This window comes from Microcoleus sp. S13_C3 (assembly GCF_036700905.1).
GTDB lineage: Bacteria > Cyanobacteriota > Cyanobacteriia > Cyanobacteriales > Microcoleaceae > Microcoleus.
The window spans coordinates 40,879-82,089 of the sequence record NZ_JAUBPT010000012.1; the positions used below are offsets into that span (position 1 = coordinate 40,879).

Genomic DNA, 41,211 nt, shown 5'->3' on the forward strand with positions numbered 1-41,211 from the left:
AACGTAAACGGCACCTTGTATTTCACTGCCGATGACGGCATCAATGGTAATGAGTTGTGGAAAAGTGATGGGACAGCCGCTGGCACCGTCTTGGTCAAAGACATCAACCCAGGGATAAATAGTTCAAGTATTAGCAACTTCACGAACGTAAACGGTACCTTGTATTTCCAAGCCGATGACGGCATCAATGGTAAAGAGTTGTGGAAAAGTGATGGAACAGCCGTCGGTACTGTCTTGGTCAAAGACTTCTTTTCAGGGGCTAATAGTTCAACCCCTAACAACCTCACGAACGTGAATGGTAACTTGTATTTCACTGCCAATGACGGCATCAATGGTAATGAGTTGTGGAGTCTATCCCCCGCCGTCATCACCCAAGTCTCCTCTACCACCGCTGATGGACTCTACAAAGTCGGCCAAGACATCAACATTACGGTAAAATTTGACGAACCTGTAACCGTTACAGCCATTCCTCAACTGCAACTGAAAACCGGTACAACCAATCAATTCGCTACCTACCTAAGCGGTAGCGCCACTGATACCCTCACCTTTAAATACACAGTCCAAACAGGAGATAATAGTTCTGACCTAGAATACTTGGCCACCAACTCCCTCACCCTCAATAGCGGTACCATTAAAGACAGTGAGGGACTCGATGCTAATTTAACCCTTCCCGTCTTGGGTTCAGCCGAATCCCTTGGGGGGAGTAAAGCCCTTGTCATTGATGCTATAGCCCCCACCATTACCAGTGTCAGCCTACCCGCGAACAAAACCTACATAGTCGGAGAAAACCTGGACTTCACCGTTACCTTCTCCGAAGCCGTCACCATCACTGGCGGTGCAAACTTACCCATTACCCTAGATACTGGGGGCGCTGTCAACGCGACCCTTAATGGTACAGGAGCATCGGCCACCACCCATACCTTCCGTTATACTGTTGCATCTGGCACCTTAGATACCGACGGGATCACAGTTGGCACAGCCTTATCCTTACCCACCGGTGCTACCATTGAAAATGCCAGCAACACCAAAGCTACCTTAACCTTCAGCAGCGGCATCACCACAGGCGTATTAGTTGATGGTGTTGTTCCCGCAGTACCCACCTTCACGACTACCACTGGCACCACTAAAAGTACCACTCCAACTCTGGCGGGGACTGCCGAAGCCAATAGTACCGTGAAAATCTTACAAGGTACAACTGAACTCGGTACTGTCACAGCGGATGCTTCGGGTAAGTGGAGTTTTACACCTTCTACTGCCTTAACTGAAGGTACTTACGCCTTTACAGCCACAGCCACCGATGCCGAAGGTAATACATCTAGTGCTGCGAGTGCAGTCAATCTGACAATAGATGCAACAGTACCCCCAGTACCCACCTTCACGACTACCACTGGCACCACTAAAAGTACCACTCCAACTCTGGCGGGGACTGCCGAAGCCAATAGTACCGTGAAAATCTTGCAAGGCACAACTGAACTTGGTACTGTCACAGCGGATGCTTCGGGTAAGTGGAGTTTTACACCTTCTACTGCCTTAACTGAAGGTACTTACGCCTTTACAGCCACAGCCACCGATGCCGAAGGTAATACATCTAGTGCTGCGAGTGCAGTCAATCTGACAATAGATGCAACAGTACCCCCAGTACCCACCTTCACGACTACCACTGGCACCACTAATAGAGCTAATCCAACTCTGGCGGGGACTGCCGAAGCCAATAGTACCGTGAAAATCTTGCAAGGTACAACTGAACTCGGCACTACGACAGCGGATGCTTCGGGTAAGTGGAGTTTTACCCCTACAAAAACTTTAGCCGATGGCAATTATGCCTTTACTGCCATAGCTACTGACGCAGCAGGTAATATATCTAGTGCTTCGAGTGCAGTTAATCTGATTGTAAATACCGCACCAACAGCCCCACCATCAGTAACGGTAGTACCCTTAGTAACACCAACGGCAACAGTAGAAATTAACACGCCATCAATCAGTCTAATCGATCGTGGAGAACCCACTAATTTTCCCCAAAATCAAGTTGTAGATGACCGATATTTACTGGCAGATGATGATGACCGCAGTATCCCACAATCAGCCTTTGGTCAACCGATATTTGCGTTATCAGGTAATGATAATTTGACCGGAAGTGACGGTAATGACACGATTCATGGTAACAAAGGCGCTGATACCATTGATGGTGGTAATGGTAACGATCAATTATTTGGCGGAAAACATTCCGATCAATTATCTGGTGGCAATGGTGATGACGTATTGAGTGGTAATAATGAGAATGACACTCTCACCGGTGGCGAGGGTAATGACACCATAAATGGTGGCAAGGAAAATGATGTCTTACTTGGTGGCAATGGCGATGATGAGGTATGGGGAGATAAAGGATTTGATGTGCTTACAGGTGGCGCCGGAAAGGATAACTTTGTCTTAGAATTCACTGCTAGTAATGCTAATGAAGCTGATTTTATTACTGACTTTAGTTCTGAAGATAAAATCAAGTTAGTTGGTGTTAATTACAGTCAATTAACTTTTGAGTCAGTGAATGTCATCTTAGATGGAGCAGCGGCTGTAGGTTCAACGGCAATTAAATCGGGGGATAACTATTTAGGAGTGGTTTATAACGTGAATCAATCTGCTCTGAATAGTGGTTCTTTCTTGTAAAATTCGCAGGAATTATGCCAAGAAACCGGGTTTCTCTAAAAGATGTTTGCTTTCTCAACTAGATATCTACCAGGAAACCCGTTTTCTCGCCTCTTAGAAAAATATCATTCATTTCAATAAAATTTAATTGGTGAGGTAAACTAAAATGACCACTTCTGATACAAAAACGGGTCGGTTGGATAACAATGACTTTCTGTTTCCAGCTAGGTATATCGGCGGCTATACCTGGCTTGATGAATATGACTTAAATACAGATGCAATCGGGCAAGGAATCACACTTGCTCTGGATGCTACAGATCAAAGCAAATTTGACACATTCTTAGAAATTATAGATGCCAATACGGGTAAGGTTCTTGCTGATAATGACGATGAGGGTGGTATTAGTACAAACTCATTAATTGCGCCTGGTCAGCCTTCCCAAAGTGGCGATATATTTGACATTTCAACAATTCCTGATTCTTTGACAATTGACGGCACTACCAAGTACAAAGTGCGCGTCTTTAGCGTGGATTCTGTTACCGACCTATTGTCTACTTATCCCTACACTTTACAGGCCACCGTTCCTAATGGTAATGTCAGTTTAGTTCCAAGAGGTAGCAACTTTAGCAGCCCTCTAACGGGCAGTACCGTTGCATTAACTGGTAAATTGGAGGTCAACAAAGACTTTACTTTTCCAGGTATAGGTGGTAACACACTTGCTGATGAATTTCTCGTAAGTACATCACTCGACAACGAACCGCTCAAAATTTCCCTTAGCAGTACAACAATAGGCTTTGACCCTTTCGTAGCAGTCATCAGCCCTAAGAATCCCGAAATTTTTGTCTCAGATAATAACAGCGGCGGCGGTTTGAACTCACAGCTTACTGTTCCGCGCGCAGGTATTGATTACAGAATCCGCGTCAGCAGTAACACTACATTTCCCAATTCCACAGCTTCTGCTGCTGATTACAGTTTACAGGTCAGTGTTGCTCAAGGTAGCGTCACATTAACCCCTCGGAGTGGCGAAACTCTGCAATTAGGGCGCGGTGGTGGAAAAGTACCCGACGCTTCCACATTGCCGGACGGTGTCATACCACCACTAGACCTTATTTTCACGCCTGTAACGATCGCAACACCAACAATTAATGCCCCCGGCTCAGGCAATCCTACAGGGCAATCAGCAAACACTGTTACGGGTCTATTTTACAACCTCTCAGACAGTAATGATGATATTTTGCTGTTCTCACTGCCCTCGACTGCTACTGGTAAACAAATCTTAGCCCTATCTGGCAGCGACAAGATTACTGGCACCAGCGGCGCTGATACGGTTAACGGAATGCAAGGAGCCGATACAATTGACGGAGGCGCGGGTAATGACAGTTTATCCGGCGGTAAAGAGTCAGATTCCCTGGAAGGTGGTGCTGGCAACGACCAAATATTAGGCAACAATGACAACGATACTCTTACCGGAGGAGAAGGCAATGATACTATCCGGGGCGGTAAAGAGAAAGATAGCCTGACTGGTGGTGGTGGCGATGACTTTCTCTATGGCGATCGCCATCAAGATTTTCTCACCGGTGGCGATGGAAACGATACATTTGTCTTAGCTGGGGGACAGATAGCAGCGCTCAGTTTAACAGATGCAGATGTGATTACAGACTTCAAGACTGGGGACAAAATTGGTCTCACCGACGGGAATACATTTGGCGGCCTCTCCTTTGAAAATGTCAGTTTGACTCTGACTGGACAACCTGCTGTCAATTCTATAGCAATTAAAGTTAAAGCCGACTCCAGTTATTTGGGTATCGTTCAAGGGGTAGCGCAAAGCGCTTTGACGGCAAATGCTTTTGTGATTCTGTAGCATGGGCTTTGTCCACTCTATTTGAGTGAAATTAATCGCGATCGCCTTTGAGTTTGAGAGGAGGCGATCGCACTTGTATTCTTCCTGTGCGAGGGGCGATCGCACTCATCACCGTGTGCCAGTTGCGTCCATGACCACGAATTTCAAAGGTGGTACCCGCCACGTGATTTATCCGTGGGATCAATCCAAAATCTAAAATCTAAAATCCTCAAGCCCCCGAATTGATCTCGCGCAAGTCAATCCAAAATCGAAAATCTAAAATCTAAAATCGAATGACTGTCCTCATCTTCCCCATCCCCCCATCTTTTCCATCCCCATCATCCTCTTCTGCTCCTCAGCACCTATACTTAAAATTGGGATCTTACAGTTAATTTTTTTAAACCGAATGTTCAGCATTGACATCATTGTGAAAAATACGCCCGTCTCGCTGTCGGTGCAGCGGAAGTTGGAGGAAGACGCTGAGACTGTTTACCAGCAGGTACTGGCGGCGATTCGCAACTCCCAACCGCAAATTTTGGAACTCACCTGCGAGAAAAATCCTGAGAAAAAGGTGGCTGTACTCAGCAGCGAGATTTCTGGGGTGGTGGTTTCTCAGAAATCGGGGGCGTCATCTACAGGCAGATCCCCTGGTTTTGTCTCGATGACAGCAGAATGAGGGCTGGGGGTGTTGGTGCCGATATGAGCCAGTCAGCCGTTGCTGTGCGGGATTTGGGTTTTTGCTGGCCGTCGGGCGATCGAGTGTTGCAAGGTTGCTCTCTGGATGTACCCAAGGGCGAGTTTTGGATGCTTTTGGGCACTAACGGCAGCGGCAAGTCTACGCTGTTGAGGCTGATGGCTGGGCTGCTGCACCCCCTGTCGGGGGAAATTGACCTGAGTGGACGGGTGGGGTTTGTGTTTCAAAACCCCGATCACCAATTGGTTATGCCGACAGTGGGTGCGGATGTGGCTTTTGGTTTGGTGGAGGAAAAGCTTTCTAACGTTCAGGTGCGGGCGAGGGTGGCGGAGGCTTTGGAGGCTGTGAATTTGCTGGATTTGCAGCGGCGGCCGATTTATGCTTTGAGTGGGGGCCAGAAGCAGCGAATTGCTCTTGCTGGGGCGATCGCCCGTCACTGCGAAATTCTGCTGTTGGATGAACCGACGGCTTTGTTAGATCCTGATTCTCAGTTGGATTTGGTGGCGGCGGTGCAGCGGTTGGTGAAAAATCGGGGGATTACCGCTTTGTGGGTGACTCACCGTTTGGATGAGTTGAATTACTGTGATGGGGCTTTTTTGTTGGAAAAGGGCGAGGTGGTCGATCGGGGAGATCCGGCGCGTTTGAAGCAGCGGTTGATGCAAAGTCAAGATGTTTAGGTGTTAAGCAATTTTTGAATTAAGTCATTCGGCGATTGAAATCGCTTCTACAGAAACGAAGTCTGCCTCCGCAGACTAAGAGGATGGCGGTACGCCAAATCAATCTCGCCATCCTCGATCGCGCAACCAAGCCTCTGCCCAAATTGTATCGGCTTCTGACAGCGGTGGTATGACTTCCCAGTTGCGATAATCTATCTTGAGGTCGTAACTTGCTATGTCATAAATTTGATTGAATAATTCCTGCAAATTTATGACAGGTTCGGTATCGCCCGATCGCAGTGGTAAAGGAAAAGCAGGCAGCGGGTTCTGCACGTTAAAAGCGTACAAATCTGCTCTGGGACGGCGATTTCCCCGACACACCAAAACGCTATAGTGGCTTTCAATGTCATTGCCAATAACTGGCATTCTTTGACCGCGCCGCAATAAATCTATTTCAATTACATGAGTGCGACTGGATAAAATTTCTTCTCGCTTTTCTTCGTACATTTGCCGCCCTTTTCCTGTGCGCTTATTGCTAGGCGAGAGGATTTCAATCAGGGTGATTAGTTCTTGGTTTCCTCTTTCTCTAATTTCTAAATAGCCTTCCCGAACCTGGTATGGCATGGGAATATTTACTGTCAAGGGTTGTGTGGGTGGCGCTGCAACGGCTACGTTTGATGTTATTAATTCGGTTGTAGTTCTTGGCTGAATTACGTTTACATCAGGAATGCCAATTGATAAATTGTCGTCAGCGGTTTCATAGATTCTCACTTCCAATGAGACTAAATACTTAGGACGAAGTTGGGGAGACAAAAATCTGAAAATTTCACTAATTAACAAGTGATGTAGGGCTGGCCAGAGTTCGGGATGCTCTAAATACGGGTCCATACCGGGAAAGGGAGATGGCATTGATTTTACTCCTTGACTCAAGTCTATTTACAGTTTAGCAATGTTGTTTTGGGAAAATTAGGGGCGATCGCACTTCCGGTAAAATAGAATAATTCCTATTTGTGGAAGCGCGATCGCACTTTTCAACGCTTAAACTTCGATTGACAATTGCATCGGAATTGGCACGCTGTTTTCATCCAACACAGACACTGCATTCACGAACACAATTGTATGCGGGACTGCCGGCATTAAGCGGCGCAGTGCGTTCAAGTAAGATTCGGCATCGGGGCGACGGGCGAAGCGGCCGACTGTTAACCGCTGACAGTTGGGGAGGTGGCGAATTAGATGCCAAGGTTGAAGTCGATCGCGATAAGTCGGTTCTTTTGGTATCATAGGAAAATCCTTCCCACTTTTGTGGGTGGTGAATGAAAGGCGATCGCCCTTGATTTATCAGGTCGGAGGGCGATCGCTTGTTTATAGTGTATATTCAACACGAATACTCGAGTGTTGTCAAGAGGGAATGGGACGAATTAGGCTGCGAGTTCGAGAATTTGCTCAAGAGAAGGGTTGGAATCTCACAGAAGTCTCCAAAAGAACAGGTATTCCATATACCACGATCATTACCTATGCGAACTCTCAGGGTATGGCAACTGTAGATTACACAGCTTTGGACAAGATGGCCCGTGCGTTTGATATTGCGATCGAGGATTTAGTGGAAATTCTGGAACAGTAAACTGATTTGTCAGCGGGAAAATGGGGTTAATTCGGTTGCGAGTTCGAGAACTAGCGCAGGAGAAAGGCTGGACGCTGAAAGAAGTTTCCGACAGAACGGGAATTCCCTACAGCACGGTTAAAAAATACGCCCAAGCTCCTAAAATGGCAACGGTGGACTACACGGCTTTGCAGAAACTTGCTGCTGTCTTCGATTTGATGATCGAAGATTTGGTTGAGGTTTTGGAAAATTAAACTGATTTGTCAGCGGGAAGATGGGGTTAATTCGGTTGCGGGTTCGAGAACTAGCCCAAGAGAAGGGTTGGACGTTGAAAGAAGTTTCTGAGCGATCGGGCATTCCTTACAGTACCGTTAGAAGTTATGCCCATTCTCCCAAACTGGCAACTGTAGACTATACAGCTTTAAACAAAATGGCTCGCGTGTTTGATATTGCGATCGAAGATTTAGTGGAGATTTTGGAAGAGTAGGCTGATTTATCGTTGGGAATATGGGACGAATTAGACTGCGAGTTCGAGAACTTGCTCAAGAGAAGGGTTGGACTCTCAGGGAAGTCTCCAACAGAACGGGTATTCCATACACTACGATCGCCACCTATGCCAGTTCTCCAGGCATGGCTACCGTTGACTACACAGCTTTGGACAAGATGGCTCGTGCGTTCGATATTGCGATCGAAGATTTAGTTGAGATTTTGGAACAGTAAACTGATTTGTCAGCGGGAAGATGGGGCTAATACGGTTGCGAGTTCGAGAACTAGCCCAGGAAAAGGGTTGGACGCTGAAAGAAGTCTCTGACAGAACGGGAATTCCCTACAGCACGGTTAAAAAATACGCCCAAGCTCCCAAAATGGCAACCGTGGACTACACGGCTTTGCAGAAACTTGCTGAAGTCTTCGATGTGATGGTGGAAGACTTGGTTGAGGTTTTGGAACGGTAAACTGATTTGTGATTTAGTTTTTGCACTTCTTGCAACAGTCCGTCGGGGGTTGAAACCCCCGCCTCAAAGCTCAAGTCGTCTAAAGACGACTGAAAAGGCGATCGATCTCCGCTTCAATCCTTTTTTTGAAATTTTTAATCAATCCTTTCTTCAGTCCACAAAGCGTGGACTTTCGCTTTGAGGCAGGGGTTTCAACCCCTGCCGGAATCTGGCAACAAATGCAAGATATCAGTTCGATCGCATTAATGCGGATATTGGAATTTTCCGGTTGTAGATTAGAGTCAAGAGTTGTTCATTCTGCCGGAGTTATATTAATGCCAATTAATCGTCTGTCTGACATAGAAGAGAACTTGGAATCGCTGCGAGAGCAATTAGGGGGCAAGGAGAAGGCTCGAGTTTTAGCACGATTAGAAGATAAAACCCTAATTCAACAGCAAATTAGAGAGCTATGTAAGGAGATTCAGGAAGAGGAAGAAAAGTATTGGCAGGTTCTCGCTCAGCAAACGAAAACGGTAGAAATTCCCGAACATGAGGCAGAGATTATTGTTGCCGAGATTGTCGAAGAAGTTGGGCAAATTCAAGTGCAGGGACAGTATTCAGAGGAAGTGCTTAAGATTTTGCAGGAGATTCGGGACAAGCTAAACCAACCGGGAGCAACAGCGGCCGCGAAACTTAAAGGCGTAATCTCAAGCATTCCGCCGTTTGTAGGAATTTCCATAGAGGCAGAATTGGATACAGAGAATTTTTTACAGCAGCATTTCCCAACGTTTCGGAAGTGGTCTAAGGAATTAGCAAAAAAGTCCTAGACCTGGAGCGAAAAACACTCAATCCAGGTTTCACAAGTTTTTACCAACTATACGATATTCCCTCCGAACTAGGTTCAAAAAACTTTGTCGGACGGGATGAAGAGATGCAGCAATTGCACGGATTGTTGCAGGATGGAAGGCGCGTTGCCATTGCCGCTGCGTCGGGAATGGGCGGCATCGGCAAGACAGAATTGGCATGGCAGTATGCAACATTTCACCGCGAGTGCAACACCTATCCAGCCGGGATTTGGTGGGTGTTTGTGCGGGAAATCGATTTAGCGCCGCAGGTGTTGCAGAAAGCGCTGCGAATGGGAATTCAGCCGCCGGATACTCTCGACAATCTGGAGGAACGGTTGCAATTTTGCTACGAAGAGTGGGCAAAACAAACCTCTGGCAATGCTCTGCTGGTATTGGATGATGTCAACGATTACCGCACCGTGGAGCGGTTGCTGCCTAGAAATCCCCGCTTTAAAGTGTTGCTGACAGCGCGACAAATTGTGCCGTCGCCTGTGGGGTGTTTGCCGTTAAAAGTGTTGAAACCAAAGGCGGCGCTAAACTTGCTGTGGCTGACGGCAGAGGATTTGCCGGGAAACGGACTCGGACGGATTGATGCCCAGCTTGAAGATGCTCAAGCGCTTTGTCAGTGGTTGGATTATTTGCCTTTGGGCATCGAACTGGTAGGGCGCCATCTGCGGCGCAAGCGGGCGCTCTCCTTGGCAGAAATGCTGCAACGGTTGCATAGTCAGCGATTGGAGGCGCGGGCATTGCAGGAGGCGGAAGCTGGGATGACGGCTAGGCGCGGAGTGGCGGCTGCCTTTGAGTTGAGTTGGGCGGAGTTGAACCCTCCGGCGCGGACGCTGGGGTGTCTGCTGAGCGTGTTTGCTCAGGCTCCGATTCCTTGGGAGTTGGTAGCCGAGTGTTTGCCGGGTTGGGATGAGGAGGAGTTGGAGGATTGTCAGGATTACGAACTGCTGGAACAGAGTTTGCTGTCGCTGGTGGAGGATGAAACCTCAGATTCGGGTCAATCTGGGCTGGTACAGCCACGCTATCAACTTCATGCTTTGATTCGGGAATTTTTTGCGGTCAAATTGCAGGGGCGCGCCGATGCTGAGGATTTGCGGAGAAGTTTTGCGGTGGCGCTGACAGACGTGGCGGAGACGATTCCGCAGACTGTAATGCTGGAGGTGCAGGAACGGGTGAAGGAGGCGCTGCCCCATTTGGAGGTGGTGGCGGAGCAATGGTCGCATTTACTGGAAGATAGTGCTGATGCTATGTGGTCTTTCACGGGCTTAGCGCGGGTTGCCGAGGAACAGAGTTTGTGGGCAGAAGCGGAGAAATGGTTGAAAGCTTGCCTCCAGATGACAGAGAAACGCTGCGGAGCCGAACATCCCGATACGGCAGATAGTTTGAACAATCTGGCAGCGCTGTACAAGGCAATAGGACGCTACCCGGAGGCGGAACCCTTGTGTATGCGATCGCTCTGGATCTGGGAGCAACAGCTCGGAGTCGACCATCCCCATACGGCAACGAGTTTGAACAATCTGGCAGCGCTGTACGAGTCAATGGGACGCTACCCGGAAGCAGAACCCTTGTATGTGCGATCGCTCTGGATCTGGGAGCAGCAGCTCGGAGTTGACCATCCCCATACGGCTCAGAGTTTGAACAATCTGGCAGGGCTGTACAGGGCAATGGGACGCTATTCGGAGGCGGAACCCTTGTGTGTGCGATCGCTCGCCATCAGAGAACAGCAGCTTGGAGCCTATCATCCCGATACGGCTCAGAGTTTGAACAATCTGGCAGAGCTATACCGTGTAATGGGTTGCTACCTGGAGGCGGAACCCTTGTGTGTGCGATCGCTCGCCATTAGAGAGCAGCAGCTCGGAGCCTATCATCCCGATATCGCAACGAGTTTGAATAATCTGGGATTGCTGTACTATGCAATGGGATGCTACCCGAAGGCGAAACCCTTGTATGAGCGAGCGCTCGCCATTAGGGAGCAGAAGCTTGGAGCTGACCATCCCGATACCGCAACGAGTTTGGAAAATCTGGCAAATTTATACCGTGCAATGGATCGTTACTCGGAGGCGGAACCCTTGTTAGTGCGATCGCTCTCTATCTGTCAGCAGCAGCTCGGAGCCTACCATCCCTATACCGCAACGACTTTGAACAATCTGGCAGGGCTGTACAAGGCAATGGGTCGCTACCCGGAAGCAGAACCCTTGTATGTGCGATCGCTCTCGATCTGGGAGCAGCAACTCGGAGCCGACCATCCTCATACGGCATTGAGTTTGAACAATCTGGCAGGGCTGTACGGTGCAATGGGTCGCTACCAGGAGGCGGAACGGTTTTTTCTGGGAGCATTAGAAATCTTGTTTAACCGATTGGGAGAAGATCATCCCGACACCCAAACCGTTTGGAGCAATTTCATTTATTTTCTCCAGCAGACCATATCAACTGGTCAAGACTCCCAACTTTCCCAGCATCCAGCAACGCAAGCAATGCTTCAGCAACTTCGGGAGACGGAGTAGCTGTTGCTGCTAGAGCGATTGTTTCCAATTTCTCACTCCAATTTTTGGCGCATCGCTTCATCTACAAAACTCCAGTTTCCAGATGGAAAGACAATGATTTGCAGTTCGTCGCCTGCGAAAATGTCAAGTTCGCCACTTTGTGGGTCAAAGCGGAATAGTGGGTTATGGAACCTCTTCTAATTCAGGAATATGTTCAGCTTCATAGTTTTCGACTAAAACACCAATAACGTCCATCATCGAAGCCAGGGGATGACTTTCATCCTCGCCCACTCGATCGATAAGGCTATCCAGTAGTTCAACTAAACGCTCGTATTCCTGTTCGGTGTGAGGGACAAAAACCATTTTAGCAATGGATGACCAAGCACCAATTGTTTGATCTAGATTAAGACTTTGCATCATTCTTTCCACCTTTCTTCATCGTACTCTGAGTGAGTTAATACAGCTCGAATGTAGACTTTGTGCCGATTGTAATGAATAGCAGCAATGAGTCTAACTTTATTCCCTCCAATGTTGAAAACAGTCAATTTCCCTACTCGATCGGCAGATGGAAATATTTCGCGGAGTTCAACGAAGGTCGCAAATTCATTTTGTTTGACGAGTTTGTACCACTGAACCAAGGCATTTGTTGTATCTGGATGAAGTTTAGCAAACTCATTCAGCCGTTTGCGGGTAATCACGTGCATATTAATTTACTCATGCCTCCTCCTCTTTAATTTTTGGCGTTTTACTCAGGATGACATATGGGCTTTGTGTAACATCAATTCAATTTTACCATGAGGATTACAGGTAGATTGCGATTTGTCGTTTGGTGGGGGCGGGTTTTTGAGATTGTCTATCTGTCTCGTAAATGGTTGGTGAACCCGCCCCTACAGGTCGATCGAGGATGTGCGATATCTCAGATTTTACGGTTGATTCCCCTACTTCATCTCATATCCAAACAAATTCGGATCGACTTCTCCCAAATTCAAATCAGCCAAACCATACTCGGCCCAACGCCTTTCTACCATCGCCGCCACATCGGGATCGGACTCCAAAACTTCCCCCCATTCGTGATCTGTTTCCGGCGGCATCTTCGTAGTAGCATCAATCCCCATTCTGCCTCCCAAACCAATCTTTTCACTGGCAAAATCTAACGTATCAAAAGGCGTATTCGGCAGAATAAATACATCCCGAACCGGATCGACTTTAGAACTAATTGCCCAAACTACTTGACGCGGGTCGCGAATGTTGATACTTTTATCGACAACAATCACAAACTTAGTGTAAGTAAACTGCGGTAATGCACTCCAAAATGCTAAAGCAGCCCTGCGCGCTTGACCGGGATATGCTTTATCGATCGAGATAATTGCCGCTTTATAACTCAGGGCTTCCATCGGTAAGAAGAAATCGACAATTTCCGATACTTGCTGCCGCAAAATAGGCGTATAAATACGGTTAAGCGCGATCGCCATCATTGCTTCTTCTTTCGGCGGCCGCCCGCTAAATGTGGTCAGATAAATCGGGTCTTTGCGGTGCGTCATGCAGTGGAACCGCACCAACGGCGAATCTTCCACGCCGCCGTAATAACCCATGTGATCGCCGAAGGGCCCGTCGGGCAGAACTTCCCCCGGTGTAATCGTTCCTTCTAACACAATTTCCGAGTCCGCCGGTACTTCCAAATCTACGGTTTTGCACTTCGCCAATTGCACGCCGGAACCGCCGTAAAGTCCGGCAAATAACCATTCCGATAAATCTACAGGAATTGGGGTTGCTGCGGCGAGAATAATCAGGGGATCGACTCCAAGGGCGATCGCAACTTCCAACTTTTTACCAGCCTGCGCCGCTTTCCGCAAGTGCCGCGCCCCGCCCCGCACCGATAACCAGTGTACAGTCATCGTGTTTTTTGACTGCAACTGCAACCGATAAACCCCCACATTCGGCGTACCCGTTTCGCAATCTTTGGTAATTACCAAACCCAGGGTGATAATTTTGCCCGCATCTCCCGGATAAGGGCGAATCATCGGGATTTTGTTCAAATCCAGCCCTTCTCCTTCAAATACCACTTGCTGACAAGCTGGGAAAAAGTCGCGGCCCGGTTTGGCTTTTACTACGTCAAACAGCACTTTGCCGAATTCTATCGCTTGGGAAATCTTTTTGGGCGGTTTTGGCTGTTGCAGCATTCCCAGTTTTTTGCCGAGCTCTTCTAGTTCGATCGGCTTTTCCATGTTCATCGCCCAGCAAACGCGCTCTTCCGTACCCAACAGGTTGATTGCGACGGGGAATTCGGCCCCTTTGACGTTTTCAAACAGCAATCCAGGGCCGCCTTTTTGCAGCATTTGGTTGGAAATTTCGGCAATTTCGAGGTCGGAATCGACTAAAGCGCTAATCCGGCGCAGTTGTCCCCGTTCTTCGAGTAGTTTTAGGAATCCCCGCAAGTCTCTAGCCATTTTTTTTAAGAATTGTTAACGTTCTTTTGTTATTATGAGCCGATCGACTGCCACAAGTTACTCCTGAACCGCTCAAAAGATACGTATTTAACGAACCGCGAAGACGCCAAGGGCGCGTTCGGCGAAGCCGTTCCCGTTCCCCGCAGGGGTTCGGTGAAGGGTAGGGTAGGAAGAGAAAGAAGAAGATAGGTAATGCCTTGTTGGGTTCGGGAGGAGGCTGCAATAATAGTTACATGAAATGTCCTCGATGTGAATCTGACCAACTTCGTAAAAACGGCCGTCCCAACGGTCATCAGCGGTATCTTTGCAAAGCTTGTCGCAAACAATTTTTAGAGCCGCCCAGTCCGCAGTCTTTAAGTCGCCAATGCACGGAAACACGGTTAAGCGAAGCTATCCCGCATGAAATCGCCCCTGCAACCACCATAGAGTCAGGCGGGATTGGGATTTTGCTGTTAGATGCCGAAAATCTGAAACTTAAGCTTAATACAGAACAATTTTTAGCGGGTTTGTGCGACTATCCCCTGCAAGTTAAAATTGCTTTTGCTAACTGGAAAAATCCGAGTACGGGGAAGTTGGATGCTGAACTTTACGATCGCGGTTACGAACTGATTCACGTTCCGGGCGGTGCGAATAGTGCTGATGGTAAGATGATTGCTTTTGGCGCTGCTATTTTATATCGATATCGGGATGTGCGACAAGTTTTTGTCTGTTCTTCGGATGGTTTGTTAAATCATCTTTGCAATCAGTTGCAAAATCAGGGAGTGACTGTGTTTCGGGTGCGTCGGCAAAATTCGGTTTTGTCTGTAGAAAATTGTCAGAATGGTGAGAGCAAGCACTATTCTTGCGAAAGGGAAGAGGAAATCCCTAGTTTTGAAGAATTGGCTAATCAAGTTGCAGAGTTGTTGAAGGCTGAACACAAATCTATTGATGAGCGAATCGCTCGGTTTTATAGTGTGGCTGAGCTTTTTCAAGAGCGCCGTAATGTTGCGTTCAATTCTACAAATTCCCCAGCAGCAGCACTGGCGGAGTCAGCACAAAACCAACTTCCCCCGGTGCTTGAACCATCTTTGGCGACCGTTGCTGTTCCTCCAAATATTGCGGAGCAAAATTTGCCAGAAATAATACCGGCTGTCAATTCAAAGGCTATTGAGTCGCTGGATGTTTTAAAAAATATACTTGTAGAAATAATTGACTCTGCAAAAAATGAGTTGAAAGAGGATGCTATTCCTGTAACAAGAATTAAGAAAGTTTTTTTTGCTAAATATCACTCTCATGCTGATTTAATTGTAAAAAGCTTTTTGGGTAAAACTTCTAGTTTAATCAAATTTTTGCAGTTGCAATCAGCTACTTTTAAAATAAAATTAATCGGTACAGAACATCAAGTGGGACTCGTTCAAAAACCCTCCGATTCAAAAATTGAATTATCTGCCGCCCTCGAAGCATCGGTAGCAAAAATTGTAATGGCATTAACTGCTGAATCTCCAGGTAGTTACATTCCGATTCCCCAGGTAGCCGGCGAATTTAAAAAGCAATACGGTCAACCAATTACTAAAAAGCTGAAATCGCTGGATTTGGACACCAAATTTGCCGATTTTTTGCAGTCCTGTAAAATATTTAAAGTTAAGAAAAAAGGTAAAATTTATGAAGTGGCGATCGCACAGTCCGCTCCCTGATGTATTTAAGAAATCAGGTTTCCAAGTTTCGGTCGAAAAATTTAATCTATTATTAACCAAAATTTAAGACAAGCTTATTCTTTTATTATTTAATCTATTATTAACCAAAATTTAAAACAAGCTTATTCTTTTAGATCCCTTTCCTTGCAGATTTCAGTCTATCCTAGGTCGTAGATGTGCAAAGTCGGCTATTAAGGGAGAGGAGTATGAATTTTTTCACAGGACGTTGGCGACGTAGTTTTATAGTGACACTAGCAGCAGCAGCATTTTCGCTGACTTTGATTAGTTCTGCTGTAGCTGCTGTAACACTAAATGGTTCGGGAGCAACTTTCCCTAAACCTCTTTACGATCGCTACTTCTCTCAGATGAGAAGTGCAAATCAAATTACTGTAAACTACGAAGGAACTGGCAGCGGTGCTGGCATCAAAGCATTAATTGCAGGCACTGTTGATTTCGCAGGCAGCGACGCGCTGATGACGGCGGCGCAAATAGCCGAAGTAAAGCGCGGCGTCATGGCGGTTCCGACTGCTGGCGGCGCTGTTGCAGTTGTCTACAACTTGCCCGGAGTGACGAATCTGAGGCTAAATAACGAGGCCATGAAAGGCATCTTTGAAGGCAAGATTACTCGCTGGAATGATGCGAAAATAGCCGGAATTTCTGGACAAGCTAAAGGCTTGCCAAATACTGCGATTCGAGTAGCTGTACGCGCAGATAGCAGCGGTACAACCTTTATTTTTTCTAACCACTTGCAGGCGACTGGTAGCAGCATCAAAGCTGCCGCTCAGCCGAGTTGGCCAGGAAGCCCTGTCAGTGGTCAAGGAAACCCCGGCGTAGCTGCTTTGGTGAAGAATACAGCGGGTGCGATCGGCTACGTTCAAGATACTTATGCTCGGCAAAACAATCTCCAAACAGCGTTTATTCAAAATAAAGCTGGTAGGTTTGTAGATCCTAGCTTGGCTGAAGCAGAGAAAGCTTTAGCAGGGGAAACATTTCCCGCAGATTTCCGCTTAGTAGAAGGAAATCCTAACGACGGTTATCCGATTGTTGGTTTGACTTGGCTGTTAATCTACAAACAGTATCCTGCTGCGAAAGCAGAGGCTATTAAAAAGATGGTTAATTGGGTGATGACTACAGGTCAAGGTATCAACAAACAGCTAGAGTTTACTACAATTCCTTCAGCTACAGCTCAAAAGGTGGTTCAAACAGTTAATCAGACTGTGGTTGCTAGAGGTTAATTGGGGCTTTTCAGAGTTAGGGATTTTGAGTTCAATGTATGGCTCAGAACTCATATTTTGTATAGCAATATTCCTGATGTATGAGTGCCAATAAATCTGCGCTTTTCCCGCATTCCGGCAGGGATTTAAATCCCTGCCTCATAGCGAAAGTCCTCGCTATGAGGACTAGGAATAATGACTGATGTAACAAGTTCGGCAGAGATTTAATCTCTACCTTATACCGAAAGTCCTCAAGTCCTCGCGAAGGAGAACTGGTAATAATAGACTATCCATAAAGTGGGTTTTTACCCAGATTTATTTTGGGGAATACCAACAGTCCTCTTGAGAGGACTTTAGCTTTGAGGCGGGGGTTTAAACCCCCGCCGGACTATGGGAATACCAGATCATCCGGCTGCCGGATAGCAGGATAAATGCGTACCCTACAAGCTTGTCTTTCGATCGAATATTTCGCTTTTTACGCAATAACTCGGCTATGACCAATTTTTCCAAAAAACCGAAAATATCAACTCGGAAACCGACAGAAATAAACACAGAAGTAGATTTGACAGATACTGCTGGTGAAGGTCTATGGATGGAGTCAGGATTTACAGTATTTGTATGGGGTTTTGCCCTAGCGACAGCGGGTACGTTGTTTTTGATGAGTGGGGTAATTTTTAAAGATGCTTGGCCTGCTATTAGCCAATTTGGACTCTCTTTCTTGTGGAATCCCAAGTGGGATATCGGTGAGTTGCAGTTTGGGGCTTTGCCGTTTATTTATGGTACTGTAATTAGTTCTGCGATCGGCATAATCATCGCACTTCCTTTAGGGCTGTCAGTAGCTATAGTTACTAGCGAGAACTTCTTACCCGTTTGGGTGCGATCGCCCTTGGGATTCATGGTTGAATTAATCTCGGCCATTCCCAGCGTGATAGTTGGGCTGTGGGGAATCTTTGTTTTGATTCCCTTTTTGTTGCCATTGCAGCAGTCATTGTTCGATAATTTCAGTTGGTTTCCCCTGTTCAGCAGCGAACCTTTAGGCCCGGGAATGCTGCCTGCGGGAATACTGTTATCAATTATGATTTTGCCCACAGTAGCCGCCATCAGCCGCGATGTATTGATGTCAGTTCCAGTAGATTTGCGAAGTGCTTCCATGTCCCTCGGCGCCACCCGCTGGGAAACAATATTCAAGCTGTTATTACCAGCAGCTAGTTCAGGGATTATCGGCGCCACCATATTAGCCTTGGGACGCGCATTAGGCGAAACAATGGCAGTCACAATGGTAATTGGCAACTCGATTCAAATTAACCCATCCCTGCTCGCTCCCAGCTACTCAATTCCTGCTGTTTTGGCAAGTCAATTTCGGGAAGCTGTCGAACCGCTGCACACGGGGGCTTTGATGTATTTAGCTTTAATTTTATTTGTCATCACTTTGTTGGTAAATGCGATCGCAGTATTGTTGGTTCAGCTAATTGGCGCCAAAAAAGCTAAAACTTAACATCATCGAAAGCAATTTGATCGCAAGCCGCGCAGCCAGATTTATCCCCTGCTTCAATCTCAAATCTAACATCTCAAATAACATGGATAAAACACAAAAATTAGACAGTATTCTGGATGCAGAAATCCATAACCCCCTGTCGCTAAGTCGAACTTTTTTCAGTCGGGGAATGACAGTTATCGCTTTCGCTCTGACAGCTCTCGCCCTGCTCCCTTTGTTTGCTATTTTATACAAAATTCTGGGGGAAGGACTCACACATTTGAGCTGGGAAGTGCTAGTGTCTCTACCAGCACCCGTCGGAGTTGAAGACCAGCCCAACGGCTTTGCCAATGCGATTCTCGGCACTGCTTTAATGGTAGGAATTGCGACATTAATCAGCGTACCCATAGGCGTAATGACGGGAATATTTTTGTCGGAGTTTGGTAGAGAAAACAAAGCGATAGCCAATAGTATTCGGTTTATCACCGTCATTCTCAGCAGCGTTCCCTCGATCGTAGTTGGCGTCTTTTCCTACGCCCTAATTGTCGTTACCACCAAAGCATTTTCATCCTTAGCAGGCGGTTTCGCCCTCGCCGTCATCATGCTTCCAGTTGTTGCTCTGACAACAGAACAAGCATTAAAATTAGTGCCTACTTCTTACCGTCTCGCTTCTGCTGGTTTGGGATGCGGACGCTTTCAAACTATGTTTCGCATTATCATACCCTCAGCACTTCCAACTATTACCACAGGTATTTTACTCGCTGCTTCCCGGGCCGCCGGCGAAACCGCACCGTTGATTGTAACGGCGTTGTCGAGTCAATTTTGGCCTCCTTTAGTTGATAAATTGGGCGAGATAATGCAGTCTCCCATAGGTGCAGAAACTATCTCAAAACTCAAAGAAATTCCCGAAACACTGCTGACTCCGACTCCTTCTATGTCGGTATTAATATATAGCTACGCCAGCTCTCCTTACAAGGATCAGAACGAATTGGCGTGGACTGCTGCCTCTGTCCTTTTGGGGATGGTTTTAATTGCTAGCGTCGCATCCCGTACAGTAACTCGGAAACGCTTGCAAAATCGATAATTCAATAAATCCAGTCTATCTCTCAATCAAATATTAACAATATCACCAGGCAAATAATGAAACCTAAAGCTAACTTGAAATCAGAAAACTATACAGATCAATTCCTAGAAGATGCCACCCCGGAAATTGACCCCAATGCACTCCCAGCATTGCGGGTTCAGGACTTGAGTTTTTATTACGGAACTCACAAAGTCTTAGAAAATTTATCGATGAATATCCCTCATCCGCAAATTACGGCGATTATTGGCCCTTCAGGTTGCGGCAAATCTACCTTTCTCAAAGCTCTCAACCGGATTGGTGAATTGGAGGGAAAGGTTAAAATTAAAGGAAGAGTAGAGTTTTTTGGACAGGATATTTACAGCCCGAAAGTAAATATTAATAGTTTGCGCCGCCAAATTGGGATGGTGTTTCAAAGACCAAATCCTTTTCCGCTGAGCATCTACGATAATATTGCTTACGGAGTCAGGATTTTTGGCCGCAAAAGCAAAGCAGAATTAGATGAAATTGTGGAAACTGCCCTCAAAAGTGCGGCGCTTTGGAATGAAGTCAAAGACGATTTGAAGAAATCGGCTCAGGGGATTTCGGGGGGACAGCAGCAGCGACTTTGTATTGCTCGCGCTTTGGCGGTGAAGCCAAAAATTTTGCTGATGGATGAACCTTGTTCTGCTCTTGATCCGATTTCCACGATGAAGATTGAGGAGTTATTTCAGACTCTGCGGCAGCAGTTAACTGTTGTGATTGTGACGCACAATATGCAGCAGGCTGCTCGCGTTTCTGATTACACGGCTTTTTTTAATACTGATGAAAGTCGCATCGGCCGCCTGGTTGAATTTGGGCCGACAAGTAAGATTTTTACTTCTGCGGGCAATTCGAGTACGAGAGATTACATTCAAGGCCGTTTCGGTTAATACCAGGGTCCTTTCCTTTCTCTCAGTCGCTATATTCCGACAGGGGCTTAAGTCCCTGTCTCACAGTTAAAGTCCTCTTCAGAACACTATGAAATAGTAATAGTATTTGAATTATCTCAAATCCGCCCTTCATCGTCCTGTATTCATCTCTCTGTTCTCTTCCTCTGCGTTCTCTGCGTACTCTGCGGTTTAATCATTCTAATGCAAGCGGAATTGATATTAGTGTTGACTCATATGGGGCAACATTCTCAAGAAGTATTGCAGTCCTCCTAGCTGGGGACTTGATTTTTGAGGCGGGGGTTTAGGCCCCGGCCGGAATTATTGCAAATATTGCTAGATGTAACCTACTATCAGTATGGCACTGAACAGAAAACCGCTATATTTATGTCTTCAACACTGCTGAAGCGAGAGTTAGGTATTTTTGGCGCAACTCTCATGGGCCTGGGTTCAATCCTCGGTACTGGGGTATTTGTGAGTATCGGCATTGCTGCGGAAGTTGCGGGGCCGGGAGTGATTTTGGCTGTAGGTATTGCAGCTTTAGTTGCTGTTTGCAATGGGCTTAACAGCGCTCAATTAGCGGCCAATCATCCTGTTAGCGGCGGTACTTATGAATATGGCTACAAATATCTCAATCCTTGGCTGGGTTTCACTGCCGGCTGGATGTTTCTGTTGGCGAAAACGGCTTCTGCTGCTACTGCTGCTTTAGGTTTTGCGGGGTATTTTTTAAATGCAGTTGGTGTAGCCGATCGCACTTACCTGATCCTAACAGCTTTAGTCGCCCTCGCCACCATCACTTTAATTGTATTGACGGGAATTAGGCGATCGAATATTGCCAATACTGCCATAGTCTCAGTTACACTCCTATCCTTAGCGGTTTTTGTTGCTGTCGGTTTGCCAGAGGTAAGGTGGGAAATGGCCACCGTACAGAATAATAGATCGATCGGCTCCATCTTCCAGGCCACCGCCCTGATGTTTGTCGCTTATAGCGGTTACGCCCGCATCACCACAATGAGCGAGGAAGTGCGGAAACCGAGGGAAACCATTCCCAAAGCCATAATTTTCACTTTGGTGCTGACAATGCTGCTTTACGTGGGGGTAGCAGTAGTTGTCGCGGGGGGAGCCGATAAATTGTCGTTACCAGGCGGCACGGCTGCACCTTTGGAAGTCATCGCCCGGAGTTTCCGAATTCCGGGAGTTTCTCAACTGCTAGCCGTCGGTGCAATTACCGCTATGTTGGGAGTCTTACTGAACTTAATTTTAGGGTTGTCGCGCATCTGGCTGGCGATGGGGCGGCGCTTGGATATGCCGAGAGTCTTGGCGCGGCTGAATCCTTCAGGGACAACTCCCTACGTGGCTGTGGTGGTTGTGGAAGTTACGATCGCACTTTTAATCCTCGTCGGCGATGTCAAAACCACTTGGTCATTTAGCGCTTTTAGCGTTTTGATATATTACGCTATCACCAACCTCGCCGCGCTGCAACTTTCCCCCGCCGAAAGGCTTTATCCGCAGTGGTTGGCTTGGGTGGGTTTGGGGAATTGTCTATTTCTGGCTTTTTGGGTGGAGAGGCAAATTTGGCTGACAGGATTGGCATTAATTGTCGCCGGTTTAATTTGGCGGGCGATCGTCCGACTCCCGGCGAGAAACTAGAAGTGTGATAAATTGAAACAGCATCCCGCATTGTAGAGGGCCATGCCCGATCGAACTCCCGAGCTTGCGACTCAAGAATCTCCCGCATTGAGCGCCATCAGTCGCTATATCGCTCAAACCCTCATTACCATTCAGGAACAGCATCCCGAATGGATAGCTGAAAAATACAGGAAAACCCCCTGGGCCAAACCTGATTTTCAGTCAGTTTTGATTGGAAAATTGACAAAAAGTTTCAGCGTAGCCAGCGATACAGATTCCCTGCTGCTGACTGCGAAAAAATACCTACAAATTCTGCTGGTTCCAGAATTCGTTAATTCACCTCAATTCAGCAAATTATCTGCCAAAATTCAGCAGCTAGCCCAATCTCAAACAGCACCAGCTAAATCAGAAAACTCAGTTTCGTCAGAACCTCCAACTCCAACAGCCAATCAACCAGCCCCGCTTCCTAGCGGCATTGCTATCTTGCTGCTAGATGTCGAAAACTTGCAACTCACCATCGAAACCGAAAAATTCCTAGAGGGAATTTGCCACTATCCCATCCAAATCAAAGTTGCCTTTGCCAACTGGCGCAGCATGGGCAAAAAAGATGCCGAATTTCACCAGCGCGGCTATCAACTAATTCACGTCCCCCCAGGCAAAGACAGCGCCGACTTAAAAATGGCTACAGTCGGCGCATCGATTTTCGTACATTATCCCACAGCCAAAGAGATTTTTGTCTGTTCGTCCGATCGCGCCCTCACTCACCTCAGCAACACACTGCAAGCCCACGGACTAACCGTATTTCAAGTCCGCAAACAAATAGATAAAATCATAGTTTTAAACAGCAAAACCGGACAAGTGGAAACCCATTCCCTCGTAACCATACCGGAAATTACACCCCTAGAACAATTAGTTATTCAACTAAAAGAATTAATCAAAAAAGAGCAAAAACGCACCTCAAGTCAGTGGATAAAACTTTCTACTGTTTCAGCTTTATTTAAGGAAAATTACGGTTTAGTCCTCAATCAAGTTGTTGCCCATCATTTACTGGGTACTAAAACCAGGGATATCTTTCTCAAATATCCCACAGATTTTGCCCTCCACAAACCCTCAGAAACTTCTCAAACTTATGTCACTCTTTTTGAAGTCAAGCTGCCGCCCCCACCGCCAATACTTAACCAAGAAAATCTGAATAACCACCAGCCAGCACCTGCGACTTTGACCGATATTAATTCTCTGGAAGACTTGGAAAGAGCTCTTGTCAAAATCGTTGGCGAGTTAACCGGCAACTCTCCTGAAAATTCTGTATTTCTCTCCAATGTAGGCAGCGAATTTCACCGACAATACGGCAAACAAATTACCCAAATAATTAAAGATTTTAATCTGGGTAGAAAATTTACTAAATTTTTGCAATCCTGCGCTTCTCTCCAGCTAAAAAAAGCCGAAAAAGGCTGGCAAGTTTCTCTCAATTAATTAAAAATTAAAACATATCAACATCCCCATTACTAGCAACTTGAGTTATGATACAATCGGGACGTAAAGAAATGTAAAGGGATATGCAGGACAAAGTTGTGGTTGTGGTGGGTGCGACTGGCGGCATCGGTTCAGCAGTGGCCCGCAAACTCGCTGAGGCGGGTGCGAGGCTAGTGCTCGCCGCCAGAGACAGCAGTAAATTAGACGCTTTAGCTAGCGAACTTTCAGCAACAGAGGTACTGTGCGTGCCCACGGATATCACCGATTTGCCTCAAGTCGAGACGCTGATGCAAAAAGCGGCGGGGCATTTTGGACAAATTGATGCCCTCATAAATGCCGCCGGTGCCGGAATTCTCAAGCAGTGGAACAAGTTAGAACCCGCTGATTTAGATGCCATGCTTGACTTGAACTTGAAAGGCAGTTTTTACACGTCTCAAGCAGCGGCGAATGTGATGAAAGAGCGCAAATCCGGTCACATTTGCAATGTCATTGGGATTTTGGGCAAGCATTCGATGGCGATGGGAACGGCTTATTGCGCTTCAAAGTTTGGGGTAGTTGGTTTCAGCAAGTGCATGGCAGATGAGCTGCGACGCTACGGCATTAAGTTTACGCTATTCTATTTTGGCGGGGTGGATTCTCCGTTTTGGGATAATGTGAGTTTGAAGGTAGACAGGTCAAAAATGCTGAGTACCGAAACTGCTGCAAATGCGATTATGTTTGCTCTTTCGGCTGACCCGCAAGCTGTGCCGATGGAGATTAATATTCAGCCGGAAAGTCATTTGTTTTTTTAGCGATGGAGGAGTGATTTGAAGGCCGAAGGCAGCGGAAGCTGAAGGCAAGAAAAATTATGATATTTTTAGGTTTGAGAACTTGTACAGCACTGAATTATGTAGGTGCACGGGCTGGTGCACCTTACCCCTATAAGTAGTGTGTCAATCCATTTTTTTGCCTTAGTCCTATTGGCGAAGGCCTCGCGCCCAAATCCAAGTTATCGCAGACACCGGGTTTCTTTTAATTGCCGACCTATTTCTGCCTTCAGGAAGAGTTAGGGTATTCAATCTTTAGGTTATTATTATGTGGGTACGCAATAAAAAGTATGAAAAATATCCATTACTCAGTCCCTCCCTTGCAGTTTTCCCTTGAAAATCAGCAGATTTTCCATTTTTCAGTTTCCATTGTCAATTATTGATTATGGAGTTCGATCGCATTCAATTTTACGTTGAAAACGCTAAAATATCCCGCGACTGGTTTGTGAGCCAGTTAGGCTTTCAATCAATAGCAGGTTATGCCAATAGCCACACTCACACTGAAGTTGTCAGCAGTGGCAATGTATGTTTTGTTTTATCTTCGCCCCTGACACCCGCTAGTCCCGCTGCTAGTTGGTTGAAGTTTCATCCTCCAGGGATTGCCGATGTGGGTTTTCGGGTAAAAAATATTGAATTAGCGGTAGCTAGAGCGGCTGCTGAAGGCGCTAAAATCCTGGAACCGATTCAAGAAGACCTAAACGCAGGAGGCTATTTTAAGCGGGCAAAAATCGCGGGCTGGGGAGATTTAAGCCACACGCTCGTGGAGCGAATTGGTAGCCATTCACTGCTATCGGCTTCGGATAAGCAGCCGTTGTTTACCCGGATTGACCACGTAGTGTTAAATGTTGAATCTGGGGACTTGTCAAGTGCTGTTAGTTGGTATCAAAAAATATTAGGTTTTCAAGCGCAGCAAAATTTTGACATTCAGACGGAGAAATCCGCTTTGCGGAGCCAAGTTATGGTGCACGCTGATGGTGGGGTGCAATTCCCGATTAATGAACCGGCATCAGCTAATTCTCAAATTCAAGAGTTTTTGAGCGCAAATCGGGGGCCGGGAATCCAGCACATGGCTTTGCAAACTAATAATATTGTGGGGGTTGTTGCCGATTTGCGATCGTGCGGTTTGCCTTTTCTGCCGGTTCCTCCCACATACTACTCCGAATTGCAGCAGCGGCAAAACTATTTGCCCGCCGATTGGCAATCAATTGCAGCTTCTGAAGTTTTGGCAGATTGGCAAGAAGATACTCCCGCAGCGATGCTGCTGCAAATCTTTACCCAGCCAATTTTTGCAGAACCGACTTTCTTTTTCGAGATTATTGAGCGCCGAGTTAGTTTAGTTAACGGCAAAAAGGTGCAAGCTGGAGGTTTTGGGGCGGGGAATTTTCGAGCTTTGTTTGAGGCCATTGAACGCGAACAAATGAAGAGGGGAAGTTTGATAGATGATTGATAAAGCTTCCACTTTTTTGGTCATATCCGCGTGTTAATCAGCACTGCGATATCTTTCCAACCGTAGGCAATTTCTTTGAGTGCAACTCCTGCTCTACTTGTTTGCTTTTCGTCTACTTTTTCACCTCCTAAGAATTCATAAAACCTATAGGCTGAATTGTTTCCTAGTACCCAAACGAGCATCGAGTTCAAACTTAATTCTGCCAATTTTTTGGCAACTGTTCTCACGAGTTGCCGTCCGATTCCTTGACGCTGATATTCCTCCAAAATATAGATGGCAAATAATTCTCCTGTATATACATATTTGCCGGTGCGCTCGCAACCACCCGCAGCAAAACCGACAATTTCTCCCGAGTCGTTCTCAGCAACGCACACAAAATTTTTACTTTTTTCGGCGTTTAGGAGGATTTCTTGCCAATTGCTTTCTCGCTTTTCATAAGATAACTGTGCGAGGTAATCTGTCGGTACAATTTCCCGGTAAGCTGTCCGCCAAGTATCTACATTAACCTGTGCGATTGCAGGTGCGTCAGCGATTTTAGCTTCTCTCACAATCATCAGAAAATACTCCTTTCCCGTCCTGAAATTCTATTTTCAAGTCTAGGGCAACTATACCATCGCGCCCTTCTAGTTTAGCTCGATACAGCGCTCGATCGGCTTGTCCAATTAACTCCTCAATCGATACACCAGCAGCCGGTACAGTATTAGCGACCCCCATACTGAGAGTTATAAACTTACTTACCTTGGAAGCAGCATGAAAAATTGCCGCCGCTTTCAAATCGCTGCGAATTGCTTCAGCTACCCGCATTGCTCCCTGCACATCAGTTCGCGGCAAAATTACCGCAAATTCTTCGCCGCCGTAGCGGGCGGCTAAATCTCCTGCCCGCTGAGCGTTGCTAGCTAAAATTTCGGCTACTTGTTTTAAACATTCGTCGCCTCCTTGATGCCCGTAATGATCGTTGTAAAGTTTGAAAAAATCGATATCGCACAAAATTAAAGACAGCGACTCTTTTTCTCGCTCCATCAACTGCCATTCTAACTCCAATTTTTTGTCAAAACAGCGACGGTTGGGAATTTGAGTCAATCCATCCACCGAAGCGAGCCGCTGCAATTCCATGTTAGCTGCTTGTAATTCTAATTTGGCTTGTTCTAAAGCTAAATTTTGCCGAGCTAATTCTTCACTTTGCCGTTTTTCTTGTTCGTACAAAAATCGGATTGAAGCTTCAGCTTCGTGCAATTCTTGCTCCGCATATTTGCGCTTGACAAATTCTCCTAATTGAGAACCTACCACAGCTATTATCTGAAGTAAATCTTGATCCGGCGGCAGTTCTTCCCGGCAAAAAAAAGTCATTACTCCTACAACTTGGCCCCTAGCGTGAATCGGGAAACCGAATCCCGATCGCAGCCCCGCTTCCTCGGCCAAGCGCGATCGCACGAAATTGGGATCGCCCACAAGATCAGTAATCCACTGCGTAGAACCGCTCTTGGAAACAGCTCCGGGCAAACCCTCACCCGCCGCCAAAGTAATCTGCTCGTTGTTTTCGGCAAACTCCCTAACTTCCTCCGCTGCCTGCCAAACGGCCACCCGCCGCAAACAAGGAGTTTCCGCGATCGGACAGCAAAGTGGCAGGCACCAAAGTGACTCTTTTTCAGATTTTATTTCCGCACCCAATCTAGTTTCTTCCTCCGCCTCTGCAGGCGTCCAAAGTTCGCCCAGATCCCACCCAAAACTTTGGCAAATAGCTTGCAAAATTCTCGGAGCTGCGCTATCTAGAGAACTTGATTCTGACAGGATATGAGTAACAGCATACTGTGCTTCTTGACACTTTTTTATGCGTTGTTGCTTGGTAATGTCTTTACCGATATAAACAAAATCTTGTATAACCTCGCTATCTGCATCCGGGCTTCCTGTGCTTGTCTCGAAAGTAGAGCATGAAAACGCAACAATCAGCTTTAAACCTATTTTCGTTTGGCAAGCTACTTTTACTTGAGGCCAATATTCGCTTTTAAGTGCAGGCGGTAGCTGGCTGACTTTGCGTAACAATTCCTCCTCAGCCGTAATCATGGATATGGATTGGCCGATTAATTCCGATTCGGTATATCCAAATAATTGCTGTGCAGCTTGATTCACTTTTTTGATTTGGCCCGATGTTCCTGTTACGAACAAAACATCCCCTAGGGAATTAATGATTTTGTCAATATAATCGCCAGCCGCAGCTAAGTTCTCACCTTTAATACTTGTTTTGTTGGCAGCCTGAACGATGGTTTGCTGAGAGCCAATGCTATCTGTTACATCTTCGCATAAAATAATCAATCTGTCAGCATTGGCTTGTCCCTTATAACCAAAAATGTACAAATTTAGATACAAATAATATCCATCTTTGAGGACTCGGCTAATTGATTTTAACTGACAATCTTGCTGTCGTTCTTCAATAATATCTTCAAGGATTCCTTCCATTCCAATCAGTTCAGGAAAACTATCGCGCACGTCTTTTCCTTCGCCTACTTCCTCATGAATGTAGGCAAAATCTTGCACTTTCAAAGATATTTCTTTAATCTTAAGTTCCCGATCGACTGTGAGGTATTCAATCCTGCGTAAGGATAACAGCTTATAAAGAAGAATATTAATACTTCTGGGGCTGCTCTCTACAGTTAATGTTGGAAGCATCTCGTTATTGTAGAGCATCTCTCTCAAAGGTTAGCCGGTAAAGTTACATCAATTCCGGTTGCACCGGAATGATTGTTGACTGTTGACTGTTGACTGTAGAAGGAGGGGTGGAAAAACAGAATGGTTGAGTGTTAACTGTTGACTCGATTTTAGGATGCCGATGCAACCGGAAACGATATTAGTTGTTGTTTGGCTGCTATTTATCATGGGAATTTTTATACTGGCTGATGTCATCACCTGTTACCGCTAGCTAATTTATGCAAACAGTACACTTTGGATTCTCCAAGCAGTTTTTTGCTTGTTTTAAAAATGGGGCTAAATATTAATTAAACCCACTTTTTTTGAGAAAGCGCAGTCAAAATCAGCCTCGATTGAGGTAGAGATTTATGAACAATATGTAGCTGTTTACACTATTGGTCCCGCACATTTTAATTTTAAATTCCCCGATATGGCTGACAACCTCTCAAGTTGAGGAACAGCACAGTTTAATTCAAATGTTTGGTTTAATTAGCACCATTCCTATAGACCTTACCTCCCCTGGGTAGTTGTGTCAATTTTTGTAAAGAAAGTGTTACCTTTAAATGATATAGTATCGAAGGATTTGTATAAAAGCTTAAAAATACTCTGCTAAATGCTGAGACTTATTACCGACTTTGACGGGCCGATTATGGACGTGTCCGATCGCTACTACCGAGTTTACCAGTATTGTATGGCCCAGACTCAACGTGAGGGGCAACCAGTGCGCGAACTCCCCAAGGCAGAGTTTTGGGACATGAAGCGCGCGCGGGTTCCCGAAACCGAAATCGCCATCCTCTCAGGATTAGACGCCGCCCAAGCCCAGGAATTTGCCCAGAAACGCCGTCAAACCGTCCACACCCTACCCTACATGATTTACGATCGACCAGTTCCCACCGCTTTGGAAACTCTCGAAAAGGTGCAGGGCGCTGGAGTAGACTTAGCGGTGATGACCATGCGCCGCGTTAGGGAACTAGATGAAGCCTTCAACCGCTGCAATTTAGGGCATTTTTTCCCAGAAAACCGCCGCTATTGCCTCCCCAACGATTACGTCAAAACCGGGGATGTGAAAGATAAGCCCCTGTTGATGGCAAGAGCTCTCGCCGAACTGCCGCCGGCTTCTGACACTTGGATGGTTGGCGATACGGAGGCGGATATTATATCAGCAAAAACGCACGGTGTCAAGGTAATTGGTGTTTTGTGCGGAATTCGCGATCGCACCCAACTAGAAATGCACCAACCAGATTTAATAGCTAACAATTTGAGTGAAGCAGTTGAGATTATTTTAGGTCACAAAAATTAGTCATGAGTCATTAGTCATTAGTTATTAGCTGATTTTATTTGTCGGAGGTCTTGATTTCACAGTTATTAGTGGTTGGCTGCTGACTAATAACTGCTGACTAATAACTGCTGACTAATGACTGCTGACTATCGCAGAAAACCGCTGACCAGCCACAGAATTAAAAACGTAAACAAAGCGATAAATTTCTCTGTTGTTATAAATGCCGGACTGACCAAAGAACCCAAAAATCCTCCCAGCAACAAGCCTATAACCAAGCCAGCCACAGTCAGCAGCACGGCGCGACCAAATTTTTGTTCCTTGCGATTAACAAAATAAAGACAACAGCCGACCCCAAGAGCCAGAGTCAACTGTAGTAAACCATCATTAGCCGCCGGATAAATACTCAGTCCGCCTAACCCCACATACACCCCAGCCGGCCACAAAATGTCCGATCGACTAGGAGTATCGATTAACCGCTGCAACCAAGCTGGGCTGCCACTAGGAGGAGACGGAGTAAAGGTTGGGGGTGGGGGAGTCAGCCGTTCGGGAAAGCGGATGCGTTCGGGTACTTTAATTTTGCCTTCCTGTCGCTGCCGCAGGCGATCCATGAGGATCGCATCGTAAGCTGCTTCGATCAATTCCAAACGTTTCTTGTCACCGCTGTACTGCTCGCCTAGGCGCGTGCGGGCCTCTTGCACTTCATCAAAGGAAGCATCTTCATCGACTTCAAGAAGTTGATAGGGAGTTGGCTCACTCATTGTAATAACCCGCTGAAGACTCTCGTTATATAGCAATCTTAACAAGAGAGGAAAGCGGGGCGGGGGCTCTGCCGCTTTCCCAAGAGTTTTGCTGCTAGTTTTTAGTGCTTTAAAACAGGAACCAGCAAACCTTCGGAAGGTAGAAGCTAGAAGGCATTCGGGATTCGTAAATAAAAAATAATGAATCCAAAGATTTTTATTTTTATCTGGGCCGTCTAAAATTTTACCTTCTGCCAAATGCCCTCAGAAGGGACTTGTCCCGCCGGCACTCACAATTCCCGACCACTGGACTTTTTTAAGTCGATCGCGGCGGTAGGAAAAAAAGCGAGCCGAGTCAGAATAAGTACAGAAAGGAGCGATCGCCACTTGAGAAAGATCGATTCCCAACTGCTGCAATTGCAGAGCATTGCAGAGGCGAACATCCAAGCGTACTTTTCCCGGTTCCGGATCGGCTAAGACAGGCGTTTCGGGGAGTTGATGCAAAAACTCGCAGATGCCGTCTGCTGTCGCACTAAGGGCACTCACAGGAGCAATGGTGGCTCCCAGTTCCGCTGCCACTTCCACAGATACCTGGTAAACCTCTCCAGCGATCGCCGGCCCCATAGCAATCTTCAGATTTTCTAGTTGACTGCCTTGTGCCACAAGTTGAGCGATCGCCTCTGGTAATATCTTAGCAGCAGTCCCGCGCCAACCCGCGTGAACTGCCGCAACCAGTCCCGTGCGATCGTCAGCAATCAGCACCGGCACACAGTCAGCCGAGCAAACCCACAGCGCCTCCAATTCTCGCTCCGCCACCAAGCCATCAGCCTCAGCATAGCTTGGGGCAGCGGTTTCCGGGCCCGGAGCCACAACCGGGGACAACTCACTCGTTTTGAGTACCCCATTGCCGTGTACCTGTTGAAGTCGGTAAACCTTAGCTCCCGGTTCGATAACTTCCGTCAGATTGATCGGCCCCTGGGGCGAGAAATCGCGAGTAAAAAAGCCGTGAGACCAGCGAGAAAGCAAGCTGCAAGTCAGATAGGGCAAGCCTTGCCAGCTCTGCCAGTCCCAACTGATACCGTCAGGTTGTCCGGCGCATTCAGAATCCGGAAAATTTGTCAAGCGATCGCCAGCTACAGTCATGAAACCTATCCTTACCCAAGCGCATCATTTAGCTTGTATTCTAAACAATCAAAAATTTTGTCCGCGAAGTTTAAAGTTTTGTCCGCGAAGTTTAAAGGCAGGGCCAGGTTTCAGGAAAAAATCGCGATGAGTAGGCGGTTTTAGAACAACTCACGCCCAGAGCACCATTCTCTCTCGCCCAGGCTTTCGGGCCCGTTCCGCGAAGAGTAGATTTTATTGTGGGGAGTAGGGGTTGGGCAGGAGAGCTCGCCCTGAAAAGATTATTGAGAATGGTGCAATATTTCAGGACGACCGACTGCGCCGAAATTTTGCAGAACCCCAAAAATATAGGCAACTAATTAACATAGACGAACGCCAAAGCGCTATCATCAGTGTGGCCGTCACAGACTTCTAGGCAAGTGCCATCGGAATCAAAAAAACCGGATATCGCTCGCGAGTGAATGCGTAAGGCATTTGAGCTTGTTCTATGTGCAAAAAAAATTGCCTCAAGCCCGGTAAAATCAGTTAGGCCTGTATATAAAGACAAGGATGGCCATACATTCGATCCTGACCAAAAAAAGGGGATACAAGCCTCCCCCTTCTAGGGGGAATTTCGGTTCGGAATCTCTCAAGCAAGGTGTTTGAATAAACAGCACCGCATTTATTCATGTTGGCTCTACAATGGTTGTATGTTAAATCTCACCTACGAGTACAAGCTCATTCCTACCGACGCGCAACGCCAGACTTTCGACCTGTGGCTCAATATTTGCCGCAAGGTCTACAACTTTGGATTGCGAGAACGAAAAGATTGGGTTAATTCTCGTAAGTGTGAGATCAACTCGTGCAGCATTAAGCAGGAATACATGATCCCTGCTGATGCACCGCGTCCAACATGGGCCCGCCAATGCAAATCATTGGCATTGGCAAAGAAGTTAATTCCTGAGTTGAAACTGCCTCACACCCATGTATTGCAGCAGTCATTGCGCCAACTAGAGGCAGCGTTTGTGGCGATGTGGGAACGAGGACACGGTTTTCCGAGATTCAAAAAACGGATGCGCTCATTTGTGTTCCCTCAATTGAATCTAGAATCCGTTATACGGTTTGATAATGCCGATTGGGTCAACCTACCCAAGATTGGCCCCGTAAAAATGCACCTGTCACGTCCAATCCCTCAAGGGTTTGATGTCAAGCAAATTCGCGTTGTTAAGAGGGCTTCAGGTTACGTAGCCATGCTCAGTTTGCAATGTGATGTCGCAGTACCTCAAGCCTCACCTTCAGGACATGGATTAGGGATTGATTTAGGGTTAAAACATTTTTTGGCAACTTCTGATGGTGAATTGATTGATAGACCTCGATTTTTTGTGGATGGACAACGCAAGCTGAAATTGCTGCAACGTCAACTCAAGCGCAAGAAAAAAGGCTCTAGAAAGTTTCGTCAAATTGATCACCAAATAGCGAAGCACCACGAATACATCTCGAACAGTCGAAAAGACTTTCATTTCAAGACCGCACATCATTTATGTAACTGGGCCCAAACAATATTTGCTGAGGACTTGAACCTCAAAGCAATGTCAGCCGGAATGATGAGCAAGCACACGCTTGATGCAGGGTTTGGTCAGTTCCTGAATATCTTGGGTCATGTTTGCTTTAAGCGAGGTGCATACTTTGCAAAAGTAGACCCGAACCGAACCAGTCAAACTTGTCCCTTATGTCAAACCCATACAGGCAAAAAAGAACTATCCGAACGGGTGCATAGATGTCAAACGTGCGGCTATGAAACGAATCGAGATGTTGCAGCCGCGCAGGTGGTGTTGCAGCGTGGATATACAGCGGTTGGGCAAATCGCAGTGAATTTTGGGGAGGGCTAGCTACATGAGTAGTCCCAATGAACCAAGAATCCTCGTGCCTTCGGGCCGAGGAGTTGTCAATTCGAGATCCTTGTGCCCCCTGTTGAGTTGGGAAAAAAAATCGTGAAACCAGTTCCAGACAAGCAAATAACAGCCCATTTGAACACCAAACAGCAAAAAAAGAACCCTACAGGCGCCCGGAGTCGATCGCGCCTTTTGTCCGATCGCTCACTGCTGGTGGGACTGGGTTGCCTTGCCAGTCTGGGACTGCTCAGCAAAGGCGTAGTTTGGGCTCAAGCCGAAACTACGCCCGCAGAACAAGCCGTCCCTGGCGCAGCAGACCTCCAGCCATTATTTGAAGCTCCTCTCCCGCCCCCGGAACCCGCATACAGCCAAAGGTCGCCAGAACCAGACCCTGCACCGCAGGCAGAAGTTCCGCAATCCGAGCCTTTCGATGCCAAACCGCCGTCACAGCCTGAGTACGCCAGCGAATCACCTCCGACCCAATATTATCTGCCGGAACCCGCGCTGATTCCCCTGCCAGAAGCGACGGCCCAGGAGCCGCCTTTTGAAGCACCAGTTAACCCAGCCCACGCTGAAATCGACCAAACAGACTACAGCGTTGGCGCTACCAGCGAGTACGAAGCGCCAACCAGAATAGAGTTTGCAGAACGATCGACCGGCTGCCAAGGATCTGGCGGTGTGTGCGCGCCTCCTGCTGTTTCCCAGCCAGTGACGGCAGATGCAGGAGAACCCAACTACAGAAAGGAAACTCCGATCGCAGACGGCGGCTATATTGCAGCCCCTCCTCCTCGGAATCGGCCAGAAAGCCTTCCGGGCGAGGTTCGGGGAACTGTGGCAGGAAATAATAGCGGGAATCCTGTGAGTAAACTCGGTCAAGCCGTTCAACAAATAGGCAGCCAGGTTTGGGGGAGTTCAAACCCGCCGGAATCTGCTTACGCACCCCCGCGCTACTCGGCTAACGCTGGATACTCCGCAGACACCGGCTACTCGGCTAACATCGGCTACTCCGCAGACGCTGGGTATTATGCCGGATCGGCATCTTACGGTGGCGGCGCTCCAGCGCCCAGCATGGGACTCGGGCCGGTTCAAGTCGGTGCGGTTAGTGTCAGCAGCGGCAGCAATACCGGTTTTGCTTACTACAATCTCACGCCGCGTCCCGCAGGCCTGCCCGGAAATGGCAACACCAGCTTGCTGTTTCCGCTATCTATTGCTTCGGCAATTACTTCGCCGTTTGGGTGGCGGACTCATCCGGTTATGGGCTACGGCAGGTTTCACACCGGAACTGACTTGGGGGCCCCGATGGGAACGCCCGTACTGGCAGCCTATGCGGGTCAAGTGGCGATCGCCGATTGGTTGGGCGGCTACGGTTTGACTGTGGTTCTCAACCACAACAAAAAGTCTCAGGAAACTCTCTACGGCCACCTTTCGGAACTGTTTGTGAAACCGGGAGAGTGGGTGAAACAGGGAGATACTATCGGCCGCGTCGGCAGTACGGGAATGTCTACAGGGCCTCACCTCCACTTCGAGGTTCGGCAAATGACTGACCAGGGTTGGGTGGCGATCGACCCGGGCTCTCAGCTAGAATTCGCTCTGGCAAAAATGATCGGCACTTTGGAAACCGCCAAAGTACCCCAAATGCCAAAAATGGTGGAAATACAAACCGCTAGCGGACTCAAGGATTTGGAAAACGATCTGCCCCAGCTTCCACCTCTGCCGTTGGGAATGGACATCGAAGTTCACAACCTCCAGCCGCCATTCCCGGAACTTTTAAAAGCGGACACTTCTAAGCCCAAAGATGCCCAAGCAGTCAAACCCAAAACTCAGAAGCAAGCTAGCCGGTAAAAATGCCGGCTTGGATAGATTAATTTTTTTAGGGGCGGGCGAATAGCCCGCCCCGCAAGAAAATTGATGTTTTGTAGAATGGGCCCTCCTAGCCTGTTGCTGAGCATGGTTTAAGATGTGTTGATATCAGAGCCGATGGATTTCTCTTTACCAGAAAAAGCCTGGGAACAACGAAAAACCAATAAAAATGGGTAACTGGCAGCTTATGCTAATAGCGCAGCATTTGTGGGAATTAATTTTATTTCTGATTATTTTAGTGTGCCCGATTCCCTTAAGCTTGTCTCTTGCCTTTGAGAATCAGAAGGAAAACGGTAACTATTCCTTCCCCCATTTTCTCCTCGTACTCCTGACGGGATGGAGCATTGCACAAGTTTGTATCGGCTTGATTTTAGGAAGTGCCGAGCGCCTAAATATTTCTGCCGTGATTATAGCAGAAATTCTGATTGGTGCGATGGGCGTAATCCTGATTTATACCAAAAACCACAGAGCTTTTACCTTCTCGCAGTGGCAGATTCCCAAACTCAAGCAACCTCTGGGCAAATCCGAACGCCTAATTATTGTTGCCACCGCTGTTGCAGGATTTGTGCTGTGGGACACTCTAGCAAGCAAACCCACCACCAATTATGACTCATTGTGGTTTCACCTGCCTGCGATCGCCCGATGGTATCAAACCCATTCATTTACATTATTAGATGCCGCCGGAAATTGGATTTTCGATCAGGAGCAAGCACGAGTATATCCCTACAATTGGCACGTTTTGTCGGCTTTGTGTTTGCTCCCCTTCCGAGAAGATTTTCTCACAGCTTTTCCCCTGCTAATTGCGTGGGTACTTGAGGGAATTGCCGTTTATCTATTGAGCGTAAAATTTGGAGCCACCCGAATTCACGGTATGGCAGCAGCATCTTTAGTATTGACAGTACCGATGGTTCTCAACCAAGTTAACACTATTCACCCAGATTTACCGCTAGCTGCAATATTTACAGCGGGTTTGTATCTAGGTTTATCCTATCATAGCAGCCGATCGCAATCCGAACTATCCCTATTTTTGGCAGCCGCAGGAATGCTAGCCGGAATAAAAATCACGGGAATAGTCTATGCAGCCTCACTTTTAGTAGGATTAGCCATCTTAGAAATTAAAAGATTCGTCCTTAATAAAAATTCCACACCAGCTAATTTTAGAATTCGCCACTTTATCAAACCAGTCTTGCTGTGCGGCCTAGCTTGTTGCTTGTTTTTAGGAGGTTTTTGGTATGCGAGAAACTTGCTGCACATCAATTATCCTGTCGCCGATACCAGCGATATTAAAGTGCCCTTACAGCCTGTTCCCTTACGGTCTCCAGTAACTGCGCCAATACCTCCCGTACAGCAGCCCACACCTATCCTACTTGTGCCCCCCGCTTCGCCGTCTTTCAATGCTTGGCAAAGCACTTTAGCAGCTCAATTTAATCCCAGCAATGTTTCCCACTGGCAAACTGTCGGCTTACAAATTATCATTAGATTGCAACTGCCCTTTCTGGCGATCGCACTTCAGGTATTGGCAGCACCTCTGGCTTTTATCAGAGGTAAAACCAGAACAGTCAATCAAAATAATATCATTTTAATTGTAGTTCTCGCCAGCACCGGAATTCTGTATTTAATTACACCTTACACGTCAGGTACTGCGGGAAATTCGAGCGGTCAAATCAGCCCTTTACTGGGTTTTAATTTCAGATACGGCTTTCCCTTTTTAAGCTTGCTGGGCATAGCCGCCGCAGCTACAGCAACTCGGATAAAAACTCCAAATCAAGTTGTTCTGGCAGTGGTTTTGGTTAGTGGTTTTTGCGGAATTATTAGCAACACAATTTTTGATTATATTAAAAATGCTTCTTTCACCGGAGATAGTATTGTTTGGGGGAGTTTGTTGATTGACAATTTTAAGTCTAACCCAATAGAAGCTATTAATAAAATTGGAAAAATATTAGGCCCCAGTTGGCAAGATATATTAAGATATCCGATATTTTATCTTGTGTCAGTGACGCTGGCTGCGATATTGTGGAAAATCAATCCTGGCTATAGATGGCTGAGTCATCTATTTCCCACCCGAAAAAAATCGATTTACATAGTGATAATTGGTGTCTGTATAGGATTGATAGTAATTGGTCATTGGAGGGAAAAGCGAGATTTTGCACGCACCGAACTGTATCGTGGTATTTACGAATATATTGATAAAAATACAGTACCAGATGAAAGAATAGGCTTCTTTTTAAGTTCGCGCAGCTACCTGTTTTACGGGAGAAATCTGGACAGACAAGTCTTATATGTGCCGTTGAGAGCCGATCGACTTTCGGCATGGATTGACAACCTCCGGCGAAATAAAATTAGGACTGTGGGATTCGGGCCCGTGAGTGGGACAGACGCAGCTACCACAAAAGCTCTATCTTGGCTGACAAGTGCCCAGGGCCCCCTGCAACCAGTTTTTGGAAAAAATTTTAATACTGAGTCGGTGTTGTATCGTTTGAAAAAGTGGTAACTGCTCACCGCAACGCAGTGGGCGTGAGTAGTTACGTTCTAATAGCCTGAATCTCTTTTTTCATAAGACAACTCTGCCTTTGCCGGGGGAGTGGCCCTAATGTTCGCTTGAGGGAGGGTGTCAATATTTGGTTGATTTCGCTTGACAAGGATGGAAATTGAGCGGTGAAAAATGTTCCCTATCGTTACCATTAATTCGATCTTTTTGCGCCGGATCTCTACCAACACCTCCCGGCCGATAGGTTGGTTCTCAGAGGATGGCGTATCTTTTACTCTCACAGGTGCATCGAGAGCATCCTGATGTTTCCCAGACTGGGATAATAGGTTGAAAAGGCTCTTTCCCAATACTATGTAAAAGCCAGAACGTAATAAGGGTGAGATGCACTCAGTTTTTAAAGCTTGAAATAACCAAAAGAGCGCGGTGCGATCGCGGCCGTTGCGGCTGCTTTGGTTCGCTAAGTACAGCAAAAAATTACTGGTAGATAATCGGTGCAGGAAATCGGGAATTTCGGGATGCCGTTGCTTGGCAGCTTGCAGCATCAAAGATTGAGAATTCGCCATTGTCGTATAGTTGGTAGACATAGTGTTATACATTCTGCGATAGCCAATGGAAAATTCCGGCACGGCTCGAAATTGATAAAGCTCTGCTATCCGCAGGTATAAGTCCCAGTCTTCACAGCCTTGAGCATTCCTTTCCTTCAATGTCTTGTCATAAACCCCCACCTTTTCCAAACAACTGCGACGCATCATAGAAGCACTCGCGTTTCCTATAAAGTTGTGGCAGATTAAGGTGGCGTACACGTCACCTTCAATTCTAAAAGACCGAAATCCTCCTGTTAGCAATCCTTTTTCATCTAAGTCTACTGTCCACGAATAGACCACGCCTACTTCTTCCCCTCCCTCCAACATACATTCAACTTGTTTTTCTATGTTTTCCGGATACCAAATATCATCGGCATCAATGGGGGCAATATATTCTCCTCTCGACTTCTGAATTCCTAAGTTTCGAGCAGCAGCAACTCCAGCATTTTGCTGTTTCAGAAGCTGGACGCGAGAATCTTTTTGGCCAATTTTTTCGACAATTTCAGGGGTTCGATCCTGGGAACCGTCATCGACTACTAAAATTTCAATGGCTGGATAAGTTTGAGCTAAAACAGATTTCAGAGTTTCTTCAATAAATGGCTCAGCGTTGTATGCAGGGATAATGACTGAGACGAGAGGTAAATTGGGAGATTTTTGAGAATCTGGCTGCATTGGTTTTTAACAATCTTTTTCTTTTTTTTTTCTTTGTAGATTGGCAGATATACCTTACACTCGCCGCAGTCAGGACTTACACAGTCCGTGGAAGAGATAGCCAAGAAACCCCTAATAAAAATTGTACCCCATTCTCTGTTCAACGTCAATGGTATAGGGTGCATCTCACTTTGGCGAATATGTCGCAAAAGGGTTAAAATGGAAAAGCTAGTAAAATTGCCAAAAAATATGAGGTAAAGAAAATGACACCCTCAGACCAAGAACAGCTAAAAGCCTACTTAAAAGCGGCAGCATCCATTCTTTACAGAAATACAGATCCAACCGAGTTAGAAAGTTTTGAAAGTATAGAAAAATCGGTGCGTCAGAAAATGCTAGAACAAGTAGAACCAGAACTAGGTAGCTTTTTTTTTCAGCAGTATCAGGGATTCAAACAGGAAAATCCAGAAAAATAAAATCAATAGTCGGTTCGCTCGATATTACAGACAATCAAGCGAAATATTTTGGATTGAAAGCGTATAGTCAATTCAGTCCAATGATGGAAAAATGCTGTCTTTTAATCAGTGCCAACGAATCTTATCAAATGGCAGAAAAAGATTTAGAAATTTTCACGGGGTCAAAGTCTCTCATAGTACATTACACAGATTAGTCAAACGACAAGAATTTGAATTACCTACATCTAAACAAGGAGTCCAAGAAATTACATTAGATGGCGGGAAAATCAGGCCACGCAACGAAACCAAAGGCGAGGGGTGTTATTGGAAAGACTATAAAGCCATTTGTTTAGATAATGTTTATTCGGGAGCATTTTTTCAAAATAATCAAGATTTAATTGATTGGACTAATAGCCAAAAATTACTACATCCTATGTATTGTTTAGGAGATGGTCATGCCGGAATTTGGAACATATTTAAAGAAATAGGAGATACTGAACAAAGACAAGAAATCTTAGATTGGTATCATCTGAAAGAAAATCTTTACAAGGTAGGAGGTTCGCTAAAACGTTTAAAATTAGCAGAAAATATGTTGTGGCAAGGTAAAATAGATGAAGTTATCAATCTATTTAAAGAGATGACAAAAAAAGGATTTAAAACATTTTGTAACTATTTAGAGACCCATCGCTGCCGAATAGTCAACTACCAATACTATAAAGAGGAGTCCATAAGTTCGATTGGTTCGGGAACAGTTGAATCAATTATTAAACGAATTGGGTGAGCGGGTGAAAATATCAGGAGCGCAATGGAAAATTGAGAGCGTTCCCTCTATCCTTTCTCTTCGCTGTGCTTATCTCAACGGTCAACTTTCAATTTGATGTATTTGCCAAACTGAGATGCACCCAATGGTATATATAACAATCCTTGCAGGAGTCGTATTTTTTTTACCCCACCCCAACCCTCCCCTTATCAAGGGGAGAAAGTAAGAAATTTACAAATGATTTAGGATTGCTATAGCACGTATCAATGAGTTGTGCAAATCAATAGAATGGTGATAGACTACAACTAAAAGTTATAGTAATTGCTCAACCCCCTTGACAAGAAGACAAGATAGACATTAGATCAAGGAATGGAAAAACTCCCCGACCTAAAACAGCTATCGAACGAGGCAAAAGAAGCCTTGATAGTAAGTAGGTAGGCGGGAAAAAACCAATCTATGTAACAAAATATTAAGTTACCTAATTGGAGTTAAACTTAAGACGTTGCGTAGTGTAATTTCCCCTTTGTCCTCTAACTTCTACTCCATGAATTACGGCATAGGCTAGTTCTAATTCATCATCAAACATTTGTCCTGCTAACTCATCTTTCTTAATGTGTTGCCACTCCAATTCAATGGGGTTCATTTCCGAACAATACTTGGGCAAAAAGAAGATATATAAACCTTGCTTTTCCCAATGCGGCCATAACTCTTGGACTTCTTTGCATCGGTGTATTGGGCCATTGTCTTGTACGATTACTCTCGGTCGTCCAATTTCAGCAGCTTCCTGGGCTTCTCGTTCCATCATTTTGATATAAGCTTTTCGATCGACACCCCCAATTACTAAACCGTAGACAAAACTTATGTCAGGTTGAAGAAG

36 protein-coding genes and 3 pseudogenes are annotated in these 41,211 nt (G+C 46.3%); 26 read left to right on the forward strand and 13 right to left on the reverse strand.

Annotated features, from left to right (window positions below; all coding sequences use genetic code 11):
• Both QUA16_RS05580 and QUA16_RS05585 read left to right on the forward strand, forming a co-directional pair.
• Positions 1–2,661: ELWxxDGT repeat protein (locus QUA16_RS05580; protein ID WP_333181046.1), on the forward strand; the 2,661-nt coding region annotated here is incomplete at its 5' end.
• 145 nt (positions 2,662–2,806) lie between these two features.
• The gene (locus tag QUA16_RS05585; RefSeq protein ID WP_333102242.1) at positions 2,807–4,501 is read left to right on the forward strand and encodes a calcium-binding protein; all 1,695 of its coding nucleotides are present in this window, start codon (positions 2,807–2,809) and stop codon (positions 4,499–4,501) included.
• A 31-nt stretch (positions 4,502–4,532) separates the two neighbouring features.
• Here QUA16_RS05585 and QUA16_RS05590 read toward each other — a convergent pair whose 3' ends face one another.
• The gene (locus tag QUA16_RS05590) at positions 4,533–4,664 is read right to left on the reverse strand and encodes a hypothetical protein (RefSeq protein ID WP_333102243.1); all 132 of its coding nucleotides are present in this window, start codon (positions 4,662–4,664) and stop codon (positions 4,533–4,535) included.
• Between the two features lie 222 nt (positions 4,665–4,886).
• Between QUA16_RS05590 and QUA16_RS05595 the strand changes: the two genes are divergently transcribed.
• On the forward strand, positions 4,887–5,156 hold the full coding sequence (locus QUA16_RS05595) for a hypothetical protein (RefSeq protein ID WP_190663726.1): 270 nt from the start codon (positions 4,887–4,889) through the stop codon (positions 5,154–5,156).
• Positions 5,153–5,851 (forward strand): ABC transporter ATP-binding protein, encoded by a 699-nt coding sequence (locus tag QUA16_RS05600; RefSeq protein ID WP_333102244.1) that lies wholly within the window; start codon positions 5,153–5,155, stop codon positions 5,849–5,851. The genes QUA16_RS05595 and QUA16_RS05600 overlap by 4 nt, the downstream gene beginning before the upstream one ends.
• A gap of 99 nt (positions 5,852–5,950) precedes the next feature.
• Here the strand turns inward: QUA16_RS05600 and QUA16_RS05605 are convergent, their stop codons facing one another.
• Positions 5,951–6,739, reverse strand: a complete 789-nt coding sequence (locus QUA16_RS05605) for a DUF4058 family protein (protein ID WP_333102246.1) — start codon at positions 6,737–6,739, stop codon at positions 5,951–5,953.
• 129 nt (positions 6,740–6,868) lie between these two features.
• Positions 6,869–7,111 carry a hypothetical protein gene (locus QUA16_RS05610; RefSeq protein WP_333102247.1) on the reverse strand — a complete coding sequence of 81 codons (243 nt, stop codon included), beginning with the start codon at positions 7,109–7,111 and terminating at the stop codon, positions 6,869–6,871.
• Positions 7,112–7,238: 127 nt separating this feature from the next.
• Here QUA16_RS05610 and QUA16_RS05615 point away from each other — a divergent pair, with 127 nt between their 5' ends.
• The 7 genes from QUA16_RS05615 (at position 7,239) to QUA16_RS05645 (ending at position 11,717) form a co-directional block, all read left to right on the forward strand.
• Positions 7,239–7,451, forward strand: coding sequence for a helix-turn-helix domain-containing protein (locus QUA16_RS05615; protein WP_193974922.1), 213 nt, complete (start codon positions 7,239–7,241; stop codon positions 7,449–7,451).
• Positions 7,452–7,471: 20 nt separating this feature from the next.
• Entirely contained in the window at positions 7,472–7,684 is a 213-nt protein-coding gene (locus QUA16_RS05620; protein WP_333102248.1) for a helix-turn-helix transcriptional regulator, read from the forward strand.
• Positions 7,685–7,704: 20 nt separating this feature from the next.
• Positions 7,705–7,917 carry a helix-turn-helix domain-containing protein gene (locus QUA16_RS05625; protein ID WP_333102249.1) on the forward strand — a complete coding sequence of 71 codons (213 nt, stop codon included), beginning with the start codon at positions 7,705–7,707 and terminating at the stop codon, positions 7,915–7,917.
• Between the two features lie 20 nt (positions 7,918–7,937).
• Positions 7,938–8,150, forward strand: a complete 213-nt coding sequence (locus tag QUA16_RS05630; RefSeq protein ID WP_172192515.1) for a helix-turn-helix domain-containing protein — start codon at positions 7,938–7,940, stop codon at positions 8,148–8,150.
• A 20-nt stretch (positions 8,151–8,170) separates the two neighbouring features.
• Entirely contained in the window at positions 8,171–8,383 is a 213-nt protein-coding gene (locus tag QUA16_RS05635) for a helix-turn-helix domain-containing protein (RefSeq protein ID WP_333102250.1), read from the forward strand.
• Between the two features lie 314 nt (positions 8,384–8,697).
• Positions 8,698–9,189: a hypothetical protein gene (locus QUA16_RS05640; protein ID WP_333102252.1), complete on the forward strand. Its 492-nt coding sequence runs from the start codon at positions 8,698–8,700 to the stop codon at positions 9,187–9,189.
• Positions 9,190–9,293: 104 nt separating this feature from the next.
• Positions 9,294–11,717, forward strand: a complete 2,424-nt coding sequence (locus QUA16_RS05645) for a tetratricopeptide repeat protein (protein ID WP_333102253.1) — start codon at positions 9,294–9,296, stop codon at positions 11,715–11,717.
• Between the two features lie 32 nt (positions 11,718–11,749).
• Here the strand turns inward: QUA16_RS05645 and QUA16_RS36860 are convergent.
• The 4 genes and pseudogenes from QUA16_RS36860 to QUA16_RS05660 form a co-directional block, all read right to left on the reverse strand.
• Positions 11,750–11,863, reverse strand: a pseudogene (locus QUA16_RS36860) (hypothetical protein); the annotation flags it as partial.
• Positions 11,864–11,879: 16 nt separating this feature from the next.
• Positions 11,880–12,116, reverse strand: a complete 237-nt coding sequence (locus QUA16_RS05650) for a hypothetical protein (protein WP_333102254.1) — start codon at positions 12,114–12,116, stop codon at positions 11,880–11,882.
• Positions 12,113–12,400 (reverse strand): type II toxin-antitoxin system HigB family toxin, encoded by a 288-nt coding sequence (locus QUA16_RS05655; RefSeq protein ID WP_333102255.1) that lies wholly within the window; start codon positions 12,398–12,400, stop codon positions 12,113–12,115. The genes QUA16_RS05650 and QUA16_RS05655 overlap by 4 nt, the downstream gene beginning before the upstream one ends.
• Positions 12,401–12,634: 234 nt before the next feature.
• Positions 12,635–14,143 carry a UbiD family decarboxylase gene (locus QUA16_RS05660; RefSeq protein ID WP_333102256.1) on the reverse strand — a complete coding sequence of 503 codons (1,509 nt, stop codon included), beginning with the start codon at positions 14,141–14,143 and terminating at the stop codon, positions 12,635–12,637.
• A gap of 239 nt (positions 14,144–14,382) precedes the next feature.
• Between QUA16_RS05660 and QUA16_RS05665 the strand changes: the two are divergent.
• The 10 genes and pseudogenes from QUA16_RS05665 to hppD form a co-directional block, all read left to right on the forward strand.
• A pseudogene (locus tag QUA16_RS05665) lies at positions 14,383–14,478 on the forward strand (IS1/IS1595 family N-terminal zinc-binding domain-containing protein); the annotation flags it as partial.
• Positions 14,479–14,547: 69 nt separating this feature from the next.
• Positions 14,548–15,816 carry an NYN domain-containing protein gene (locus tag QUA16_RS05670; protein ID WP_445305406.1) on the forward strand — a complete coding sequence of 423 codons (1,269 nt, stop codon included), beginning with the start codon at positions 14,548–14,550 and terminating at the stop codon, positions 15,814–15,816.
• Positions 15,817–16,022: 206 nt separating this feature from the next.
• On the forward strand, positions 16,023–17,051 hold the full coding sequence (gene pstS / locus QUA16_RS05675) for a phosphate ABC transporter substrate-binding protein PstS (RefSeq protein WP_333102257.1): 1,029 nt from the start codon (positions 16,023–16,025) through the stop codon (positions 17,049–17,051).
• A gap of 472 nt (positions 17,052–17,523) precedes the next feature.
• A complete protein-coding gene (gene pstC / locus QUA16_RS05680) occupies positions 17,524–18,525 on the forward strand; it encodes a phosphate ABC transporter permease subunit PstC (RefSeq protein ID WP_333102258.1) in 1,002 nt (333 codons plus the stop codon).
• 82 nt (positions 18,526–18,607) lie between these two features.
• Entirely contained in the window at positions 18,608–19,588 is a 981-nt protein-coding gene (gene pstA, locus QUA16_RS05685) for a phosphate ABC transporter permease PstA (protein ID WP_333102259.1), read from the forward strand.
• 56 nt (positions 19,589–19,644) lie between these two features.
• A complete protein-coding gene (gene pstB / locus QUA16_RS05690; RefSeq protein WP_333102260.1) occupies positions 19,645–20,496 on the forward strand; it encodes a phosphate ABC transporter ATP-binding protein PstB in 852 nt (283 codons plus the stop codon).
• 384 nt (positions 20,497–20,880) lie between these two features.
• Positions 20,881–22,143, forward strand: coding sequence for an APC family permease (locus QUA16_RS05695; RefSeq protein ID WP_333102261.1), 1,263 nt, complete (start codon positions 20,881–20,883; stop codon positions 22,141–22,143).
• 42 nt (positions 22,144–22,185) lie between these two features.
• Positions 22,186–23,595: an NYN domain-containing protein gene (locus QUA16_RS05700; RefSeq protein ID WP_333102263.1), complete on the forward strand. Its 1,410-nt coding sequence runs from the start codon at positions 22,186–22,188 to the stop codon at positions 23,593–23,595.
• Between the two features lie 83 nt (positions 23,596–23,678).
• Complete coding sequence (locus QUA16_RS05705; RefSeq protein WP_333102264.1) at positions 23,679–24,386, forward strand: SDR family oxidoreductase; 708 nt, start codon at positions 23,679–23,681, stop codon at positions 24,384–24,386.
• 400 nt (positions 24,387–24,786) lie between these two features.
• Positions 24,787–25,848, forward strand: coding sequence for a 4-hydroxyphenylpyruvate dioxygenase (gene hppD / locus QUA16_RS05710; RefSeq protein ID WP_333102265.1), 1,062 nt, complete (start codon positions 24,787–24,789; stop codon positions 25,846–25,848).
• Between the two features lie 20 nt (positions 25,849–25,868).
• Here the strand turns inward: hppD and QUA16_RS05715 are convergent, their stop codons facing one another.
• Together QUA16_RS05715 and QUA16_RS05720 are read right to left on the reverse strand one after the other, a co-directional pair.
• Positions 25,869–26,402, reverse strand: coding sequence for a GNAT family N-acetyltransferase (locus tag QUA16_RS05715; protein ID WP_333102266.1), 534 nt, complete (start codon positions 26,400–26,402; stop codon positions 25,869–25,871).
• Complete coding sequence (locus QUA16_RS05720) at positions 26,383–28,512, reverse strand: diguanylate cyclase domain-containing protein (RefSeq protein WP_333102267.1); 2,130 nt, start codon at positions 28,510–28,512, stop codon at positions 26,383–26,385. Before QUA16_RS05720 ends, QUA16_RS05715 begins: the two co-directional genes overlap by 20 nt.
• Positions 28,513–29,143: 631 nt before the next feature.
• Between QUA16_RS05720 and QUA16_RS05725 the strand changes: the two genes are divergently transcribed.
• Positions 29,144–29,830, forward strand: coding sequence for an HAD family hydrolase (locus QUA16_RS05725; RefSeq protein ID WP_333102269.1), 687 nt, complete (start codon positions 29,144–29,146; stop codon positions 29,828–29,830).
• Between the two features lie 125 nt (positions 29,831–29,955).
• On the opposite strand, the gene QUA16_RS05730 is transcribed toward QUA16_RS05725, so the two are convergent.
• Complete coding sequence (locus QUA16_RS05730) at positions 29,956–30,567, reverse strand: CPP1-like family protein (RefSeq protein WP_333102270.1); 612 nt, start codon at positions 30,565–30,567, stop codon at positions 29,956–29,958.
• Between the two features lie 243 nt (positions 30,568–30,810).
• The gene (gene pgeF, locus QUA16_RS05735) at positions 30,811–31,689 is read right to left on the reverse strand and encodes a peptidoglycan editing factor PgeF (RefSeq protein WP_333102271.1); all 879 of its coding nucleotides are present in this window, start codon (positions 31,687–31,689) and stop codon (positions 30,811–30,813) included.
• Between the two features lie 668 nt (positions 31,690–32,357).
• Between pgeF and QUA16_RS05740 the strand changes: the two genes are divergently transcribed.
• The 3 genes from QUA16_RS05740 to QUA16_RS05750 all read left to right on the forward strand — a co-directional run bounded on the left by QUA16_RS05740 (position 32,358) and on the right by QUA16_RS05750 (position 37,890).
• A complete protein-coding gene (locus tag QUA16_RS05740) occupies positions 32,358–33,536 on the forward strand; it encodes a transposase (protein ID WP_333102278.1) in 1,179 nt (392 codons plus the stop codon).
• Between the two features lie 102 nt (positions 33,537–33,638).
• Entirely contained in the window at positions 33,639–35,381 is a 1,743-nt protein-coding gene (locus tag QUA16_RS05745; protein ID WP_333102273.1) for a peptidoglycan DD-metalloendopeptidase family protein, read from the forward strand.
• Positions 35,382–35,568: 187 nt separating this feature from the next.
• Entirely contained in the window at positions 35,569–37,890 is a 2,322-nt protein-coding gene (locus QUA16_RS05750; protein WP_333102274.1) for a hypothetical protein, read from the forward strand.
• Between the two features lie 38 nt (positions 37,891–37,928).
• Here the strand turns inward: QUA16_RS05750 and QUA16_RS05755 are convergent, their stop codons facing one another.
• On the reverse strand, positions 37,929–39,143 hold the full coding sequence (locus QUA16_RS05755; RefSeq protein ID WP_333102276.1) for a glycosyltransferase family 2 protein: 1,215 nt from the start codon (positions 39,141–39,143) through the stop codon (positions 37,929–37,931).
• A gap of 242 nt (positions 39,144–39,385) precedes the next feature.
• On the opposite strand from QUA16_RS05755, the pseudogene QUA16_RS05760 reads away from it, so the two are divergent.
• A pseudogene (locus QUA16_RS05760) lies at positions 39,386–40,452 on the forward strand (ISKra4 family transposase).
• Between the two features lie 360 nt (positions 40,453–40,812).
• On the opposite strand, the gene QUA16_RS05765 reads toward QUA16_RS05760, so the two are convergent.
• Positions 40,813–41,211, reverse strand: a 399-nt coding sequence (locus tag QUA16_RS05765; protein ID WP_333181047.1) for a transposase, incomplete at its 5' end; no start/stop codon positions are given.

Excerpts from the sequence above, each read along its gene's own strand:
- QUA16_RS05750 (WP_333102274.1), top strand. The coding sequence starts at position 35,569 with ATGGGTAACTGGCAGCTTATGCTAATAGCGCAGCATTTGTGGGAATTA.
- QUA16_RS05715 (WP_333102266.1), bottom strand. The coding sequence starts at position 26,402 with ATGATTGTGAGAGAAGCTAAAATCGCTGACGCACCTGCAATCGCACAG.
- QUA16_RS05725 (WP_333102269.1), top strand. The coding sequence starts at position 29,144 with ATGCTGAGACTTATTACCGACTTTGACGGGCCGATTATGGACGTGTCC.
- QUA16_RS05755 (WP_333102276.1), bottom strand. The coding sequence starts at position 39,143 with ATGCAGCCAGATTCTCAAAAATCTCCCAATTTACCTCTCGTCTCAGTC.
- QUA16_RS05660 (WP_333102256.1), bottom strand. The coding sequence starts at position 14,143 with ATGGCTAGAGACTTGCGGGGATTCCTAAAACTACTCGAAGAACGGGGA.
- QUA16_RS05585 (WP_333102242.1), top strand. The coding sequence starts at position 2,807 with ATGACCACTTCTGATACAAAAACGGGTCGGTTGGATAACAATGACTTT.
- QUA16_RS05635 (WP_333102250.1), top strand. The coding sequence starts at position 8,171 with ATGGGGCTAATACGGTTGCGAGTTCGAGAACTAGCCCAGGAAAAGGGT.
- QUA16_RS05650 (WP_333102254.1), bottom strand. The coding sequence starts at position 12,116 with ATGATGCAAAGTCTTAATCTAGATCAAACAATTGGTGCTTGGTCATCC.
- QUA16_RS05615 (WP_193974922.1), top strand. The coding sequence starts at position 7,239 with ATGGGACGAATTAGGCTGCGAGTTCGAGAATTTGCTCAAGAGAAGGGT.
- QUA16_RS05720 (WP_333102267.1), bottom strand. The coding sequence starts at position 28,512 with ATGCTTCCAACATTAACTGTAGAGAGCAGCCCCAGAAGTATTAATATT.
- hppD (WP_333102265.1), top strand. The coding sequence starts at position 24,787 with ATGGAGTTCGATCGCATTCAATTTTACGTTGAAAACGCTAAAATATCC.
- pstS (WP_333102257.1), top strand. The coding sequence starts at position 16,023 with ATGAATTTTTTCACAGGACGTTGGCGACGTAGTTTTATAGTGACACTA.
- QUA16_RS05600 (WP_333102244.1), top strand. The coding sequence starts at position 5,153 with ATGAGGGCTGGGGGTGTTGGTGCCGATATGAGCCAGTCAGCCGTTGCT.
- QUA16_RS05645 (WP_333102253.1), top strand. The coding sequence starts at position 9,294 with ATGCAGCAATTGCACGGATTGTTGCAGGATGGAAGGCGCGTTGCCATT.
- pstB (WP_333102260.1), top strand. The coding sequence starts at position 19,645 with ATGAAACCTAAAGCTAACTTGAAATCAGAAAACTATACAGATCAATTC.
- pstA (WP_333102259.1), top strand. The coding sequence starts at position 18,608 with ATGGATAAAACACAAAAATTAGACAGTATTCTGGATGCAGAAATCCAT.
- pstC (WP_333102258.1), top strand. The coding sequence starts at position 17,524 with ATGACCAATTTTTCCAAAAAACCGAAAATATCAACTCGGAAACCGACA.
- QUA16_RS05700 (WP_333102263.1), top strand. The coding sequence starts at position 22,186 with ATGCCCGATCGAACTCCCGAGCTTGCGACTCAAGAATCTCCCGCATTG.
- QUA16_RS05625 (WP_333102249.1), top strand. The coding sequence starts at position 7,705 with ATGGGGTTAATTCGGTTGCGGGTTCGAGAACTAGCCCAAGAGAAGGGT.
- QUA16_RS05595 (WP_190663726.1), top strand. The coding sequence starts at position 4,887 with ATGTTCAGCATTGACATCATTGTGAAAAATACGCCCGTCTCGCTGTCG.
- QUA16_RS05655 (WP_333102255.1), bottom strand. The coding sequence starts at position 12,400 with ATGCACGTGATTACCCGCAAACGGCTGAATGAGTTTGCTAAACTTCAT.
- QUA16_RS05695 (WP_333102261.1), top strand. The coding sequence starts at position 20,881 with ATGTCTTCAACACTGCTGAAGCGAGAGTTAGGTATTTTTGGCGCAACT.
- QUA16_RS05610 (WP_333102247.1), bottom strand. The coding sequence starts at position 7,111 with ATGATACCAAAAGAACCGACTTATCGCGATCGACTTCAACCTTGGCAT.
- pgeF (WP_333102271.1), bottom strand. The coding sequence starts at position 31,689 with ATGACTGTAGCTGGCGATCGCTTGACAAATTTTCCGGATTCTGAATGC.
- QUA16_RS05630 (WP_172192515.1), top strand. The coding sequence starts at position 7,938 with ATGGGACGAATTAGACTGCGAGTTCGAGAACTTGCTCAAGAGAAGGGT.
- QUA16_RS05620 (WP_333102248.1), top strand. The coding sequence starts at position 7,472 with ATGGGGTTAATTCGGTTGCGAGTTCGAGAACTAGCGCAGGAGAAAGGC.
- QUA16_RS05640 (WP_333102252.1), top strand. The coding sequence starts at position 8,698 with ATGCCAATTAATCGTCTGTCTGACATAGAAGAGAACTTGGAATCGCTG.
- QUA16_RS05705 (WP_333102264.1), top strand. The coding sequence starts at position 23,679 with ATGCAGGACAAAGTTGTGGTTGTGGTGGGTGCGACTGGCGGCATCGGT.
- QUA16_RS05740 (WP_333102278.1), top strand. The coding sequence starts at position 32,358 with ATGTTAAATCTCACCTACGAGTACAAGCTCATTCCTACCGACGCGCAA.
- QUA16_RS05605 (WP_333102246.1), bottom strand. The coding sequence starts at position 6,739 with ATGCCATCTCCCTTTCCCGGTATGGACCCGTATTTAGAGCATCCCGAA.
- QUA16_RS05730 (WP_333102270.1), bottom strand. The coding sequence starts at position 30,567 with ATGAGTGAGCCAACTCCCTATCAACTTCTTGAAGTCGATGAAGATGCT.